Annotated in this window: 50 protein-coding genes (2 of these 50 cut by a window edge); 14 read left to right on the top strand and 36 right to left on the bottom strand. The window is 58.5% G+C overall.

Features of this window, described 5'->3' with window-relative positions:
- Positions 1-1,631, bottom strand: the 5' portion of a protein-coding gene (gene recG, locus GSF27_RS10625) for an ATP-dependent DNA helicase RecG (RefSeq protein WP_160968715.1). 472 nt of this gene lie to the left of the window's left edge; the window shows 1,631 of its 2,103 coding nt (coding positions 1-1,631); its start codon is at positions 1,629-1,631; its stop codon lies off the left edge, out of view.
- A gap of 18 nt (positions 1,632-1,649) precedes the next feature.
- Positions 1,650-2,561 carry a hydrogen peroxide-inducible genes activator gene (locus GSF27_RS10620; RefSeq protein ID WP_160968713.1) on the bottom strand — a complete coding sequence of 304 codons (912 nt, stop codon included), beginning with the start codon at positions 2,559-2,561 and terminating at the stop codon, positions 1,650-1,652.
- Positions 2,562-2,733: 172 nt separating this feature from the next.
- Here GSF27_RS10620 and GSF27_RS10615 point away from each other — a divergent pair, with 172 nt between their 5' ends.
- Both GSF27_RS10615 and GSF27_RS10610 read left to right on the top strand, forming a co-directional pair.
- Entirely contained in the window at positions 2,734-3,675 is a 942-nt protein-coding gene (locus GSF27_RS10615) for an NAD-dependent epimerase/dehydratase family protein (RefSeq protein ID WP_160968711.1), read from the top strand.
- Entirely contained in the window at positions 3,665-4,819 is a 1,155-nt protein-coding gene (locus tag GSF27_RS10610) for a GNAT family N-acetyltransferase (RefSeq protein WP_160968709.1), read from the top strand. The genes GSF27_RS10615 and GSF27_RS10610 overlap by 11 nt, the downstream gene beginning before the upstream one ends.
- 759 nt (positions 4,820-5,578) lie before the next feature.
- Here the strand turns inward: GSF27_RS10610 and GSF27_RS10605 are convergent.
- From GSF27_RS10605 to GSF27_RS10595, 3 genes are read right to left on the bottom strand one after another with little or no spacing between them, the layout of a single operon-like run.
- Entirely contained in the window at positions 5,579-6,175 is a 597-nt protein-coding gene (locus tag GSF27_RS10605; protein WP_160968707.1) for a DUF938 domain-containing protein, read from the bottom strand.
- A 28-nt stretch (positions 6,176-6,203) separates the two neighbouring features.
- Positions 6,204-6,983, bottom strand: coding sequence for a peroxide stress protein YaaA (gene yaaA, locus GSF27_RS10600; protein ID WP_160968705.1), 780 nt, complete (start codon positions 6,981-6,983; stop codon positions 6,204-6,206).
- Between the two features lie 46 nt (positions 6,984-7,029).
- Positions 7,030-7,509: a DUF4265 domain-containing protein gene (locus GSF27_RS10595; protein WP_160968703.1), complete on the bottom strand. Its 480-nt coding sequence runs from the start codon at positions 7,507-7,509 to the stop codon at positions 7,030-7,032.
- A gap of 69 nt (positions 7,510-7,578) precedes the next feature.
- Here GSF27_RS10595 and GSF27_RS10590 point away from each other — a divergent pair, with 69 nt between their 5' ends.
- Positions 7,579-8,856: a M48 family metalloprotease gene (locus GSF27_RS10590; RefSeq protein ID WP_160968701.1), complete on the top strand. Its 1,278-nt coding sequence runs from the start codon at positions 7,579-7,581 to the stop codon at positions 8,854-8,856.
- Between the two features lie 107 nt (positions 8,857-8,963).
- On the opposite strand, the gene phoU is transcribed toward GSF27_RS10590, so the two are convergent.
- The 5 genes from phoU to GSF27_RS10565 all read right to left on the bottom strand — a co-directional run bounded on the left by phoU (position 8,964) and on the right by GSF27_RS10565 (position 14,690).
- Complete coding sequence (phoU, locus tag GSF27_RS10585) at positions 8,964-9,686, bottom strand: phosphate signaling complex protein PhoU (RefSeq protein ID WP_160968699.1); 723 nt, start codon at positions 9,684-9,686, stop codon at positions 8,964-8,966.
- A gap of 69 nt (positions 9,687-9,755) precedes the next feature.
- Positions 9,756-10,502 carry a phosphate ABC transporter ATP-binding protein PstB gene (pstB, locus tag GSF27_RS10580; protein ID WP_304627209.1) on the bottom strand — a complete coding sequence of 249 codons (747 nt, stop codon included), beginning with the start codon at positions 10,500-10,502 and terminating at the stop codon, positions 9,756-9,758.
- Positions 10,503-10,649: 147 nt separating this feature from the next.
- A complete protein-coding gene (pstA, locus tag GSF27_RS10575; RefSeq protein WP_237457477.1) occupies positions 10,650-11,966 on the bottom strand; it encodes a phosphate ABC transporter permease PstA in 1,317 nt (438 codons plus the stop codon).
- Positions 11,959-13,368 (bottom strand): phosphate ABC transporter permease subunit PstC, encoded by a 1,410-nt coding sequence (pstC, locus tag GSF27_RS10570; protein WP_160968695.1) that lies wholly within the window; start codon positions 13,366-13,368, stop codon positions 11,959-11,961. Before pstC ends, pstA begins: the two co-directional genes overlap by 8 nt.
- A 281-nt stretch (positions 13,369-13,649) precedes the next feature.
- Complete coding sequence (locus tag GSF27_RS10565; RefSeq protein ID WP_370462592.1) at positions 13,650-14,690, bottom strand: PstS family phosphate ABC transporter substrate-binding protein; 1,041 nt, start codon at positions 14,688-14,690, stop codon at positions 13,650-13,652.
- Between the two features lie 243 nt (positions 14,691-14,933).
- Here GSF27_RS10565 and GSF27_RS10560 point away from each other — a divergent pair, with 243 nt between their 5' ends.
- From GSF27_RS10560 to GSF27_RS10550, 3 genes are read left to right on the top strand one after another with little or no spacing between them, the layout of a single operon-like run.
- Entirely contained in the window at positions 14,934-15,485 is a 552-nt protein-coding gene (locus tag GSF27_RS10560) for a TRAP transporter small permease subunit (protein ID WP_160968693.1), read from the top strand.
- The gene (locus tag GSF27_RS10555; protein WP_160968691.1) at positions 15,478-16,851 is read left to right on the top strand and encodes a TRAP transporter large permease subunit; all 1,374 of its coding nucleotides are present in this window, start codon (positions 15,478-15,480) and stop codon (positions 16,849-16,851) included. Before GSF27_RS10560 ends, GSF27_RS10555 begins: the two co-directional genes overlap by 8 nt.
- Before the next feature lie 25 nt (positions 16,852-16,876).
- Positions 16,877-17,287 (top strand): acyl-CoA thioesterase, encoded by a 411-nt coding sequence (locus GSF27_RS10550; RefSeq protein ID WP_160968689.1) that lies wholly within the window; start codon positions 16,877-16,879, stop codon positions 17,285-17,287.
- Between the two features lie 82 nt (positions 17,288-17,369).
- Here the strand turns inward: GSF27_RS10550 and GSF27_RS10545 are convergent, their stop codons facing one another.
- Entirely contained in the window at positions 17,370-18,506 is a 1,137-nt protein-coding gene (locus tag GSF27_RS10545) for a TRAP transporter substrate-binding protein (RefSeq protein WP_160968687.1), read from the bottom strand.
- Positions 18,507-18,667: 161 nt separating this feature from the next.
- Entirely contained in the window at positions 18,668-20,833 is a 2,166-nt protein-coding gene (gene uvrD, locus GSF27_RS10540; protein WP_160968685.1) for a DNA helicase II, read from the bottom strand.
- A gap of 190 nt (positions 20,834-21,023) precedes the next feature.
- On the opposite strand from uvrD, the gene hexR reads away from it, so the two are divergent.
- Positions 21,024-21,887 carry a transcriptional regulator HexR gene (hexR, locus tag GSF27_RS10535; RefSeq protein ID WP_370462590.1) on the top strand — a complete coding sequence of 288 codons (864 nt, stop codon included), beginning with the start codon at positions 21,024-21,026 and terminating at the stop codon, positions 21,885-21,887.
- Between the two features lie 126 nt (positions 21,888-22,013).
- On the opposite strand, the gene GSF27_RS10530 is transcribed toward hexR, so the two are convergent.
- The 19 genes from GSF27_RS10530 to mnmG form a co-directional block, all read right to left on the bottom strand.
- On the bottom strand, positions 22,014-23,201 hold the full coding sequence (locus tag GSF27_RS10530; RefSeq protein WP_160968683.1) for a tyrosine-protein phosphatase: 1,188 nt from the start codon (positions 23,199-23,201) through the stop codon (positions 22,014-22,016).
- Positions 23,202-23,478: 277 nt separating this feature from the next.
- Positions 23,479-26,028: a TonB-dependent receptor gene (locus GSF27_RS10525; protein WP_160968681.1), complete on the bottom strand. Its 2,550-nt coding sequence runs from the start codon at positions 26,026-26,028 to the stop codon at positions 23,479-23,481.
- Between the two features lie 114 nt (positions 26,029-26,142).
- Positions 26,143-27,342, bottom strand: coding sequence for a hypothetical protein (locus tag GSF27_RS10520; RefSeq protein ID WP_160968679.1), 1,200 nt, complete (start codon positions 27,340-27,342; stop codon positions 26,143-26,145).
- A complete protein-coding gene (locus tag GSF27_RS10515; RefSeq protein WP_160968677.1) occupies positions 27,339-28,226 on the bottom strand; it encodes a hypothetical protein in 888 nt (295 codons plus the stop codon). The genes GSF27_RS10520 and GSF27_RS10515 overlap by 4 nt, the downstream gene beginning before the upstream one ends.
- 140 nt (positions 28,227-28,366) lie before the next feature.
- The gene (glmS, locus tag GSF27_RS10510; RefSeq protein ID WP_160968675.1) at positions 28,367-30,187 is read right to left on the bottom strand and encodes a glutamine--fructose-6-phosphate transaminase (isomerizing); all 1,821 of its coding nucleotides are present in this window, start codon (positions 30,185-30,187) and stop codon (positions 28,367-28,369) included.
- 59 nt (positions 30,188-30,246) lie between these two features.
- Complete coding sequence (glmU, locus tag GSF27_RS10505; RefSeq protein ID WP_160968673.1) at positions 30,247-31,608, bottom strand: bifunctional UDP-N-acetylglucosamine diphosphorylase/glucosamine-1-phosphate N-acetyltransferase GlmU; 1,362 nt, start codon at positions 31,606-31,608, stop codon at positions 30,247-30,249.
- Between the two features lie 166 nt (positions 31,609-31,774).
- Positions 31,775-32,200, bottom strand: a complete 426-nt coding sequence (locus GSF27_RS10500) for a F0F1 ATP synthase subunit epsilon (RefSeq protein WP_160968671.1) — start codon at positions 32,198-32,200, stop codon at positions 31,775-31,777.
- A gap of 63 nt (positions 32,201-32,263) precedes the next feature.
- The gene (atpD, locus tag GSF27_RS10495; protein WP_160968669.1) at positions 32,264-33,640 is read right to left on the bottom strand and encodes a F0F1 ATP synthase subunit beta; all 1,377 of its coding nucleotides are present in this window, start codon (positions 33,638-33,640) and stop codon (positions 32,264-32,266) included.
- 63 nt (positions 33,641-33,703) lie between these two features.
- Positions 33,704-34,564: a F0F1 ATP synthase subunit gamma gene (gene atpG, locus GSF27_RS10490; protein ID WP_160968667.1), complete on the bottom strand. Its 861-nt coding sequence runs from the start codon at positions 34,562-34,564 to the stop codon at positions 33,704-33,706.
- An 81-nt stretch (positions 34,565-34,645) separates the two neighbouring features.
- Entirely contained in the window at positions 34,646-36,190 is a 1,545-nt protein-coding gene (gene atpA / locus GSF27_RS10485; protein WP_160968665.1) for a F0F1 ATP synthase subunit alpha, read from the bottom strand.
- Positions 36,191-36,226: 36 nt separating this feature from the next.
- Complete coding sequence (locus GSF27_RS10480) at positions 36,227-36,763, bottom strand: F0F1 ATP synthase subunit delta (RefSeq protein ID WP_160968663.1); 537 nt, start codon at positions 36,761-36,763, stop codon at positions 36,227-36,229.
- A 12-nt stretch (positions 36,764-36,775) separates the two neighbouring features.
- A complete protein-coding gene (locus GSF27_RS10475; protein ID WP_160968661.1) occupies positions 36,776-37,246 on the bottom strand; it encodes a F0F1 ATP synthase subunit B in 471 nt (156 codons plus the stop codon).
- A gap of 53 nt (positions 37,247-37,299) precedes the next feature.
- Entirely contained in the window at positions 37,300-37,545 is a 246-nt protein-coding gene (gene atpE / locus GSF27_RS10470; protein ID WP_160968659.1) for a F0F1 ATP synthase subunit C, read from the bottom strand.
- 57 nt (positions 37,546-37,602) lie between these two features.
- Positions 37,603-38,538: a F0F1 ATP synthase subunit A gene (gene atpB / locus GSF27_RS10465; RefSeq protein WP_160968657.1), complete on the bottom strand. Its 936-nt coding sequence runs from the start codon at positions 38,536-38,538 to the stop codon at positions 37,603-37,605.
- Positions 38,539-38,658: 120 nt separating this feature from the next.
- Positions 38,659-39,024, bottom strand: a complete 366-nt coding sequence (locus tag GSF27_RS10460; RefSeq protein ID WP_160968655.1) for an ATP synthase subunit I — start codon at positions 39,022-39,024, stop codon at positions 38,659-38,661.
- Positions 39,025-39,252: 228 nt separating this feature from the next.
- Positions 39,253-40,155 carry a ParB/RepB/Spo0J family partition protein gene (locus tag GSF27_RS10455; RefSeq protein WP_160968653.1) on the bottom strand — a complete coding sequence of 301 codons (903 nt, stop codon included), beginning with the start codon at positions 40,153-40,155 and terminating at the stop codon, positions 39,253-39,255.
- A 54-nt stretch (positions 40,156-40,209) separates the two neighbouring features.
- Positions 40,210-41,001, bottom strand: coding sequence for a ParA family protein (locus tag GSF27_RS10450; protein WP_160968651.1), 792 nt, complete (start codon positions 40,999-41,001; stop codon positions 40,210-40,212).
- Between the two features lie 67 nt (positions 41,002-41,068).
- Positions 41,069-41,668, bottom strand: coding sequence for a 16S rRNA (guanine(527)-N(7))-methyltransferase RsmG (gene rsmG, locus GSF27_RS10445; RefSeq protein WP_202410401.1), 600 nt, complete (start codon positions 41,666-41,668; stop codon positions 41,069-41,071).
- 44 nt (positions 41,669-41,712) lie between these two features.
- Positions 41,713-43,608 carry a tRNA uridine-5-carboxymethylaminomethyl(34) synthesis enzyme MnmG gene (mnmG, locus tag GSF27_RS10440; RefSeq protein ID WP_160968647.1) on the bottom strand — a complete coding sequence of 632 codons (1,896 nt, stop codon included), beginning with the start codon at positions 43,606-43,608 and terminating at the stop codon, positions 41,713-41,715.
- A 606-nt stretch (positions 43,609-44,214) separates the two neighbouring features.
- Here mnmG and mnmE point away from each other — a divergent pair.
- Positions 44,215-45,597, top strand: coding sequence for a tRNA uridine-5-carboxymethylaminomethyl(34) synthesis GTPase MnmE (gene mnmE, locus GSF27_RS10435; RefSeq protein ID WP_160968645.1), 1,383 nt, complete (start codon positions 44,215-44,217; stop codon positions 45,595-45,597).
- Positions 45,598-45,780: 183 nt separating this feature from the next.
- Here the strand turns inward: mnmE and yidC are convergent, their stop codons facing one another.
- From yidC to rpmH, 4 genes are all read right to left on the bottom strand, one after another.
- Complete coding sequence (yidC, locus tag GSF27_RS10430) at positions 45,781-47,490, bottom strand: membrane protein insertase YidC (RefSeq protein WP_160968643.1); 1,710 nt, start codon at positions 47,488-47,490, stop codon at positions 45,781-45,783.
- On the bottom strand, positions 47,491-47,763 hold the full coding sequence (gene yidD / locus GSF27_RS10425; protein ID WP_237457476.1) for a membrane protein insertion efficiency factor YidD: 273 nt from the start codon (positions 47,761-47,763) through the stop codon (positions 47,491-47,493).
- A gap of 10 nt (positions 47,764-47,773) precedes the next feature.
- Positions 47,774-48,157 (bottom strand): ribonuclease P protein component, encoded by a 384-nt coding sequence (rnpA, locus tag GSF27_RS10420; RefSeq protein WP_160968639.1) that lies wholly within the window; start codon positions 48,155-48,157, stop codon positions 47,774-47,776.
- Between the two features lie 135 nt (positions 48,158-48,292).
- Positions 48,293-48,427, bottom strand: a complete 135-nt coding sequence (gene rpmH / locus GSF27_RS10415) for a 50S ribosomal protein L34 (RefSeq protein WP_160968637.1) — start codon at positions 48,425-48,427, stop codon at positions 48,293-48,295.
- A gap of 441 nt (positions 48,428-48,868) precedes the next feature.
- Between rpmH and dnaA the strand changes: the two genes are divergently transcribed.
- From dnaA to gyrB, 4 genes are read left to right on the top strand one after another with little or no spacing between them, the layout of a single operon-like run.
- Positions 48,869-50,476 carry a chromosomal replication initiator protein DnaA gene (dnaA, locus tag GSF27_RS10410; protein ID WP_202410380.1) on the top strand — a complete coding sequence of 536 codons (1,608 nt, stop codon included), beginning with the start codon at positions 48,869-48,871 and terminating at the stop codon, positions 50,474-50,476.
- A gap of 56 nt (positions 50,477-50,532) precedes the next feature.
- Complete coding sequence (dnaN, locus tag GSF27_RS10405) at positions 50,533-51,633, top strand: DNA polymerase III subunit beta (RefSeq protein ID WP_160968633.1); 1,101 nt, start codon at positions 50,533-50,535, stop codon at positions 51,631-51,633.
- Positions 51,634-51,645: 12 nt separating this feature from the next.
- Complete coding sequence (gene recF / locus GSF27_RS10400) at positions 51,646-52,785, top strand: DNA replication/repair protein RecF (protein ID WP_160968631.1); 1,140 nt, start codon at positions 51,646-51,648, stop codon at positions 52,783-52,785.
- 30 nt (positions 52,786-52,815) lie between these two features.
- On the top strand, positions 52,816-55,236 hold the full coding sequence (gene gyrB, locus GSF27_RS10395) for a DNA topoisomerase (ATP-hydrolyzing) subunit B (protein ID WP_160968629.1): 2,421 nt from the start codon (positions 52,816-52,818) through the stop codon (positions 55,234-55,236).
- Positions 55,237-55,370: 134 nt separating this feature from the next.
- Here the strand turns inward: gyrB and GSF27_RS10390 are convergent, their stop codons facing one another.
- The gene (locus GSF27_RS10390) at positions 55,371-55,739 is read right to left on the bottom strand and encodes a nucleotide pyrophosphohydrolase (RefSeq protein WP_160968627.1); all 369 of its coding nucleotides are present in this window, start codon (positions 55,737-55,739) and stop codon (positions 55,371-55,373) included.
- A gap of 209 nt (positions 55,740-55,948) precedes the next feature.
- Here GSF27_RS10390 and GSF27_RS10385 point away from each other — a divergent pair, with 209 nt between their 5' ends.
- Positions 55,949-56,272, top strand: coding sequence for a hypothetical protein (locus GSF27_RS10385; RefSeq protein ID WP_160968625.1), 324 nt, complete (start codon positions 55,949-55,951; stop codon positions 56,270-56,272).
- 96 nt (positions 56,273-56,368) lie between these two features.
- On the top strand, positions 56,369-57,671 hold the 5' portion of the coding sequence (locus tag GSF27_RS10380) for an MBL fold metallo-hydrolase RNA specificity domain-containing protein (RefSeq protein ID WP_160968623.1). 95 nt of this gene lie beyond the right edge of the window; the window shows 1,303 of its 1,398 coding nt (coding positions 1-1,303); it begins with the start codon at positions 56,369-56,371; its stop codon lies beyond the right edge, outside the window.

The raw sequence follows: 57,671 nt of genomic DNA, 5'->3' as shown, positions 1-57,671 counted from the left end.
GCCATGCGCTCCTCCTTCTCCGCCGGCTTCAGGCGCCCGTGCACCAGCCCCACCGACAACTCCGGCAACACCTGGGAGAGACTCTCTGCCACCGCTTCGGCGGCCTGCGCCTCCAGCGCTTCCGACTCCTCGATCAAGGTGCAGACCCAGTAGGCCTGGCGCCCCTGCTGGCAGGCGGCACGTACCCGCTCGATCACCTGACCGCGACGCTCCTGGGCGATGGCGACTGTAGTGACCGGTGTGCGCCCCGGCGGCAACTCGTCGATCACCGAACAGTCGAGATCGGCGTAGGCGCTCATGGCCAGGGTGCGGGGAATGGGTGTGGCAGTCATGATCAGCTGATGGGAGCGCAGGCCGTGGGCAGACTTGTTGCGCAGCGCCAGGCGCTGATGCACACCAAAGCGGTGTTGCTCATCAATGATGGTCAGCCCCAGGTCGGCAAACTCCACCTCATCCTGGAACAGGGCGTGGGTGCCGATCACCACCTGCGCCTCGCCACTGGCCAGTGCCGCCAGCTGCTCGCGGCGCTCCGCCACTTTCTGGCGGCCGCTGAGCCAGCCGACTTTGATGCCAAGAGGTTCGAGCCACTGGCTGAAATTGGCGCGGTGCTGCTCGGCGAGAATTTCCGTCGGCGCCATAATCGCCGCCTGGCGACCGTTGCCCACCGCCTGCAGTGCCGCCAGCGCTGCCACCACTGTCTTGCCGGAGCCCACGTCCCCCTGCACCAGCCGCAGCATGGGGCAGGGGCGTGACAGGTCGGCGGCGATCTCCGCCGCCACCCGCTCCTGGGCACCGGTGAGACTGAAGCCCAATTGCTGGCGGAAGGCCTGCAGCAGTTTGGCCGGGGTGGGCAGCGGTTCGGCGCCATCCGCCTGTAACTTCTGTCGTACCCGCAGCAGACTCAGGTGGTGAGCCAGCAGCTCCTCGAACGCCAGCCGCTGCTGGTAGGGATGCTCACCGTCCAGTAACTGGTCCAGCGGGGCGTCCTTGGGCGGATGGTGTAAGTAAGCGATCGCTTCCGATAAAGGGTAGGGCTGACGCCGCCAGGCATCGTCCGGGATCAGCTCCTCCAGGGAGTGATCGTCCATCAATGCCAGCGCCTGCTGGGTGAGACCGCGCAGCCGTGCCTGGGTCAATCCCTCGGTGGCGTGATAGACCGGGGTCAGGGATTGCTCCAGCGACAGCGGGCGGGCGTCATCCAGGTATTCGTATTCCGGGTGGTAGAGCTCCAGCCCGGCGGCGCCGCGGCGGGTCTCACCAAAGCAGCGCAGCCTAACCCCCGGTTGCAGACGCTGCTTCTGTGCCGCAGAGAAGTGGTAAAAACGCAGGGTGATCAGGCCGGTGCCATCCTGCAGCTTGCACACCAGGCTGCGGCGACGACCGAAGACCACATCGCAGCCCCGGATCTCCCCCTCAATCACCACATTGCTCTGGGGCTGGAGACTGCCGATGGGGCTGACCCGGGTGCGATCCAGGTAGCGCATGGGCAGGTGGAACAGCAGGTCCTGCACCGTGAGCAGCTGAATTTTGGCAAGCTTCTCCGCCAGTTGTGCACCCACACCCTTCAGCGCCGTCACCGGCAACTGGGCAAGCGATGGGGCCTGGGTGGTCTGGGGGGGCTTACGGGCCATGTGCAGAGCCAGGGGCCGTCAGTGGCTGATGGCGCACTGGTTAATGGCCTGCCGCAGCCGGTCAATGGCCTTGTGGCGGGGGAAGCTGGCGCGCCACGCCAGGGCCACGGTGCGCTGCGGCGCCGGCTCGGCAAAGGGCCGTGTCACCAGCAACTCCGGCGCATAGTGGGAAGAGACCGCCGCCGACATGGGCAGGATGGTGATGCCCAGTCCCGACGCCACCATGTGGCGCAGGGTATCGAGGGAGCTGCCCTCCGCCGCCACCCGCGTGGGGTGGGGGCTCTCCAGGCTGGGCTGCAGGCGCGGGAAGGCCTCCAGGATCTGGTCGCGGAAGCAGTGGCCGTCACCCAGCAGCAGCACCTCGTGCTGATCCAGATCCTCACCGCAGATCTCACGCTTCTGCGCCAGCGGGTGGTCAAAGGGCATTAAAACCAGGAAGGGCTCGTCGTAGAGGGTCTGGGTGACCACGTCCGGCTCGTTAAAGGGCAGGGCGACGATAATCGCATCCAGCTCGCCGTTGCGCAGGCGCTGGCGCAGGGTGGCGGTATAGCCCTCCTCCACATAGAGGGGCATATCCGGGGCCAGCTTCTGCAGCTGCGGGATAAAATGGGGAAACAGAAACGGGCCAATGGTGAAGATGGCGCCCACATTGAGAGGGCTGCTGAGCTGATCCTTGCCGGCGTTGGCCATCTCCTTGATGCGCGACACCTGTTCCAGCACCTGTTGGGCCTGTGCGATGATGCTCTCCCCCAGGGGGGTCAGCTGTACCCTGCTCTTGGAGCGCTCGAACAGGGCCACCCCCAGCTCCTCTTCCAGCTTTTTCACCGCAATGCTCAGTGTCGGCTGGGAGACGTAACAGCGCTCGGCGGCACGGCCGAAATGTTGCTCCTGGGCGAGGGTGACGATGTAACGGAGTTCGGTCAGTGTCATCGTTTTATTCTCTGTGCAGGCGGCCGGCCTTATGATTTCGCGGATTCTTGTATTGAAAGTTTCGCGTAAGAGTCCTGCAGGGCCGCTCTCTATAGACGATGGCTATTGAATTCCATTATGTTGATAAATTCAATCACTAATAGCTTTTGAAAACCGCATTTAAGGCGCCCCGATGACCACTGCAGACAACTTCTCAGCACCCCCCACCGACCCCGACGACGCCCGCCAGACGGTACTGCTGCTGGGCTGTGGCGAGGTGGGGCGCCAGCTGGCGCTGCAGCTGCCGGGCGACCGCTTCCGTTGTATTGGTGTCCGCCGCCGTGCCATGCCCCACTATGACTTTATCGAGTACCGCCGTGCCGATATCTGCGACCCCGGGGCGCTGCAAGCGGTGCTGCCACCGCGGGTGGATGTGGTGATCATCACCGCCACTCCCTCCGAACGCAGCGACAGCGGTTATGAACAAGCCTACGTGGGCAGTGTACGCAGCCTGTTGCAGTGCCTGGACAGTGCCAGCAACGGTGCGGGCCCACGGCTGGTGATGTTTGCGTCCAGCACCAGCGTTTACGCCCAGAGTGCAGGCGAGTGGGTGGACGAACTCTCTGCCACCGAACCCACCGGCTTCAGCGGCCGGCGCATGCTGGAGGCGGAGCAGCTGTTACTGGGCAGCCCCTGGCGGGGTTGCTGTGTGCGCTTTTCCGGTATCTACGGGCCCGGGCGGCAACGCCTGATCAAACAGGTGGTGGACGGCGAAGGCAGCGCCGCCGAGCCCCCCCAATACGGGAATCGCATTCATGTCGAGGATTGCGGCGGCGTGCTGGCGCACCTGTTGCAGTTACAGACACAGCAACAGAGAGAGCCGGAAGCACTCTACCTGGCCAGCGACAGCGACCCGGCACCTATGCATGAGGTGAAACAGTGGATCGCCCGAGAGCTGCACCTGCCACCCCACCACCTGCGGATTACCGCCGGAGGGGAGCGGGGCAGCAAACGCTGCAGCAACCAGCGCCTGCTGGCCAGTGGTTACCGCTTCCGCTATCCCGGCTACCGGGATGGCTATCGCACGGCCATTGAGGCCTATGTCCAAGCCGCGGGAACCCACGATGACCTTTGAACTGCTGGACTCCATCCACCGCATTGATCGCCAACAGTGGAACCAGCTCTGGCAGCAGGCCGGCGGGGAGGGCGGCCTCAGTCCGTTTCTGCGCCACGAGTTTCTGGCGGCGCTGGAGGACAGTGGCTGCACCAACGAAAAAAGCGGCTGGGTGCCGCGCCACCTGATTGTCAAAAGTGCGACAGGGGAGCTGCGTGGGGCCATGCCCCTGTACGAAAAGCATCACTCCTACGGCGAGTATGTATTCGACTGGGGCTGGGCCGAGGCCTATCAGCGCAACGGCCTCAACTACTACCCAAAACTGCTGGCGGCCATCCCTTTTACCCCCGCAACCGGTCCGCGCCTGGCGCTGGCGGACGAATCCGACCGCGCCGTCACCGTCGCCGCGCTGCACCGCTTCCTCAACGATTACTGTCGCAGCGAGGGGCTGAGCAGCTGGCACTGCCTGTTCCTGCCCGCCAACGAGGTGGAGCTGTGGCAACAGGCGGGCAGCCAGAGCCGCATTGGCTGCCAGTTTCACTGGGTGAATCGCGGCTACGATACCTTTGATCAGTTTCTCGAGAGCTTCAACTCCCGCAAGCGCAAGGCGGTGCGCAAGGAGCGCTCCCAGGTGACGGCGCAGGGCGTGACCCTGCAGCGGCTCACCGGCAGCGATATCAGTGCCAACCACTGGGATCGCTTCTACCGCTTCTACCACACCACCTACCTCAAGCGCAGTGGCTCCGGTGGCTATCTCAACCGCGACTTCTTCGCCGCCATCGGTGAATCGCTGGCGGACCAGCTGCTGATGGTGAATGGCCAGCGCGACGGTAACACCATCGCCAGCGCCCTCTGCTTCTTCGACCAGCAACGGCTCTACGGACGCTACTGGGGCTGTCGCGAGGAGGTCTCCGGCCTGCACTTTGAGGCCTGCTACTACCAGGGAATTGAGTTTGCCATTGAGCGGGGCTTACAGGTGTTTGATCCCGGTGCCCAGGGTGAGCACAAGATCCAGCGCGGTTTTGAGCCCACCATCACCTGGTCACAGCACTGGCTGGCAGACCCGCGGTTTATGGAGGCAGTGGAGGATTTCCTGCGCCGTGAGACGCCGGCGGTGGAGGCCTATCGGGACGATTGCGCCAGTTACCTGCCGTTCAAACAATAGCTACCGGCAAAGTATCGAAGACCCGGCGGGGTTGGGCTACTTACTCACCAACGTGCCAGACATGGGTTGCTTCGTGGCAAAAGCGCCACTCGCAACGACGAGTGCGGGATTCACAGCTTCTCGCCTACTCCAATCACGTCATTGCGAGCGAACGCAGTGGAGCGCGGCAATCCATACCGGCGACATAGCCGACGGCTGGGACACTTACTCACCAACGTGCCAGACATGGATTGCTTCGTGGCAAAAAACGCCACTCGCAACGACGGTGCGGGATTCACAGCTTCTCGCCTACTCCAATCACGTCATTGCGAGCGAACGCAGTGGAGCGCGGCAATCCATACCCGCGACATAGCCGACGGCTGGGACACTTACTCACCAACGTGCCAGACATGGATTGCTTCGTGGCAAAAAACGCCACTCGCAACGACGGTGCGGGATTCACAGCTTCTCGCCTACTCCAATCACGTCATTGCGAGCGAACGCAGTGGAGCGCGGCAATCCATACCCGCGACATAGCCGACGGCTGGGACACTTACTCACCAACGTGCCAGACATGGATTGCTTCGTGGCAAAAAACGCCACTCGCAACGACGGTGCGGGATTCACAGCTTCTCGCCTACTCCAATCACGTCATTGCGAGCGAACGCAGTGGAGCGCGGCAATCCATACCCGCGACATAGCCGACGGCTGGGACACTTACTCACCAACGTGCCAGACATGGATTGCTTCGTGGCAAAAAACGCCACTCGCAACGACGGTTCAGCGCTTACTGAATACCAGGCAGCGGTTATTGGCCGGCATGGCCACATCTTCCAGCAGCTGCAGGCCGCGATTACCGGCCTCTTCACATACCACTTCGAAGTCGCGGATGGCACGGTGCGGTGCCTGCTCCAGCAGCCAGTCGTTAAAGCGGGCGTTACTCTCGCTGGTGAACCGGCCGTTGTAGTTGAAGGGACCATAGACAATCAGCAGACCGCCGGGCACCAGCAGCTGCGCCACCCCATCCAGCATCGCCAGCACCTCCGGCCAGGCCATGATATGGGCGGTGTTGGCGGTGAAGACGGCATCGAACTCCGACAGCGGCCAGTCCCGCGCCGCCACATCCAGGGCGATGGGGGCATCCAGGTTTTCACCCTCGTACTCCGCCAGCCAGGCGCGGATGCCCGGATGATTCTCCACCAGGTCGCTGGTCTGCCACTGCAGGTGCGGCAGGTTGCCGGCAAACCAGACCGCGTGCTGGCCAGTGCCACTGCCGATCTCCAGCACACTGCCGGGGGCGGTGAGGTGACGCTGCAGCACCTCCAGGATGGGCTGCTTGTTGTTTTCGCAGGCCTGGGAGAAGGGCTTCTCAATCATGGCGGTTCCCTGTGTGAGCCGTGGCGGATCAGGCTTCCGGCTGGCGACGGATAAAGACCCACTCTTTATCCGAGGACATGGCTTCGTTGTAAGCATAGCCTTCGCTGTCAAACTGCTTCAGCTGCTGCGGATCGGTAATGCGGTTTTTGATGGCGTAGGCGCACATCAGGCCGCGGGCCTTCTTGGCGTAGAAACTGATGATCTTGTACTGATCCCCTTTCCAGTCCTTGAATACCGGCGTGATCACTTCCGCCTGCAGCGCCTTCGGCTTCACCGACTTGAAGTACTCGTTGGAGGCCAGGTTGACCAGCACCTCCGACTTGAGGCTCTTCAGCTGCGCGTTAAGCGCGTCAGTAATGCGTTCGCCCCAGAAGTCATAGAGGTTGGCGCCGCGCTGATTGGCAAATTTGGTACCCATCTCCAGCCGGTAGGGCTGCATCAGGTCCAGGGGTTTCAGCAGGCCGTAGAGGCCGGAGAGAATACGCAGGTGCTTCTGGGCGAAGTTGAAATCGTCGGCCTTGAAGTGCGGCGCATCGAGACCGCTGTAGACATCGCCATTAAAGGCCAGCACCGCAGGACGGGCGTTGCCGGCGTCGAAGGGCTGTGCCCACTGCTGGAAGCGGTCGTAGTTGAGCACGCCCAGCTTGTCGCTGATGTGCATCAGTTTGGAGATGTCCTGCGGCGCCAGGTGGCGCAGCTCGTCGATCAGCAGTTGCGACTGATCCAGAAAATCCGGTTGGGTGTGTTTTTTGGTGGCCAGCGGTGATTCGTAATCCAGATTCTTGGCCGGGGAAATTACCAGTAGCATAGTTGTCCTCTGTCCTGCGCACCGGTGCAGCGGGCGCGCGGTGGAATTATTCCGGTCGCAGTATCTCCTGCCACCAGTTGAGTGGGGTCTCGCCGTCAGCGGGATCGTAGACATTGCCATAGGTCCACATCACATCCTCACTGGCCACGCCGTTGAGTAAATTTTCGATCTGCTGGAAACCGCAGCTGACGTGAATGGTGTAGACCAGCATGCGCGGGGTCTCGATATCCAGCTCGCCGCCGAGCTTCTCCAGCACGGGGGATAGTTCATCCACCAGTTCGCTACTGTCATCGCGGCAGTAGACACGGATCGCCAGATTGCCGCTGCGCTTGAGCAGCTCGAAGTGCTGGCTGCCGGGCTGCAGGCGGATCACGTCACCACTGGCCAGACCCTGCACAAACGCCGGTGATTTCACCAACTGGCAGCTGTCATCTTCCAGCACTTTCACCGGCAGGCGCTCCACCACCGGACTGCCGTCGGGGCCTGTTCCGGCAAAAAGTTCGATCACCTGCAGGGCACTACTCATGGTTCTGATCACTCTCAGTTTCTATAATGCCGGACATTATACGTGAATGAACCCGGGAAGGAGATCGCTATGGGTCCAATGTTACGCAGCCTCGGCCTGTGTGCCGTGCTGGCAGTTCTGCATGGCTGCAGTGTTAACCCCGTCACCGGCGCCAGTGAGTTTTCGCTGATGTCGGCGGATCAGGAGCTGGCTGTAGGCCGCCAGCAGTACGGACCGGCACAACAGTCACAGGGTGGTGTCTACACGGTGGATCCGGATCTCGGCGTCTATGTCAGCGAGGTGGGACGCAAGCTGGCCCGGGTCAGCGACCGCGGCACGCTGCCCTACGAGTTTGTGGTGCTGAACAACGATGTGCCCAACGCCTGGGCCCTGCCCGGTGGCAAGATCGCCATCAACCGTGGCCTGCTGCTGCAACTGCAGGATGAAGCGCAGCTGGCAGCGGTACTGGGACACGAGATCGTACACGCCGCTGCCGGCCACAGCGCCCAGCAGATGACCCGCAGCACGCTGCTGGGCATCGGCGCGCAGGTAGCTGGTGTGGCCGCCTCGGGCACCGAGTACGGGCAACTGGTGAGTACCGGAGCGCAGATGGGCAGCGCCATGTACCAGGCCCACTACGGCCGCAGCCAGGAGCTGGAAGCGGACCACTACGGCATGACCTATATGGCCCGCGCCGGCTACGCACCCCAGGCGGCAGTAGAACTGCAGCAGACCTTTGTGAAACTCTCCCAGGGCCAGCAGAGCAACTGGCTCAACGACCTGTTCGCCAGCCACCCGCCGTCACAGCAGCGCGTTGATGCCAACCGCAAGATGGCCGCCACCCTGCCAGCCGGTACCCGCAACAAGGCTGCCTTTGAACGCGCCACCCAACAGCTGCGCCGCGATACCCCGGCCTACCAGGCACACATCAAGGCCCAGCAGGCCGCCGCCAACCAGCAGTGGGCCGAGGCCAAATCACTGGTAGATACTGCCATCAGTAAACAGCCCAAAGAGCCCCTGTTCTACACCACCCGCGGTGAGTTGCAGCTGCGCCAGCAGCAGTTTCAGGGCGCCCTGCAGGATTTCAGCAAGGCCAACAGCCTCTATCCGGAATATGTACTGCCCCTGCTGGGCAAGGGTCTGGCCGCCAAGGCGCTGAAGAAATACGACGTTGCCGAGCAGGCACTGGAGCAGAGCGTGGAGCAGCTGCCCACCCAGATCGCCGTTTTCCATCTCGGTGAGATCAACCTGGCGCAGGGGGAGCGGGATAATGCCGTGAAGTGGTTCCAGCTGGCGGCGCAGGCCGGTGGTGAGCTGGGGGAGAAGTCCAATGCCTATCTGCAGCAGTTGCAGACACAAGCGCAGTAACAGGGTCATGCGGCGCCCGCGACAGCCACAAAAAAGGCAGCGACGTCACCGTCGCTGCCTTTTTACGTTTTACTGTGCCCTGTTGCAGAATCAGCGGCGGCAGGGAATTACTTCTTCGGACCGCGCAGTTTCTCTTCGATCTCATTGACCGAGGCGTGACGCACATCCAGACCACGAACCAGGAAGATCACGTGCTCGGCGATGTTGCGGGCGTGGTCGCCGATACGCTCCAGTGAACGCAGCGCCCAGATGATGTTCATCACCCGTGAAATGGAGCGCGGGTCTTCCATCATGTACGTGGCCAGCTCGCGCATGGCGGTTTTGTATTCCTGGTCCACCTTGGAATCTTCGTGCGCTACTTTTACCGCCAGATCGACGTCAAAACGGGCAAACGCATCGAGAGCGGTAATCACCATCTGGTGCACAATATTGCCGATGTTGCGCAACTCCACATAACCCCGGGGTGCCGCGCCATCCTCCACCAGGTAGATGGCCATCTTGGCGACCTTGTCGGCCTCGTCGCCCATGCGCTCCAGATCGCGGGTAATGCGTGCCACTGCCAGCACCATGCGCAGGTCAGAGGCCGCCGGCTGGCGACGGGCCAGCACCTGGGTGCAGGCTTCATCGAGGCGCAGCTCGCGCAGGTCTACTTCCTCTTCTGTGGCCAGTACCTTTTCCGCCAGCTCGCCATCGGCGTTGATCACCGCAGTGAGAGCATCCACCGTCTGCTGCTCGACAATACCGCCCAGTTCCAGCACCTGGGTGCGCAGCTCCTCGAGGTCGGCGTTGAACTGCTGGGAGATGTGTTGATCGAGATGTAACTTGTCCATTGCGTTCTCCGTTGTGACAGCGCCGATTCGGGACGCTACCGCAGAAATTATTGTTTGCCGTACAGCCTGTTAACCGAAACGACCGGTAATGTAGGCTTCTGTGAGCTCGTGATCGGGATTGGTAAAGACCTTCTCCGTATCGTTCACCTCAATCAGTTTACCCAGGTGGAAGTAGGCGGTGCGGTGGGAGACGCGCGCTGCCTGCTGCATGGAGTGGGTAACAATGGCAATGGTAAAGTTTTCGCTCAGCTCTGCAATCAACTCTTCGATTTTGGCGGTGGCAATCGGGTCCAGTGCCGAACAGGGTTCGTCCATCAGGATCACTTCCGGGCTCACGGCAATGGTGCGGGCAATACAGAGACGCTGCTGCTGACCACCGGAGAGGCCGGTACCGGGTGCGTGCAGGCGGTCTTTTACTTCTTCCCACAGACTGGCCTTGCGCAGGCTGGTCTCCACCACTTCATCCAGCTCGGCACGACGACTCACCAAGCCGTGAATGCGCGGGCCGTAGGCGACGTTGTCGTAGATGGACTTGGGAAACGGGTTGGGCTTCTGGAACACCATACCGACGCGGGCGCGCAGTGGCACCACATCCAGCTTGGGATCGTAGATGTTCTGGCCTTCCAGTTGCAGCTGACCGGTGACGCGACAGATATCGATGGTGTCGTTCATGCGGTTGAGACAGCGCAGGAAGGTGGACTTACCGCAACCGGAAGGACCGATCATGGCCAGTACTTCGTTCTGGCCGATATCGAGGCCAACATTGAAAATCGCCTGCTTGTCGCCATAGAAGACATCAACGTCACGCATGGACATCTTGGCACCGCTGTCGAGAAACGGTTGACCTACCGTCTCGTAGCTGGCGCTGCTGGCAGCGGCCGCTGCCGGGGTTTCCACGGCTTGGGCAATGGTTGCTTGTGCCACAGCATTGAGTTCAGTCACTTGCCTACCTCTCGTATTGGTTTACCAGCGACGCTCCAGCCGCTTGCGCAGCCAGACAGCCAGGGTATTCATCAGGATCAGGAAGCCCAGCAGCACCATAATGGCTGCTGAGGTGCGCTCTACAAAGGCGCGCTCCGGGCTGTCCGCCCAGAGGAAAATCTGTACCGGCAGGGCGGTAGCCGGATCGGTAATGCCACCGGGAATATCCACGATAAAGGCCACCATGCCGATCATCAGCAATGGTGCTGTTTCACCCAGCGCCTGCGCCATACCAATGATAGTACCGGTCAGCATACCAGGCAGGGCAAGTGGCAACACGTGGTGCAGGATCACCTGCATCTTGGAGGCACCGATACCCATAGCCGCTTCACGGATGGATGGCGGTACCGCCTGAATCGCCGCGCGACTGGAGATGATGATGGTGGGAAGAGTCATCAGCGTCAGCACAAAACCACCTACCAGCGGCACCGAACGTGGCATCTCCATAAAATTAATAAAGATCGCCAGGCCCAACAGGCCAAAAATAATCGACGGTACTGCCGCCAGGTTGTTGATGTTCACCTCGATAAAATCGGTGAAACGATTCTTGGGGGCGTACTCTTCCAGGTAAACTGCCGCCGCTACCCCAATGGGGAAGGAGAGTGCCAAGGTCACCAGCAGGGTAAACAGCGAGCCCATCATGGCGCCGCGAATACCCGCTTGCTCAGGTTCGCGGGAATCGCCTGCAGTAAAGAAGGTGGTGTTAAAGCGCTTCTTCACCGCACCGTCAGCAATCAGCGCTTCGATCCAGCTGATCTGCTCTTCATTGAAACGCCCGGTATAGGCTTCACCTTCGCCACGACTCTTGTAGTAGGTGTCGTAGTCATCATCCGCAGCCACCCACACATCCAGCTGGGTGTTGAGCAGCGCGGGATTCTCTTCCACCATCTGCCGCAACTGGAAGCCGGCGCCGTTGCTGACAATGCCATACAGGTTGCGCTTCTGGCGACGGTCGGTGACCTCGGGGAAGCGCTCCTTCAGGGCTTCCTTCAATGCGCCCTGATAGTCAGCTGCCGCGATCTGGTGCGGATCACTGGGGTCATCGATGTAGAGCATTTCGGTGGAGAGATCCACATGCAGCTTGATATAGGTCTGCAAAAACGCACTGTGCCCCTTACCGATAATGTCAGTAAACAGAACCACCAGGCAGAGCAGACCAAAAGCGATGGAAGCGATACCCATTGCGCGGAAGGTCTTCTCTTTGCGATAGCGTTTCGCCAGGTTCCGGTTCACCTTGTCGATGGTGCTCATGGTGTTTTCCACGTTGGCTCCGGTGTCGTGACTTGAGGGCTTATTCATACTGCTCCCGATACTTGCGAACCACATGCAGGGCAACATAGTTCAGTGCCAGAGTAACAACAAACAACACCAGACCCAGCGCAAATGCGGACAGGGTTTTGGGGCTGTCAAATTCCTGGTCACCCACCAGCAGAGTCACAATCTGTACGGTGACGGTGGTGACCGTATCCAGCGGATTGGCGGTGAGGTTAGCGGCAAGGCCTGCCGCCATCACCACGATCATGGTTTCACCGATAGCGCGGGAGACGGCCAGCAAAATACCGCCGACAATGCCCGGCAGGGCTGCCGGAATCACCACCTGCTTGATGGTTTCCGACTTCGTGGCACCAAGTCCGAGAGAACCGTCGCGCATGGACTGGGGCACCGCAGTGATCACATCGTCGGAGAGAGACGACACAAACGGAATGATCATAATACCCATCACCAGACCCGCCGCCAGCGCGCTCTCGGAAGAGATCTGCATGGGCAGGCCGAGGAACTCAAAAGCCCAGACGCCGCTGTCGCGCACAAAGGGCGCCACAGTAAGGGCGGCAAAGAAGCCGTAGACCACGGTGGGAATTCCTGCCAGTACTTCCAGTGCCGGCTTCACCATGGAGCGTACGCGGGAGCTGGCGTATTCGGACAGGTAAATGGCCGACATCAGCCCGGCGGGTACCGCCACAATCATGGCAATCAGCGAGATCAGCAGGGTACCAACAAACAGGGGAATAACACCAAAGGCACCGGAGCTGCCCACCTGATCGGCGCGAATGGCCATCTGTGGGCTCCACTGCAGGCCGAACAGAAAATCGCTAACCGGCACCGTCTTGAAGAACTGCAGGGATTCAAAAATCACCGAGAAGACAATGCCAATGGTGGTGAGAATCGCCAGGCTGGCACAGGCCAGCAGAATCACCTTGAACGCTGTCTCCACCTGCAGACGCGCTTTCTGCTGCGGATTGATACGCAACCAGGCGATGATGGACAGCACCATGGCTACCGAAATAGCCGCTACGGTCATGGCCATCTGGCTGCTGCGCTGCAACGCCGTCAGGGTGCTGGCGGCTTCCACCATGTAGGGCTCGGGATTGGCACCCACCATATTGCCCAAAGCCAGGTTCTTGATGTTGTTAAGCACCAGTCCCAACTCGGCGTGGGACAGGGCGGCAACCTCACCGGGCAGCTGGGCAATAAGCAGCTGGTCGATGGCATTACCATCCAGCATCAGCCACAGCGCCACCAGCAGCAGGCTGGGAATACCGCACCAGAGGGCTGTGAGCATGCCGTAGTAGAACGGCAATGAATTGAGATTGCGGAAGCCGCGTTGCGAATGATCCGCCAACGCCATGGAGCGGCCTCGTCCGAGGACGTAAGCCACTGCGATCAGCACAGCCAGTGTTACAAACAGTGAGGAGGTACTCATAAATCTCCCGGTCAATTCCAATAACTGCAGCACGTCACCAGAGCTGGCGGGTGCCTGTGGCAGAAGGTTTGGGTAAGGGCAGCAATCCCTTAACGAAAACTTCGGCGTTACGTTTTATCGTACACATGTCATGTTGCATTTGAGTGTTGTTGTACCAACACCATTCAAAGCGCGAAAACCCGGCGACCCATCAAGACCCTTGCGCAGACGCAGACTTGATTGGTCGTCGGGCTCCCTGAGGTGACCCCCGGGCAGACCCGGGAGTCGTCTGCAATTCCGACTTACATTTGCAGGTTTTTCAGGCCTTTTACATCAGCCATTACCTTGGCGCGTTCCTTCTTGCTCAGAGGGATCATACCCTTCTCGGACAGGTAACCTTCGCCACCAAAGGCTTTCTCGCTGGTGAATTCAGCCAGGTACTCTTTCATACCAGGGATGGTCTTCATGTGCTCTTTCTTCACGTAGAAGTAGAGTGGGCGAGACACAGGGTAAGAACCGTCAGCGATGGATTCGAATTCTGGTTCCTTGCCTTCCACGATAGAGCCCTGGATCTTGTCGGAGTTCTGATCCAGGAAGCTGAAGCCGAAGATGCCCAGGGCGTTCTTGTTGGCGTTCAGTTTCTGCACGATCAGGTTGTCGTTTTCACCGGCTTCGATGTAGGCACCATCTTCACGCACGCTCAGGCACGCTGACTTGAAGGCAGACTTGTCGGTTTTCTCCATGGCCTTGATCCAGGAGTACTCTTTACAACCAGCTTCCAGAACCAGTTCCTGGAAAGCGTCGCGGGTACCGGAAGTTGGCGGTGGGCCCAGAACTTCAATTTTGGTGTTTGGCAGCGCAGGGTTGACGTCCTTCCAGGTCTTGTAAGGGTTGTCAATCATGGTCTCGGAACCGTTGGGGTTTGGCACCTGCTTGGAGAGGGCCAGGAACAGGTCCTTGCGGGTCAGCTCCATCTGCTTGGCGTGTACGGAGTTACCGATGACGATACCGTCATAACCGATCAGCACTTCAACGATATCCTTAACACCGTTTTCCTGACACTGGGCAAACTCGGTGGACTTGATGCGACGGGAGGCGTTGGTGATATCCGGGAACTGTACACCCACACCGGAACAGAACAGCTTCATGCCGCCGCCGGAACCGGTGGATTCAATTTTCGGAGTCTTGTAGTTGGTGCTCTTACCGAAACGCTCGGCCACAACAGTGGCGAAGGGGTATACGGTAGAGGAACCCACGATGCTGATATAGTCGCGGGCGGCGTGGGCAAACTGGGCACTTGCGGCGGTGGCCGCCAGCGTAGCAATCATCAATGTCTTTTTCACAATGTTCTCCTGACTTTAAAGGCTATCCCTGGGCGGTAACTCTGGCCCGGTGGATACGTCGCAGGTGATGCTAGGCGGCGCGGGTGACAATTGTATGAATCTATTGTGACACTAATGTTACAAAGAGCCAGTATAGCCGCCAGGCCCGGGCTGTGAGGGTTTTGCCGCCATCGCCGGAGCTTTCCGGTATACTGCGCCGACGCTGAATAACCATAAGAATCCAGTCGGAGGGGTCTTATTTCGATGTCACCGCAATACTCTGGTATCCGCGGGGTCCTTGCATGGATCGACGCTTTTGCCCAGTTCACCGGCCGCTGGATTGCGCTGCTGACACTGCTGATGATGCTGCTGACCTGTGTCATTGTAGTACTGCGCTACGGATTTTCCCTGGGTTCCATCGCCCTGCAGGAGTCGGTGGGCTATCTGCACTCAGCGGTGTTCCTGCTGGCCATGGCCAGTACCCTGCAGCGGGATGGCCATGTGCGGGTGGATATCTTCTACCGCCGTTTCAGCCGCGCCAAGCAGGCCTGGGTCAATGCCCTCGGCAGCCTGCTGTTCCTGCTGCCCGTGGCAGGCTTCCTTCTATTCAGCAGCTGGAACTACGTCGCCGATGCCTGGGCGGTGCGGGAGGGGTCGTCCAGCGCTGGCGGCCTGCCTCTGGTGTATCTGCTGAAAAGCCTGATCCCCCTCACTGCGGTGCTGCTGGCCCTGCAGGCCATTGGTGAAGTGCTGCGCGGCCTGCTGGTACTGCTGCAGGAGCCACAGGCAAGCGGGGAGGGCAGCAGCCATGATTGATATGCTGCCCCTGGTCATGTTTGCGCTGGTGTGCCTGTGCCTGATGATCGGCTATTCCGTAGCCTTTACCCTGGCAGGCACGGCACTGTTGTGCGCCGGGGTGGGCATCCTCGCCGGCCACTTTGACGCCAACCTGCTGCGCGCCTTCCCCGACCGGGTGTTCGGCACCATGAACAACTACACCCTGATTGCCGTGCCGCTGTTTGTGCTGATGGGTGTGATGCTGGAACGCTCACAGGTGGCGGAGGAGCTGCTGCGCAATATGGCGCGCCTGTGCGGGCGGCTGCCGGCGGGCATGGGTATCTCGGTGGTGGTGGTAGGCATGCTGCTGGCGGCCTGTACCGGTATTGTCGGCGCCACGGTGGTCACCATGGGCCTGATGTCACTGCCGGCGATGCTGCGCCGTGGCTACAGCCCGGCCATTGCCACCGGGACCATCTGTGCCACCGGCACCCTGGGCCAGATTATCCCCCCCTCCATTGCCCTGGTGCTGCTGGGGGATGTGCTTTCCAGCGCCTACCAGCAGGCACAGCTGAAGATGGGTATCTTCAACCCGCAACCGGTGTCCGTCGGGGACCTGTTCGTGGGCGCCATCGTGCCCGGCCTGTTGCTGGTGGTGCTTTATATAGCCTATCTGCTGTTTGTCTCCCTGCGCCGCCCCGACCTGGCGCCCAGTGGCCAGGACGACACCGATGAGCACCAATTGAGCACCTGGCAGTTACTGCGCACCCTGGCGGCGCCGGTGATCCTGATTGTGCTGGTGCTGGGCTCCATCATCAGTGGCGCGGCCACCCCTACCGAGGCTGCCGGGGTTGGTGCCCTGGGGGCCACCCTGATGGCCTGGCAGCGACGCCAGCTGAGCCGCCAGCGGCTGCGTGAGATTGCCGAAAGCACCACCGAAGTCACCGCCATGGTGTTCGCTATCCTGCTGGGGGCATCACTGTTTTCGCTGGTATTCCGCGGCTTTGGCGGCGAGGAGATGATCACCCACTTCTTCGAGAACCTGCCCGGCGGCGTGGTGTCGGCGACCCTGATTGTGATGCTGGTGATCTTCCTGCTGGGCTTTATTCTCGACTTTATCGAGATCACCTTTGTGGTGGTGCCCATTGTGGGACCGGTACTGCTGGCCATGGGTCTTGATCCCATCTGGCTGGGCATAATGATTGCTATCAATTTGCAGACATCTTTCCTGACGCCGCCCTTCGGTTTCGCCCTGTTTTACCTGCGTGGCGTGGCCCCGCCGGAAGTGGCTACCGCCGAGATTTACCGTGGCGTCGTGCCTTTTATTGTGCTCCAATTGGCGCTGATGCTGACGCTGGCCCTGTGGCCGCAGCTGATAACCGCGCTGCCGGGGCTGATGCGTTAAACGTGTACGAGGTTTGAGCAATTCAATGATTGAAGAAGAAGAGTACAACGATCTGGATGACGAGCCGGAACCCTCCGGTGAGCTGACCCTGCAAGCCCTGGCCATGCCCAAGGATACCAATCCAAATGGTGACATTTTCGGCGGCTGGCTGATGTCGCAAATGGACCTGGCCGGCTCCGTGCGCGCCTCCGCCATCGCCCGCGGCCGCGTCACCACCGTTGCCGTTGGCAGCATGGCGTTCCTGCGCCCCGTGCCGGTTGGCGCCACCATCAGCTGCTACGCCGACGTGCTCTCCATCGGCCGCTCCTCCATCCGCATTCTGGTGGATGTGTGGCAGTACCAGCCGGAAACCAATGAGCGTTACAAGGTCACCGAAGGTACCTTTGTCTATGTCGCCATTGATGATAACGGTCGCACGCGCTCGATCAGCAGCTGAACAGACGCTGCCACGACACCATAAAAAAGGGCTGCAGATGCAGCCCTTTTTTATGGCTTGCCGCGGCGCTCAATCCCGCAGCTCAGTCCCGCAGCTCATAGTAGGCCTGCTCCGAAACCCGGTGGTAGTTCTTTATGCCGTTGTAGAACTCCATATAGGCATCATAGACACGTTTGAAATCCGGGTTTTTGGCGGACTCCTCGGCGTAGATCTGGTGGGCGATCTGCTCCAGCTCCCTCAGTACCGGCTCTGGAATGGGTCGCAAGTCCACATGGTGCTTGTTTACCAGCTCCTCCAGCGCGCGGTTGTTGCGGCCGGTAAACTCATCCAGCATATCCTGGTTGGCCATGCGCGCCGCGGTATCCACCATCGCCTGCAGGTCAGCGGGCAGGGCCTCGTAGGCGTCCTTGTTAACAATCAGCTCCAGCGTGGAGCCGGTTTCATGCCAGCCGGGGTAGTAGTAGTACTTCGCCACCTGATAAAAGCCAAACGCCAGGTCGTTGTAGGGACCCACCCACTCGGTGGCATCAATCACCCCGGTTTGCAGCGCGGTGTAGAGCTCACCACCGGGAATATTGACCGAGGTGCCACCGGCGCGATTCCACACTTCGCCACCAAGACCGGGAATGCGCATTTTCAGGCCCTTGATATCATCCATGGTGTTGATCGGTTTGTTGAACCAACCCGCCATCTGGATACCGGTGTTGCCGCCGGCAAAGGGAATGATATTGAAGGGGGCGTAGATCTCCCGCCACAACTCCATGCCGCCCCCGTAGTAGAGCCAGCCGTTCATCTCCTGGGCGTTCATACCGAAGGGAATGGCAGTAAAAAACTGGGTCGCGCTGTTTTTACCTTTCCAGTAATAGGCAGCGCCATGACCTGCCTCCACACTGCCGGAGGAGACCGCATCAAACACCCCCAGTGCCGGCACCAGCTCACCGGCGCCGTAGACACTGACCGTGAGGCGACCATCGCTCATCTCGTTCATCAGCCGCGCAAAGTTAGTGGCCGCTGAACCAAGTCCGGGAAAATTCTTCGGCCAGGTGGTGACCATCTTCCAGTGGTAGGTCTGTTGCTCCCCCCTGGCGGCCATCACGGCCCCACCCGATTTGCCGGTAGCCATCTTCTGCGCCACCAGGGCCCAGAACAGCACCACCACCAGGGCCACCAGCCCCAGGATTACCGCCGGTTGCCAGCGGCCAACCCCCTTGTTGTTCATGCGAAACCAATCCTTTTTATTGTGTTGTTATGGTCAATCAATGTGTGTCATGTGCGCGGTTGTGATGCAACGTCAAACAGATCGCCCGGGGGAGAAGGTGAATTCCAGCGCAGCTGGAAGAGAGGCTGGTCTGGGCCACAGGGCGAGCCTTTAATGGTGTCCTACACCGCCTCCAGCTTGGCGAACTTCAACACCAGCCACTTGATGCCCTCTTCAGCAAAGTTCACCTGCACCCGCATACTGGCACCATCGCCTTCAAAATGCAGGATCACCCCTTCACCAAACATGGGGTGACGTACCGCCTGACCGAGGTAGAAGCCACTCTCCTCATCTTCCTGGGGTCGCAGCGGTGTCACCGGGCGGGAAAAGCTCAATGGACGGCTGATGGTGTTCTTCATCCGCACTTCTTCAATTAACCCCGCCGGTATCTCCTTGATAAAGCGCGACACGCTGTTGAAGTTCTCCTGGCCGTGCAGGCGCCGGCTCTCGGCGTAGCTGATCACCAGTTTCTCCATGGCGCGGGTGATACCCACGTAACAGAGCCGCCGCTCCTCCTCCAGACGTGACGGGTCTTCTGCGGACATACGGTGGGGGAAGAGGTTCTCTTCGGCACCGGCGAGAAACACCAGCGGGAACTCCAGCCCCTTGGCGGAGTGCAGGGTCATCAGCTGCACCGCATCGTCGAACTCGTCGGCCTGGGCATCGCCGGCATCCAGCGCGGCGGTATCGAGAAAGGCTTCCAGGTCTGACAGCTCGTCGTCATCGTTTTCAAAGGCGCGACTGGCGTTGACCAGTTCATCGAGGTTTTCGATGCGCGCCTGGCCTTTCTCGCCTTTTTCCGCCTTGTGGAAATCGTAGAGTCCGGAGTGGTGAATCACATGCTGGGTCAGCGCCGCCAGGTTCTTGCCCTGCACCTGCTGTTGCAGCTCATCCACCAGCGCCATAAACGCCCCCACCGCCGAGCCTGCGCGGGCAGCCAGCGCCCGGTTGCTGACCATGGCGCGCGCCGCCTGCCACAGGGAGCTACCCTGTTCGCGGGCGAAGAGACGCACCTGATCCACGGTCTTGGCACCGATGCCACGGGTGGGGGTATTCACCACCCGCTCGAAGGCGGCATCGTCGTTGCGATTTACCAGCAGCCGCAGGTAGGCCAGCGCATTGCGAATTTCCAGCCGTTCGTAGAAGCGCTGGCCACCGTAGATGCGGTAGGGCATACCTTCGCGCAGCAGCGCTTCTTCCAATACCCGCGACTGGGCGTTGGAGCGGTAGAGAATGGCGCACTCGTTGCGGGTGCGGCCACTGCGCACCCACTGTTCGATACGCTCGACAATGTAGCGGGCTTCGTCCTGTTCATTGAAGGCGGCGTAGAGGCTGATGGGTTCGCCCTTGTCGCCTTCGGTACGCAGGGTTTTGCCCAGCCGGCCGCGGTTGTTGGCGATGACCGCGTTGGCGGCGTCGAGGATATTGGCGGTGGAGCGGTAGTTCTGCTCCAGGCGCACGGTTTGGGTATCGGCAAAGTCGCGCTCGTAACTCTGGATATTCTCGATTTTGGCGCCGCGCCAGCCGTAAATGGACTGGTCGTCGTCGCCCACCGCCGTCACCCGGCACTGGTTGCCCGCCAGCACCCGCAACCACGCATACTGGATGGTGTTGGTGTCCTGGAACTCGTCCACCAGGATAAACGGGAAGCGCTGCTGGTAGTGGGCCAGCAGCTGCGGCGCATTGAGCCACAACTCGTGGGAGCGCAGCAGCAGTTCGCCGAAGTCCACCATGCCGCCGCGGGCGCAGGCCTCCTCGTACTCACGGTAGAGCTTCACCATGGTGGTGATATAGGGGTCACCGGTGATCTGGATATAGTCCGGGCGCAGGCCTTCGTCTTTCTGGGCGTTGATAAACCATTGGGTCTGCCGTGGCGGCCACTGCTTCTCATCCAGCTGCAGCTGCTGGGTGACGCGCTTGATCAGCCGCAGCTGGTCGTCGCTGTCGAGAATCTGAAAATTCTGCGGCAGTCCCGCCTCCTGCCAGTGGGCCTTGAGCAGGCGGTGGGCAATACCGTGAAAGGTACCCACCCACATACCTCGGGGGTTGAGGCCCAGCAGCTCTTCGATGCGGCCGCGCATCTCCCGGGCCGCCTTGTTGGTAAAGGTGACCGACAGGATGGAGTAGGGGGATACCTGCTCCACCTGGATCAGCCAGGCGATACGGTGCACCAGCACACGGGTCTTGCCACTGCCGGCGCCCGCCAGAATCAGCTGGTTGCTGGCCGGTGCTGTCACCGCTTCGCGCTGTGCGTCGTTGAGATTATTGAGAATAGGGGATACGTCCATCGCGGAATTCTACCAAATTAATGCGCGGCTATTGTGGTGAATAGTGTGCTGCAAGCCGGGACTCGCCGGCTTTTGTAGCAAAATTACAAAAAACGGGTGCGTTTACTACAAGGTTTTTTATATGATGGCCCGAGGCGCTGCCCTCTGCAGGGCGTGCCCGCCCCCAAGATCTGTTCAGGAAGCCCGACCCGTGAAGCCCGCTGAGCTGACCACCCGTATTAGTGGTGCTTTGGAAACCATGCGCAAATCCGAGCGCAAGGTAGCCGAATACGTACTGCGTAACCCCACCAATATTATCCACATGCGTATCGTCGATCTCGCCCGCGAGGCCGAGGTAAGCGAGCCTACGGTGGTGCGCTTCTGCCGTGCCATTGGCTGTGACGGCTTCCAGGACTTCAAGCTCAACCTGGCGCAGCAGCTGGCCTCCAGCCCCAGCTTTGGCCAGATTGCCGTTACTGACCAGGACTCCATCGCCGACTTTACCCACAAGGTGTTTGACTCCACCATCGACACCTTGCTGCAGGTGCGGGACTCGCTGGACGCCTCTATCCTCGATGCCGCGGTCACCTCCATCTGTGCCGCCAACCGGGTGGAGTTCTACGGCTTCGGTGCCTCCGGTGCGGTTGCCGCGGACGCCCAGCACAAGTTTTTCCGCCTGCAACTGGCTACCGCGGCGCACTCCGATCCCCATATCCAGAACATGTCCGCCATGTCCATGCAGCCTGGCGATGTGATTGTGGCGATATCCCAGAGTGGCCGCACCAAGGCGCTGCTGCACTCCATGGAGATGGTGAAGCAGGCCGGCGGTATCGTCATTGCCATTGCCCCCAGCGCAACACCGGTAATCCAGAACGCCACCATCCCCATCGTGGTAGACGTGGAAGAGGATATCGAGATCTACACCCCGCTCTCCTCCCGCATCGCCCACTTGGTGGTGATCGATGTGCTGGCCATTGGTGTGGCCCAGCGCAAGGGCTCGCAGCTGCAGGATCACCTGTTCAAGCTCAAGCAGGGCTTGCGTTCCCTGCGGGTGCAGCCGGAAGACAAGCGCTGAGTGCCAATTAATACTGTAATTATATACAGCCAAGACCGCGGGTCACCCCCAATAACGCAAAAAGGCAGCCAAACGGCTGCCTTTTTGCTGTCGGACCGGCTTTCGGTCTCAGAGGCTTATTAAACCTCAGGGCCGGGGCTCGAGGAAGTGAGCGCGAATCTGCTGCAGCTCCTCATCGGTCACATCCAGGTTCTGCTGGATATAGGCCAGAGCGGAACCGGACTGCTGCTCCATATAGTCGAGTGTGGTGTCGATGTAGGACATGCGCACACCGGTCAGCGGCGCCAGCAGCTCTTTCGGCAGTTTCGCCATCATGGCCATGCGGGGATCCTGCTGCGGCTTGCCTTCATCACCATGGGCATCGCCCCCGGCATCACCATGGTCACCCTGCGACTCCACGCCACCCAGCGCCTTGCGGGCATCGGTCATGGTGGTGTAGTAGACCTCACTGAGCATAAAGTCCTGCTCGATGGTGTCGCGGTCCACACCCAGAGTGGTGAGGATCAGCGCCGCGGCGATACCGGTGCGGTCCTTGCCTGCGGTGCAGTGGAAAATCATGGCCTGATCGCTGGCCGCCAGACGGTCAAACATGGTGGTGTACTGCTCATCCAGGTTTTCCAGGATTTGCGGGTACATGGCCGCCATGGCCGCTTCCACTTTCTCCGGGGTGGCTTCCGGGTCCATCAGGATACGGCCGAAGCTGTCCATGCCCAGGTCATACTCCCAACTGAGGATATCGGTACCGTCGCCCTGCCAGTGGGTAGGCTCGTTACTGCGCTCAGGCGCGGTGCGGAAATCCACCACCGTGGCGATCCCGGCTTCCTGCAGCTCTTTATAATCAGCGTCGGTCAGACCGGTAAGGGCGCCGGTGCGGAACAGCTTGCCCCACCGTACCTGCTGGCCGTCGGCGTTGACGTAGCCACCCAGGTCGCGGAAGTTCTTGCCCCCCTCCAGCGGCAACCAGCGGCTGCTGGCCTCGGCGGCGTGGCCGTTGCCAGGCAGCACTTTGAAGTAGTAGCGGTTGACGCCTTCACCGGCCTGCCACTGGAAGCTGGTGCCTTTTACATCACCGGCAACCACCTTGCCGTCGGTGTACTCCGGGTTCTCGGAGACCAGCACGGAAACCTGCTGTTGCGGGTCATCCGCCTGCCAGCTCAGGCTATAGCTGTGCTGTTCCGCGTCGTAGCTGACCGCCAGGTTATTGATGTTGTTGGAGGGGGCTTCCGCCTGGGGCGCCTCCTGGGGGCTGCAGCCCTGCAGCAGCGCCAGGGTGGCAGCCACTGCCAGCGGGGTTTTGAAAGTTGTCAGTTTCATCGCTATCAACTCTGTCATGAATATTGTTTGTTATAGAGTGACCCGGGCTATTACCTGCCATTGGTGTCAGGGGGCTGACTCTAACATGTAAACCCGGGCCGGAGTGGTGACCCCGGGTAAAGTCATGTTAAACACTGGTGCGGCAAATTATAGGCACCCGCGTGTAGCCGGTACAGGCAGCCGCCGTCCAGTGTCGCCCCACTCCCGGCGGATCGGGGCCCGCACCAGACCGCTTCTCCGGGTCGTGGTTACTGCTTTTATTCGTCTGCGGACGTTATCAGAAGTTCACCCGCACACCCGCCTGGTAGCGACGGCCATATCGTTCTACCTGATCGGGAGTATCCTCACTGCCGGTGTAACGCTCATCAACGGCATCGGTGAGGTTATTGGCGTTGAAGTAGAGCGACACCTCCGCACCCGGCAGCTCTACCGGCAAGGTATAGCGCAGCGACAGATCCAGGCGTTTCTGCGGCGCCCAGTACTGCGCCATGCCGGCGGACTCGGTGGCGGTGAGCCAGTCATCCCGGTACTGGTAGTTCAGGCGTGCCGAGAAGGACTCGTTTTCGTAATAGAAAGAGGCGTTGTACACCAGGTCGGAAGTGCCGGGCAGGCTGAACTCTTCGCCTTCCAGGGTGGTGAATTCACTGTCCAGCACACTGGCATTGGCGCTGAAACCAAAACCACTCAGCGGGTTGTCGTAGTCGATGCCAAAAACATCCGTGAACTGGGCGATCAGGTTCAGTTCCAGCCCCTGCAGGTAACCATCGTCACCGTTAACCGTGCCGATAAAGTCCCAGGTCTCGCCGGTGTTGGCCGGCGAGTAGATACCGGCATCAATGGTAGAGACGGCGTTGTAAATCACGTTATCGATATCGCGGTAGAAGCCGCCCACCGCCAGCAGGCTGCCATCCCCCAGGTACCACTCCCAGGAAACGTCCATACCCCAGGCTTCTTCCGCTTCCAGCGCCGGGTTGCCCCCACTGATGGTCTCGGACAGGGCATTGACCGAAGCCGACGCACGCCATTCGTTGTAGGTGGGGCGACTGATACCGCTGGTCAACGATACCCGCAGTTTCTGGTCTTCGGTCAGGTCGTAGTTCCAGTGCACGCTGGGCAGTACATTGGTGAAGCTGTCGGAGTAGTTGGCATCCGGTCCACTGGAGGTGTAATCCGTGTTCTCCACCCGCACCCCGTACACCAGGCTACCCCAGCTGAACTGCGAGGTGTTCATGGCATAGAACGCGGTGATGTCCTCCTCAATCTGGACAATCAGGTCATCGGCGACCGGGGCCGCGATGGAACCACCGGCGGCCTCAATCCAGGCGTCCAGCAGGCCGGCGTTGTCATAGTAAGTACCGCCAACACCGTTATCGAAATCACTGTCCCAGGGCTTGTTGGTATTGAAGCTGTCGATATCGATACCTGCGGGTAACGGACTGCGGCTGGTGGACAGGGCATAGCCTTCCGATTCGCGCTGATCCAGGCGCACACCCACCTGCAGGCGGTGGTCGAGGCCAAAGCCGCGCCATTCGCGGGAACCATCCAGTTGCCACTGCGTAGACTCCACCTCCAGCAGGGAACTCAGAGGCATTCCCAGGTGAGTGGAATAGCTGACATCGGACAGGTCCAGCGGTGTGGTGGTAAAACGCTGGTAGAGGGTCATGGAAGGGTCTTGCAGGTCGCTGACATCGTAGTCCGCCGCCACGGTACCGCCGGCACTGAGAATAATGGGCAGGTCGAGCTTGTTGTCGGTTTCGGTGTAGTTCAGCCGCGTTTCCAGCAGCCACTCGCCCAGCTGGAAATCCGCCCCCAGCGTGGTGGTGTCGGTGGAGTTGCTGTACTCACCGTCCTGCAGCCAGCGCTGCACCAGCACCAGCGGCTCATAACCGCTGTCACCCGGTGTGACATTGCTGCCCATCGCCCCGGCACCATCCTGCAAGCCAAACACAAACTGGTTGCGCTGTTCGTGATCGACAAACTCGCTGTAGAGGTTGGAGACGAAGACGCGGCTGATACCGTCGTCAAAGCGATACTCCAGCTGGCCACCATAGGCCTTGTTTTCACGCTCCACCAGATAGTTGCGGAACTGGATTTCATTGACGTTGCGCAGCCCGGTGGCCGCATCCATGGTCAGGTCATACTCGCGGTTGTCGGTGACCTGCTCGCGGCTGTCTTTGGAGCCGTAGACCATGACTCCCCAGTTATCGTTGGACCAGGAGAGGCGCAGGCTGCCGGTGTCGATATCGCCGTCACCCAGGTCCTGTTTGCCGGTACCGATATCCAGCGCCATGCCAAAGCCTTCTTTGGCAAACGGGCTGAAGGTGTCGATGTTGATGTAACCGGCGATGGATTCTCCGGGCATGGCAGCGGTGATGGCCTTGTTGGCCTCAATACGGCCGGTAATTACCGCCGGAAAGCTGTCGAAGCGGGGCACGCGGCCGTTCTCGGCACCGGGCAGCTGAATACCGTTAATAGACAGGGAGGTGTAGCGGAAGGGGGCACCACGGAAGTTCACATAGCGGGCCTGGCCCTGGTCCCGCTCCACCGCCAGACCCGGTACCCGCGCCAGCGAGTCTGCCAGGTTCTGGTCCGGGAAACGGCCGATGGTATCCGCCGACACCACATCCACATAGTTGTCGGCATCGCGCTTGGCCATGATAGCGGCCTGCTGGCTGTCGCGGATGGGCAGGGCGGCGACCACAATCTCTTCCATGGGAGCAGCGGCGGCAGTCGCAGCCACTGTGGTGGCCTGTTGGGCGCTGCCGGCGGCAGCCTGAACGGACAGTGCTACGGCCAAAGCCAGCTGTCGCTTGGGAAACACAACCATAATCAAAACCTCAGATACAAATCGGTGTGATGAAGTGGTTGTGCAATATCAGGCGCCAATATGGCAGTTCTGTGAAAGAGAGATCCCATGTCGAAAAGAGATATCTCTGAAACCTTAAGTAACTGATTCCTCTTGGTTTATTTTTTCTGTTTGGCTCAGGGAAAGGCCCACAATCCGCACTGTTGGCGTCGCCAGGCGGTAACGGCTACGACCGGTATGGGGGTCTCTCTCACTTTCAAACAGGTAATCGGCAGCCAGATCCTCACCCAGAACTGCCACCAGTTCATCCTTGATCTTGTTGCGGTTCTGGTCGAGGGTTTTGGCGCGCAAGCCATGCTGGTGCAGTTCGTTAATGGCCTTGCGATGACCGCCGCACTGCTCCATCAGCTCGCTTACCGATGCCGCCATGGTGGTGTCCGGTCGCTGTATGGATGGGTTGACGTACCAACCACCACACGGATCCCGCTGCCGCAGGCTGGCGTACCAGAGGTAGTAGCAATAGGGAGTCGAAGAGAGTGTGATGCTGACCCCGTGCAGGTTGAGGGCACCGTGGTCAGCGTTGAACAGCAACCCGTCTTCAGCCCGGGCAATCTGCAAGGCCTGGTACAGATCCCCCCGGGAGTGCTGCAGGCCAACCTGCAGCCACTGCAAACGGCAATCATCGAAGTGCTCAAACCCTGCCTCCCGCAGTGCCGGCAGCGTGGATCGTAAGGGCAGCTGCCAAACCTCCGATAACCGGGACAACATCTGCTGCTGCGCAGGAGGCCACTGCAACACCCAACGGCTGTTGGACCAGGCCTGCTGCCAGTGATCCCCATCCTGCAACAAGCGTCGCAACCAGTTAACGCGACTGACAGAGAGCGGGGCCGGTAACAACCTCCCCATGCCAGTAATCAACGCCGTAAACAGCATTGACCAAATCAGTAAACTCGCCCATCGGGTTTCGCAGCGCACGGAAAACAATGCCTGGTGTGTTGCTCCATCTTCACGCCAGGGTATCAGGGTACGAAACGGCCACCAGCTGCCGGGTTCACCACCGTAGAGTTGTTGCAGCTGTACCTCACAATGGTCATCGCGCAGCTGGTAGAGAAGATCACGATTGGTACGCTGCACAAATTGCAGCATCGGATCGCCGTGACCATAAACACCTTTGAGCGCGTGAGCGGCCTCGTCAGGCAGCCAACGGGCCAGCGAGTGTGCAATCTGCTGGCGGTTACCAAAGTGCTGGCTGACAAACCCCAGGGCAAGCAGCATTACAAACCACAACAGCGGTTGCCAGACCCGCCTACGGGGAAAATGGACCGAACTCTTCATCGGCAACGCTCCGGCACATTGTCGAAGGTAACCTGCAGTTCCGCATCCTGCAGGCTGTCCACCAGCTGCCGCAGCCCTTGCACCAGTACACAGTCCACTTCCCGCGGGCGATGGCGCCGGGCGTACCAGCGCCCCATGGAGGCGTGGTTGTCGATGAGGGTACGGAAGAGGGGACGCTCGCCGGCCATCTCCTGCAGCCAGTCGCTGTCGCTGATCAGGTCTACCTCACCGGACCAGAAGGCCTGTTGCAGGGCATGGTAATTGGGAAAATACCGAAGGCGGGTACGGGTCAGGTCAACACCCAACTCCTTGAGGTGCATCAGCGGCATAAGAAAGTGGGAGTTGCTCTGCATATCCTCCAGCAACCCGACGGAGTGAGTATAGAAGTACTCCGGAGTCAGCGCCGGCGTCTGCTGCAGGCTGAACCAGGCAACGGAATAATCCGGCAGGCGCGCTACAGTCTGGTAGTACTGATCAAAATTGGGCACCAGACTCTGCACCCGACGGTCGCGACTCCAGAACAGGTCGTAACGCTCTTCCACAATATCCCGTGCCGACAGTTCACTGCGCGGTCGCCAGTGCACCTCAACGGCAGAATAATACTGGCTCATAACGGGGGAATCGCACAGCCGGCGGGCGAAAGCCTGCGCGCCGTTATCAACCACTGAGAGCACGCGCAGCCGGGGAAGATCAGCAGACTCACTGCCGGTGGTACATTGCACGAAGCGATATTGACCGGGGTAAAGCTGGGGCAGGTCCTGTTGTACGAGACGGGTAAACGCGACTACTGCCAGCAACAACAACAGCGCCAGAACAGCCCGCCGGACATTGACTGAACTGCATCCCCACAACAGCGCAGAAGTGACTACACCACTCTTCTGCATAGTACCGCGACCCCAACTGAGACAAACGGCGATTTTTAGCAAACTATCGTGACAGGGTGATTACAGGAGGCTGGCAGGATTCCGCGGGAGCATAAAAAAACCGCAGCGAATTGCTGCGGTTTTTGGGGCCAGGTCTGCGGTTATTCGACGGTAACGGACTTGGCCAGGTTGCGGGGCTGATCCACATCCGTGCCCTTGAGTACCGCCACATGATAGGAGAGCAGCTGCAAGGGCAGGGTGTAGATAATAGGTGCAATGCTCAGTGGTACGTGGGGCAATTTCAGCAACACACAATTTTCATCGGAGACAAAGCCGGAGTTCTCATCGGCAAACACAAACAGTTTGCCACCGCGGGCCTGCACCTCCTGCAGGTTGGACTTGAGCTTTTCCAGCAGGTCATCGTTGGGTGCTACTGCTACCACTGGCATGTCACTGTCCACCAAAGCCAATGGTCCGTGCTTGAGTTCACCGGCGGGGTAGGCTTCGGCGTGGATGTAGGAGATCTCTTTTAGTTTCAGGGCACCTTCCATTGCCACCGGGTACTCGACACCGCGGCCGAGGAAGAGGGCGTGGTGTTTTTCCGAAAACTGTTCACTGATGGCCTGCACCTGCGCATCCAGTTGCAACACCTGCTCACAGATCGCCGGCACCTTGTGCAGCGCCTGCACCAGTTCCGCCTCTTTTTCAGTACTGAGTCCGGCGCGACGACCCAGCGCAATCACCAGCATCTGCAGCGCCACCAGCTGGGTGGTAAACGCTTTGGTGGAGGCGACCCCAATTTCAGGCCCCGCCAGGGTCATCAGGCACAGATCCGATTCCCGCACCAGGGAGCTGTTGGCCACGTTACAGATGGTGAGGCTTGCCAGATAGCCTTCACTGCCACGCAGGGCAGCGAGGGTGTCCGCCGTTTCGCCTGACTGGGAGACAGAGACAAACAGGGTGTTGGGGCGCACCACCGTTTTGCGATAACGGAATTCGCTGGCTACTTCCACTGCACAGGGAATACCGGCCCAGTCCTCAAACCAGTACTTGGCCACCATGCCGGCGTGGTAACTGGTACCACAGGCGAGGATCTGCACCGCTTCCACCTGATCGAAAATAGCTTTGGCTTCGGTGCCAAATGCCTCTTCCAGTACCGAGTTTTTGCCGAGACGGCCCTGCAACGTATTGGTGAGTACTTTGGGCTGCTCGAAGATTTCCTTCAGCATGTAGTGACGATAATGGCCCTTGTCTGCCACCTCTTCGGCTTCGGTGATACGGGTGACTTCCCGCTCCACACTGTCGCCGGTTGCGTTGCAGATACGCACACCATTCACACTGATTTCAGCAAAATCACCTTCGTCCAGATAGATAAAACTATCGGTAACCTGACGCAGGGCCAGTTGGTCCGAAGCAATAAAATTCTCTTCAATACCCACACCCACTACCAACGGGCTGCCGGATCTGGCACACACCAGGCGATCAGGCTGACGGGTGGAGATCACACCCAGGGCGTAGGCTCCCTCAAAACGGGTGACGGCGAGACGCAGCGCAGCCAACAGGTCACCGCTCTCCTCGAACAGACTGTGGAGCAGGTGGGCTACCACTTCCGTATCTGTCTCGGAGACAAACCTGTAACCCTGCGCCTGCAGCTGCTTACGCAGCTCTTCGTGATTCTCAATAATGCCATTGTGGACAACGGCAATGTGATCCGATGTGTGCGGGTGGGCATTGATCTCGGACGGTTTGCCGTGGGTCGCCCAGCGGGTATGGGCGATGCCAACGTGGCCCGCCGGAGGCTGTTCGACACACTTCTCCTCCAGGCCAACCACTTTGCCGACGGCTTTACGCACACCCAACTGGCCATCGCTGATCACCGCCAGGCCAGCGGAATCATAACCGCGATACTCCAGCCGCTTGAGGCCCTCGATCAGAATTCTGGAAACGTTACGTTGCGCAACTGCGCCCACAATGCCACACATAAACTAGTACCTTGCAAACACCGGGTGTTGGACAGTGTCCCCGGTCCAGGGGATCACGATCAGGATTTTTTGGTTGGTCTTTTCCAACCTTCAATATTGCGCTGTTTGCCGCGCGCCACCGCCAGTTGGCCATCGCCGACATTACCACTGATGGTCGAACCTGCACCCACCGTCGCATTTTCACCAATGGTAACCGGTGCCACCAGGCTGCTGTTAGACCCGATAAAGGCACCATCGCCGATGGTGGTTTTGAATTTATTCACACCGTCGTAATTGCAGGTGATGGTACCAGCGCCCACATTGACGTTCTTGCCAATTTCGCTGTCGCCAATGTAGGTGAGATGGTTGACCTTGGAGCCTTCGCCAATGATCGCCTTTTTGGTCTCGACAAAATTGCCCAGTTTCGCGCCCCTGGCCATTTGGGTACCCGGGCGCACGCGGGCAAAGGGACCCACATCGCACTGCTCTCCGATGACCGCATCTTCAATCACCGAGTTGGCCTTGATAATGGTTCCGGCAGCCACGCTGCTGTTGGTGATGGTGCAGTTAGGACCCACAATAACACCATCACCGAGGCTTACCTTGCCTTCGAAGATACAGTTGATGTCGATGACCACATCAGAGCCCACCTGCAGCTCGCCGCGACAGTCAAAGCGTGAAGGATCCATCAGGGTGACGCCCTCGCTCATCAGCTGCAACGCCTGTTGCTGCTGATAGTGACGCTCCAGTTGTGCTTGTTGGCGGCGATCGTTCACACCCAGTACCTCTTCTTCGGCTTGCGGCTGTGCAGTAACGATGGCCAACCCATCCGCCCTTGCCATGGCGATGATGTCAGTGAGGTAAAACTCCCCCTGGGCATTATCACTGCTGAGCTGTGGTAACCAGCGCTGCAGGTGACGACTGCTGACGGCCAACACGCCGGTATTGCCCTCGCAAATCTGCAGTTGGTCACTATTGGCATCTTTCTGTTCAACAATAGACTCTACGTCGCCGGCGCCATTGCGCACAATACGGCCGTAGCCTGTCGGGTCACTCAGGTTAACGGTCAACAGGGCGAGGGTACTGGCGCTGCACTGGCTGGTGAGCTGGCGCAGGGTGTCCGCTCGCAAGAGGGGAACGTCCCCGTAGAGCACCAGCACGGTGGTGTCATCATCCAGGTGGGGCAGGGCTTGCTGCACAGCATGGCCGGTACCCAGCTGTTGCTCCTGCAGGACAAAAGTGACGTCGTCGGCCTGAAAACGCTCGATAACAGCATCGCTGCCATGTCCGACCACAATCTGGATGCGGCTTTCACCCAACGAACGGGCACAATCAAGAACATGCCCAAGCATGGGCTTGCCAGCCACAGGGTGCAGAACCTTGGGCAGCGCAGATTTCATGCGGGTACCTTTACCCGCAGCGAGAATCACAATATTCAACATCAACCAATACCGTATAAAGACGGGAAATCCCTGTTGTTGTTATACATCCTTGCTACAACAAAAGCCGTACCGGGTACGCACTTGCAGTAGGGAAATGGAAACAAAAAAGGGCGGCTGACGCCACCCTTTTCCGAAAACCGCTGAACTATACAGCTGCTGGCAGGGTTTAACCCCCACGCATCTTGCGCAGTGCCTGGATAGTACGCAGTTGAGCTGCCGCTTCTGCCAGCTGGGCTGCAGCGCGACTGTAGTCCAGCTCTGCACTTTGGTTGTGCAGGGCCTGCTCAGCCTCACGCTTGGCTTCCAGGGCAGCGGCTTCATCAAGATCGCCTGCGCGAAGAGCCGTATCCGCCAGTACAGTCACTACATGAGGCTGAACCTCAACGTAGCCGCCGGATACGTAGTAAACCTGTTCCTCACCACCTTGCTTGATCACACGGATGGGGCCAGGCTTGAGACCTGTCAGCAGCGGGGCGTGGCCGTAGGCAATACCCACGTCACCCTCGGTGCCGGCCGCGATGATCATTTCAACCAGTCCGGAAAAGATCTCTTCTTCAGCGCTTACGATGTCACAGTGGACAGTCATAGCCATATCTTTCGCCTCGTTAGCTGTTGCGGCAGCTTACGCCGCCGCAACCATCTCTAACTGTATCGATTAAACCTTCTTGGCTTTCTCGACAGCTTCGTCGATTCCGCCAACCATGTAGAAGGCCTGCTCAGGCAGATTGTCGTAATCGCCGTTGAGAATGCCCTTGAAGCCAGCCAGCGTATCTTTCAGAGGAACGTACTTACCAGGAGAACCGGTAAATACCTCTGCTACGTGGAAAGGCTGGGACAGGAAGCGCTCAATCTTACGGGCGCGGGCTACGGTCTGCTTGTCTTCTTCAGACAGTTCGTCCATACCCAGAATGGCGATGATGTCTTTCAGCTCTTTGTAGCGCTGCAGAACAGACTGCACACCACGGGCAATGCCGTAGTGCTCTTCACCGATGATCAGCGGGTCCAGCTGACGGGAAGAGGAGTCCAGTGGATCGATCGCAGGGTAAATACCCTTGGCGGCGATGTCACGGCTCAGTACTACAGTGGAGTCAAGGTGAGCAAAGGTGGTCGCAGGGGATGGGTCAGTCAAGTCATCCGCTGGTACGTAAACCGCCTGGACCGAGGTAATGGAACCGGTCTTGGTGGAGGTAATACGCTCCTGCAGTACACCCATCTCTTCAGCCAGGGTTGGCTGGTAACCTACCGCAGAAGGCATACGACCCAGCAGTGCAGATACTTCGGTACCGGCAAGGGTGTAACGGTAGATGTTGTCCACGAACAACAGTACGTCTTTACCTTCGTCACGGAACTTCTCGGCCATGGTCAGACCGGTCAGCGCTACACGCAGACGGTTACCGGGTGGCTCGTTCATCTGGCCGTACACCATGGCAACTTTATCCAGTACCTTGGATTCTTCCATCTCGTAGTAGAAGTCGTTACCTTCACGGGTACGCTCACCAACACCGGCGAACACAGACAGACCGCTGTGCGCTTTGGCGATGTTGTTGATCAGTTCCATCATGTTTACGGTTTTACCTACACCGGCACCACCGAACAGACCAACCTTACCACCTTTGGCGAACGGGCAAACCAGGTCAATAACCTTGATGCCGGTTTCCAGCAGTTCTTCAGAAGCTGCCAGCTCGTCATAGGCAGGGGCTTCACGGTGAATCGCTGCGCGATCCTGCTCACCGATTGGGCCTGCTTCGTCGATTGGGTTACCCAATACGTCCATGATACGGCCCAGGGTGGCAGCACCCACAGGCACAGAGATAGGTGCGTTGGTGTTTTCTACGGCCAGGCCGCGGCTCACACCTTCAGATGAGCCCATCGCAATTGCGCGTACCACGCCATCGCCCAACTGCTGCTGAACTTCAAGGGTCAGGCCCTTCTCAGTCACAGTCAAGGCATCGTATACCTTAGGTACGGAGTCACGAGGGAATTCCACATCGATAACGGCACCAATAATTTGTACGATACGTCCGCTACTCATTTCCGGATCCTCAATTACAAAAGTTTCGAATAAAAATTCTTTTCACGCTCGGAACAAACTGCGTTATACAGCGGCAGCACCACTAACGATTTCTGACAGTTCCTGAGTAATCGCAGCCTGACGGGCTTTGTTATAAGCCAGCTCCAGGTCGTCGATAATCTCACCGGCATTATCGGTGGCGTTTTTCATTGCCAACATACGGGCAGCCATTTCACAGGCCCCGTTTTCCACGACAGCTTGATACACTTGCGACTCAATGTAACGAGTTAACAAACCTTCCAGCAGTGCTTCCGCATCTGGCTCGTACAAGTAATCCCAGCTGTGTTGCAGCTTCTCATTTTCTTCAGCTTTCAAAGGCAACAGTTGTTGCACAAATGGGCTTTGCGTCATCGTGTTAACGAATTCGTTGCCCACCAGGTACAGCCTGTCAATCTTGCCTTCAGCATAGCTGTCGAGCATGACTTTTACGCTGCCGATCAGATCAGCAACGCTTGGGTCTTCACCAAGATCGCGCACAGCAGCAACGACGTTGCCGCCGTAACTGTTGAAGAACGCCGCAGCTTTGGCACCGATCAGACACATGTCGATCTGTACCTGCTGGTCATTCCACTCTTTCATGGACTTGAGGGCACGCTTGAACAGGTTGATGTTCAAACCACCACACAAACCACGATCGGTGGACACCAGCACAAAGCCGACGCGCTTAACTTCGCGCTCTGCCAGGTACATGTGTTTGTACTCTGGGTTGGCATTGGCAATATGGCCGACTACAGCGCGGATACGCTGGGCGTATGGCTTGCCAAGCTCCATGCGGTCCTGGGCTTTACGCATCTTACTCGCAGCCACCATTTCCATGGCGCTGGTGATTTTCTGCGTACTTTTAATACTCGTTATCTGAGTACGAATTTCTTTTCCGCTTGCCATAACCGGTCCCCGAATAAATTCAAGTTCGTGTCAGTGTTGATAAAGCGCCGGGGCTTACGCCGCGACGCTTATCAAAGCTGCTTACCAAGTCTGGGTAGACTTGAATTTCTCCAGGGCCGCTTTGAAACCGGACTCAATTTCATCATTGTAGTTACCGGATTCATTGACCTTGCTCATCAGATCAGCGTGCTCGCTGTTCATGTAAGAGAGCAGGGCGGATTCAAAAGCACCGATTTTGGCCACTTCGATGTCTTTCAGGTAACCTTCGTTAGCTGCGTACAGAACCACACCCATCTCAGCGGTGCTCAGAGGGGCATACTGCTTCTGCTTCATCAGCTCGGTTACGCGCTCACCGTGGTTCAGCTGAGCTTTGGTGGCCTCATCCAGGTCAGATGCAAACTGGGAGAATGCCGCCAGTTCGCGGTACTGAGCCAGAGCGGTACGAATACCACCGGACAGCTTCTTGATGACCTTGGTCTGCGCAGCACCACCCACACGGGATACGGAGATACCGGCGTTCATTGCAGGACGGATACCCGCGTTGAACATGTCAGTTTCCAGGAAGATCTGACCGTCGGTAATGGAGATCACGTTGGTTGGTACGAACGCGGATACGTCGCCAGCCTGGGTCTCAATGATTGGCAGGGCGGTCAGAGAACCGGTCTTGCCTTTCACTTCACCGTTGGTGAACTTCTCAACGTAGTCGGCATTAACGCGGGAAGCGCGCTCCAGCAGACGTGAGTGCAGGTAGAATACGTCACCAGGGTAAGCTTCACGACCTGGAGGACGACGCAGCAGCAGGGAGATCTGGCGGTAAGCCCAGGCCTGCTTGGTCAGGTCGTCGTGCACGATCAGGGCGTCCTGACCACGGTCACGGAAGTATTCACCCATGGTAGTACCGGCAAAAGGAGCCAGGAACTGCATGGCTGCAGGGTCAGAAGCAGTCGCCGCAACCACGATGGTGTGGGCCATGGCGCCGTGCTCTTCCAGCTTGCGCACTACGGCAGCGATGGAGGAGGCCTTCTGGCCAACCGCTACGTAGATACACTTAATGCCGGAGCTTTTCTGGTTAATGATGGCGTCAACCGCAATGGCAGTCTTACCAGTCTGGCGGTCACCAATGATCAGCTCACGCTGACCGCGACCTACTGGCACCATGGCGTCAACCGCTTTCAGACCAAACTGAACCGGCTCGTCAACGGACTTACGGGCAATTACACCGGGAGCGATCTTTTCAATCGCGTCGGTCTTGGTATTGCCAATAGGACCTTTACCATCGATAGGGTTACCCAGGGCGTCAACAACGCGGCCCAGCAGCTCATCGCCAACTGGAACTTCGAGGATGCGGCCGGTGCACTTACAGGTCTGGCCTTCCGCCACACCTTTATAGTCGCCCAGGATTACCGCACCAACGCTGTCGCGCTCAAGGTTCAGTGCCAGACCGTAGACACCACCTTCAAACTCGATCATTTCACCGTACATCACGTCTTCCAGACCGTGAATACGAATAATACCGTCAGTTACGGAAACGACGGTGCCCTCATTCTGGGCTTTGGCAGAGACATCGAGACCCTCGATGCGCTGCTTGATAATGTCACTGATTTCAGAAGGATTCAGTTGCTGCATGCTCTGTTCCTCAATTCCTCCCGGTGGTTAACCGGCTCAGGAGTTCATAGCTTCGGCGAGCTTGGCCAAGCGGCCACGCACCGAACCGTCGATTACCAGGTCCCCGGCTTTGATCAGGGCCCCACCCAACAGAGACTGGTCTACCTCGGCAGACAAGCTCACTTCACGGTCCAGCTTGGCACTCAGTGCCTTCGCCAATTTATCTTGCAGTTCGCCGGATAACTCAAACGCGGTAGTTACCTGTACGTCGACTTTCTTCTGCAGTTGCGCCTTAAAGGCTTCAAACAGCTGCTGAACTTCGGGCAACAGGTTAAGACGCTTGTTGTCAGCCAGGATACGCACCAGATTGGCTGCCTGCTCATTCAGCTGGTCGCCGCACACGTTTACGAATGCGTCGGACTTCTGCTGGGCAGTCAGGGCTGGTGAGCCCATGGCTTTAACAATGGCGTCCTGCTGCGCAACAGCCGCAGCGAGAGTTAACATTTCAGACCACTGTTGCAACGCGTCGGCCGCACGAGCGAACTCGAATGCGGCCTTGGCGTAGGGTCTTGCTAAAGTTGTAAGCTCGGCCATGAGATACCTCGCTTACAGTTCGGCGGCTAACTGGTTTACCAGTTCGCTGTTCGCGTTTGCATCGATGTTCGCACCCAGTACTTTTTCAGCACCGGCGAGCGCCAGAGCAGCTACCTTGCCACGCAATTCTTCTTTGGCACGGTTAACTTCCTGCTCGATCTGCGCTTCAGCAGCAGCCTTCAGACGATTGCCTTCGGCAACGGCCTGACCTTTAGCTTCTTCAACGATCTGGCTGGCGCGCTTGTTAGCTTGCTCAATAATGGCAGCAGCTTCCTGTTTCGCAGCGTGCAGTTTCTCGGTGGCCTTTTTCTGGGCCAGTTCGAGATCCTTGTCAGCGCGATCAGCCGCTTCCAGACCGTCGGCGATTTTCTTTTCACGCTCTTCCATGATGGAGATGAGCGCCGGCCAGACAAACTTCATGCAGAACCAGATGAAGACGAAGAATGTCAGGGTTTGGCCGATTAGAGTCAGGTTGATATTCACACCGACACCTCTTGCTAAGTTGAGTTAATAGTCTTCTAGCAAAGGCGGTGTGATTAACCAGCAATACCTGGAGCAACAGCGAAGATCAGGTACATGCCGATACCAACACCGATCATAGGTACGGCGTCGAGCAGACCAGCCATCAGGAACATTTTGCCTTGCAGAGCAGGACCTTGTTCAGGCTGACGGGCAGAACCTTCCAGCAGTTTGCCACCCAGAGTACCAAAGCCGATTGCGGTACCCAGAGCACCCAGACCGATCAGAAGAGCTGCTGCGATGAAAACCAGAGCTTGTGCCATTTGTATATCTCCTAGATTTAGATAAATGAAAAGTTAAGGTTAAGGTTGAAAATCGTTTCAGTGTTGCTCGTCATGGTTGTCGTGCGCCATGGCCATATAAACCGTGGTCAGAACCATGAAGATAAAGGCCTGCAGGGAAATCACCAGGATGTGGAACACAGCCCAGCCCCATTGCAGTACACCACCCACTACACCCAGCAGCATGTTCACGCTGAACAGCAGGGCAATCAGGATAAAGATCATTTCACCGGCGTACATGTTTCCGAACAGTCGCAGGCCCAGGGAGATAGGCTTGGCGATCAGGGCAACAGTTTCCAGGATTGTGTTGATAGGGATCAGCACAATGTTGAAGTACCAGAATTTCTTCGGTGCGAAGAAGGGGTGACAGGTCAGCTCCTTGATAAAGCCGAGCACGCCTTTCTCTTTCACCGAGAAGAAGATCATCAGCAGGAATACCGCTACCGCCATACCCAGGGTCGCATTCGGGTCGGTGGTGGGTACAACCTTGAAGAAGAAGTGCGGGTCACCAGTCACTGCCATGGCAGCAGATGGCAGCCAGTCCACAGGGATCAGGTCCATCAGGTTCATCAGGAACACCCAGCAGAAGATGGTGAGACCCATCGGCGCGATCAGGCGATTCTTGTGATGGAAAATATCGCTGACGGTGTTGTTGACGAAGTCAACGATCAGCTCAACGCCGCTCTGGAAACCCTTGGGTACACCAACGGTCGCTTTTTTGGCTGCGCGGAAAAAGAGGAAAGAGAACAGCAGGCCCAGTCCGATGGACCAGCCCATGGTATCCAGGTGAATGGCCATAAAGCCCATGTCTTTCGCCTCCTGGGAGGTGTGCGCCATGGTCCAGGTGGCCTGTTCCAACACGTGCTCATGCCCTTCGGCATCAGTGCGAACATAACCGGCAGGCAGCTTGCCGTAGGTCAGGTTCTGCAAGTGGTGTTGGATATACTGAGTCGAGGTTTGTCCTTCGCTTGCCATAGTTTCTCAAGCACCTTTAAAAGTTTAAAAAAATTTTAAAAGCAAACTCTGCACGCCTGTCGGGGCCAGAGGCTGGTTTTAAAATTTCTGTCGTTTCAGTTTGTCAGCGGTTTGCTGCCGTCACCTGACGGCGCGCGCTACCAGTATTACCTGCACCAACAGCATGGCCAGGTAACCACCAAACAGCCAGCCCGGTTGCTGCTGAGCTGCCGGCAAAACCGCAAACACGGTAGCAAATCCGGTTATGGTCAGAACAAACTTGCCGGTTTCGGCTCGCTTGAACGACTGCGCAATTTGCGGCGCAGCCCGGGCCCCCATGTAACGGTAGGCGAGAAAGGTGAAGTAGAGGTGAGGAATGATCGCGATCAGCCCACCCGTGATCAGCGCCTGCGCCCGGATTACATCCATCAGGCTCAAGCCCGCCGACAGCAACAACAACCCCAACAGCTGGTAGATGGCTATACGGTATACAGGAGGTCTTTTCATGTCAGCCGGTTAGTCCGGTCATAGTTCCGGGTAACCTGCTAATTCCGGATTATTCGCTCGCTCTGCACCTTTATCGCACCAATCTGGCACATTGGGCCTGTAAATTGGGCGTCGCGAATTATAGGGTTTAGCCCCCCGGCAATCAACCGAATTAGGGGCCATCTGACCGCGGAATCCGGTGCTTTACACCCATATACCGCATGTAGTGCTACTAAGGTCTAACAGGCACTAGTGGTTGTAACCGAGATGGGAAAGAATGCCGTCCAGCTCGTCGAGACTGTTGTAGTTGAGCACCAGCTTGCCCTTGCCCTTGGCGTTGTAGGTGATGCTCACCGGCACACCCACTTTCTCTGACAGGGACTCTTCCAGTTGTTTGACGTCGGCGCTGGCCGCAGCACTGCTGGCGGCCACCTCCGGCTGCTCCTGCTGCAGTTTGCGCACCGCGGCTTCGGTCTGGCGCACAGACAGTCCTTTGGCCACCACCTGGCGGGCGATCTCGCGCTGCTCGGCGGCATCCAGGGAGAGCAGGGCACGGGCGTGGCCCATCTCCAGGTCACCATGCTCCAGCATGGTCTTCACGTCATCGGTCAGGGCCAGAAGTCGCAGCAGGTTGGTCACTGTGGTGCGGGACTTGCCCACCGCCTCCGCCACCTGCTGGTGGGTCAGCTCGAACTCGTCCTGCAGGCGTTTCAGCGCCATCGCCTCTTCCATGGGGTTGAGGTCTTCGCGCTGGATGTTCTCGATCAGGGCCATGGCGATGGCGGCTTCATCCGGCACATCACGCACAACGCAGGGGATGGTATCCAGGCCCGCCAGCTGGGTGGCACGCCAGCGGCGCTCACCGGCAATAATCTCGTAGCGCTCGCTATCGATGGGGCGCACCACGATGGGCTGCATAACGCCCTGGGCCTTGATGGATTCGGAGAGTTCTTCCAGGGCTTCGGGATGCATGTCGCGGCGCGGCTGGTACTTGCCGCGCTGGATCAGCTCCACCGGCAGCTTCATCAGCTTGCCATCTGTGCTGCTGCTCTCGACCGCCACTTCGGCAATGGCGGTGCTGGCCTCTTTGCCGGTCGCTCCCCCCAACAGGGCATCAAGCCCGCGCCCCAGTCCTTTTCGTTTTGCAGCCATGATAAATCCGTGAAGCTCTGTCGTTGTTGTTCTGTGCAGGTATCGGGCGGGCAGTTACGCCTCCACCAGACCCCGGGTATCCGCCTCGGAGCGGCGCAGTATCTCACCGGCCAGCGCCAGGTAGGCCAGCGCCCCCTTGGACTGGCGGTCATACACCAGTGCCGGCTGGCCAAAACTGGGGGCCTCCGCCAAGCGCACGTTGCGCGGTACACAGGTGCGGTAAAGGCGATCGCCAAAATGTTCTGTCAGCTGTGCCGAGACATCGGTGGTGAGACTGTTACGCGGGTCGTACATGGTACGCAGCAGGCCTTCGATCTCCAGCCGGGGGTTGAGCACCGCCTGAATCTGGTTGATGGTGCCAATCAGGGCGGAAAGCCCCTCCAGTGCGTAGTATTCGCACTGCATGGGAATTACCACACCGTCGCAGGCCACCAGGGCGTTAACGGTGAGCATGTTGAGCGACGGCGGGCAGTCCACCAGCACGTAGTCGAACTGGTCCTGCAGTTCGGCCAGGGCCACTTCCAGCCGACGCTCCTTGTTGGGCAGTGACAGCATCTCCACTTCCGCGGCTGTCAGGTCGCCATTGGCAGGCAACACCTGAAAGTGGCCGGAGGGGGACTCCACCAGCGCATCGCCGGCCTTGCAGGCTCCGACCAGCACTTCGTAGACGGACAGGTCGACGTTGTTCTTGTCGATACCGGAGCCCATGGTGGCATTGCCCTGCGGATCCAGGTCCACCAGCAGCACACGCTTTTTGGTGGCAACCAGTGACGCGGCCAGATTGACACAGGTCGTGGTCTTGCCCACCCCGCCTTTCTGATTGGCAATGGCTAATTTCTTGATCAAGTCAGTATCCCGTTACAGTCAGCAGCCGTGTTGGTTGCACAGGTGTTCAGGCAGGTATTCAGGAAAACTATGCCACCGCGCCGGACAGGGGTTCAAGCACCAGTAAGTGGCGCTCACCTTCTTCGCGGGGAACCTGCAGGGGGTAAGAAGCGGAAACATTATAGTGTTTTGCAACCGCGCTCAACTCATCCGTGGGGTAGATCCCCTTCATGGCGTAGAAAACACCGCCTTCCCGCAGCAGGTGCCGGCAGCCGTTGGTCATGTCTTCCAGGCTGGCAAAGGCGCGGCTGATCACCGCGTCAAAGGGCTGCGAAGGCTGGAAGCTCTCCACCCGGCGGTTCTCCACCTGCACATTGTCGAGCCCCAGCTGGGTTTTCACCTGGAACAGGAAACGGGTCTTCTTGCCGGCGGAGTCCAGCAGGGTGAAGTGGCGCTGCGGAAACACAATGGCCAGCACCATGCCCGGCAAGCCACCACCGGTGCCCACATCGATGATGCGGTCGGCGTCGATGTAGGGCACGACGCTGAGGCTGTCCAGCAGGTGGCGATCCAGCTGAGAGTCAAGGTCGCGGATGGCGGACAGGTTGTAGGTTTTATTCCACTTGTGAAACAGGGACAGGTAGGCCAGCAGCTGTTCCACCTGGGTATCCGTCAGCGCCACGCCCATGGCGGCGGCGCCATCGCGCAGGCGCTGCTGCAGTTTCGGGTCGGTCACTGTTCGGCCACCGCCTGCTTGCGCAACAGCCCCTGTTTTTTCAGGTAGATCAGCAGCAGCGATACTGCCGCCGGGGTTACCCCCTGGATACGGGACGCGCGGGCCAGGGTCTCGGGGCGGGCATCCATCAGCTTCTGGCGCACCTCGTTGGAGAGGCCATCCACCACGTGGTAGTCAAAGTCGGCGGGGATGCGGGTGTTCTCGTGCTGCCGCAGGCGCTCGATGTCCTGTTGCTGGCGATCGATGTAACCGGCGTATTTGGCAGAGATCTCCACCTGCTCCCACACCTGCTCATTCTCCAGCGCCTCGCCCTTGAGGGAGGCGACGTCGGTGTAGCCCAGCTCGGGACGCTTGAGCAGATCCATCAGGCTGTACTCCCGCGCCAGTGGCGCCGGCAGTTTGGATTCCAGGTTTTTCGCCGCGTCGCTGCCAGCCTGGATCCAGGTGTCGCGCAGGCGCTGCTCTTCGCGGGCAATGGCTTCGCGCTTGTCGCAGAAAGCCGCCCAGCGCGCATCCTCCACCAGGCCCAGCTGGCGGCCCTGCTCGGTCAGGCGCAGGTCGGCATTGTCTTCCCGCAGCAGCAGGCGGTATTCGGCGCGACTGGTGAACATGCGGTAGGGCTCGCGGGTGCCCATGGTGATCAGGTCATCCACCAGCACACCGAGGTAGGCCTCATCGCGGCGGGGGCACCAGCTCTCCTGACCTTTGGCGCGCAGCGCGGCGTTGGCACCGGCCAGCAGGCCCTGGGCGCCGGCCTCTTCGTAGCCGGTGGTGCCGTTGATCTGGCCGGCGAAGAACAGGCCGCTGATGCACTTGTTCTCCAGGTTGTAGTTCAGGTCGCGGGGATCGAAAAAGTCGTATTCGATGGCGTAGCCCGGGCGGGTGATATGGGCGTTCTCAAAGCCCTTGATGGAGTGCACCAGTTCCAGCTGCACATCGAAGGGCAGGCTGGTGGAGATACCGTTGGGGTAGAGCTCATGGGTGGTCAGCCCTTCCGGCTCGATAAACACCTGGTGGGAGGACTTGTCGGCAAAGCGGTGAATCTTGTCCTCCACCGACGGGCAGTAGCGCGGACCAATACCGTCAATCACACCAGTGTACATGGGCGAGCGATCCAGCCCGCCACGGATAATTTCGTGGGTACGCTCATTGGTGTGGGTCACCCAACAGCACACCTGCCGCGGATGATCGGCCAACTTGCCCATAAACGACATCACCGGCTCCGGTGTATCGCCAAACTGCTGCTCCAGCCCTTCAAAGTTGACCGAGCGGGCGTCAATGCGGGGCGGGGTGCCGGTCTTCAGCCGATCCACCCGCAGGGGCAGCTCCCGCAAACGGTGGGCCAGCGCGATAGAGGGCGGGTCACCGGCGCGACCACCGGAGTGGTTCTGCAAGCCAATGTGGATCTTGCCGCCGAGAAAGGTCCCCACGGTCAGCACCACCGCGGGGGCAAAGAAGCGCACACCCATCTGGGTTACCACACCGCGTACGGAGTCACCTTCCACGATCAGGTCATCAGCCGCCTGCTGGAAGATATCCAGGTTGGGCTGGTTTTCCAGGGTGTCACGGATAGCGGCCTTGTAGAGCACGCGATCGGCCTGGGCACGGGTGGCACGTACGGCTGGTCCCTTGCGGGCATTCAGTACCCGGAACTGGATACCACCCTTGTCGGTGGCCAGGGCCATGGCACCACCCAGCGCATCGATCTCTTTCACCAGGTGACTTTTGCCAATCCCCCCGATTGCCGGGTTACAGCTCATCTGACCAAGGGTCTCAATGTTGTGTGTGAGCAGCAGGGTCTTGCAACCCATACGGGCTGCCGCCAGGCAGGCTTCGGTGCCGGCATGGCCGCCGCCAATCACAATCACGTCATAGGCTTTGGGGTAATCCATAGTCAGATCTCGGAGAGAAGAAACAGGGGGCTAATTCAAAAGGGCGCACATTATAGGGCCGGCATTGGGAGTTGTACAAAATTTCAGCGAATAATTTTCTTCAAACAAGAAAAATAACTTAATGAATAAATAAATAGATATATATGAAAGATAGAGAGATTGTGTTTGTTGTTATATATGGTGCCGGTAATTTTTGTGGGTAACTGAATAAACCCTATTTAATACAACAGGTTGCGTGAAGTATAACCGTGGTATTCAGGGCCTGTAATCCTGCCCATAAGCTGCTGGCAAGCTGGTGGTGGAAAGGGCCCTTATGCACAGGGGAGGTGAAAACCCGACTTATCCCCAATTTCATGCCCGGCTTTTCCCGGATTTACCGCCAGGGTTGTCCACAATGTGAAATTGGTCTCTAAAATTTCGATATTTTTCATGAGTTTAGGGGATAAAGCTGTGAGTAATTGTGGATAACATATGTAACTGCTGTGTCTATCGGTGAATAACCGCTTTTTGCCGGTGCGGGCTGCTGCTGGAGTCGGGAGAAGCCTTGTGGTGCATGTGGCCGTATAATCGCCGCTGTTTACCTCATTTAATGCCGGATTACCCTTCATGACTGCACCCACCAGCGCCGCTTTCCATGCCGATACCATCGCCGCCATTGCCACCGCACCGGGCAAGGGTGGGGTGGGCATTATCCGGGTATCCGGGCCGGCGGCGGCCGGGATTGCCCGTGAAGTGACCGGCCGCGAGCTGCAGCCCCGCCATGCCCACTACGGCCCGTTCAACGATGCCGGGGGGGATGCCATCGACAGTGGATTGGCGCTGTACTTCCCGGGTCCCCACTCCTTCACCGGCGAGGATGTGCTGGAGCTGCAGGGACATGGCGGGCCGGTGGTGCTGGATTGGCTGCTGGAGCGTGTGATGCAACTGGGGGCGCGGTTGGCGCGACCAGGGGAGTTCTCCGAGCGTGCCTTCCTTAATGACAAGCTGGACCTGGCACAGGCTGAAGCCATTGCCGACCTTATCGATGCCTCCTCCCAGCAGGCGGCGCGCAATGCGCTCAACTCCCTGCAGGGGGTCTTCTCCCGGGAGGTGGAGCAGTTGGTGGAAGGGCTGATCCACCTGCGCATGTATGTGGAAGCGGCCATCGACTTCCCCGAGGAAGAGATCGATTTTCTCGCTGACGGTAAGGTTTCCGGTGATTTGGCAGCCCTGCAGCGGCAATTGCAGCGGGTGCAGCGGGAGGCTCGCCAGGGGGCGCTGATCCGGGAGGGGATGCAGGTGGTGATTGCCGGTCGGCCCAACGCCGGCAAATCGAGCCTGCTGAATGCCCTCTCCGGCCGCGACAGCGCCATTGTCACCCATATTGAAGGCACCACCCGGGATGTGCTGCGTGAGCATATCCACATCGATGGTATGCCACTGCATATCATCGATACCGCCGGCCTGCGCGACAGCCCGGACGAGGTGGAGCAGATCGGTATCGAACGGGCGTGGGCGGAGATCCGCCGTGCCGATCGCATCCTGATGGTGGTGGACGCCACTACCACCACCGCTACCAGTGCTGCCGAAATCTGGCCGGAGTTTGTGGCTGAGTTGGCGGACACTTCCCATGTCACACTGGTGTTAAACAAATGCGATCTGGTGGGGGATAGCGCCGGCCTGAAAGAGGGCGCGGAGCACCCACTGGTGCGGCTGTCCGCCAAGTCCGGCGATGGTGTTGACCAGCTGCGTGAGCACCTGAAAGCCTGTATGGGGTTCACCGGCACCACGGAAGGGGGCTTTACCGCCCGTCGTCGTCACCTGGAAGCGCTCGCCCGGGCAGAGGCATTCCTGCAGGCGGGCGAGGTGCAGCTGCAGACCCTGGGAGCCGGGGAATTGTTGGCGGAGGACCTGCGCCAGGCGCAGAACGCGCTGGGTGAGATTACCGGGTCGTTTACGCCGGATGAGCTGTTGGGGCGGATTTTTTCCAGTTTCTGTATCGGCAAGTGAGTGGGGCAGGGCGCTTCGCTTTAAGGTTTCAGGACGCGTTGCTACAGGACGCTTCGCTGCAGGAAAAACACGATCCTGACGCGGCGCCGGGATTTTGATGTAACCCCCTCTGCACCCAGTTAAACAAAAAAGGCGCATGGTTTTCAGCCATGCGCCTTTTTTTGTTTCGCCGTGGAAGCGGTGTTACTTGGCCTTGGCCGCTTCCGCGTTGTCGATGCCGCGGTTGATAACGTACTGCTGGGCGATCGACAGGGTGTTGTTCACTACCCAGTAAAGTACCAGACCTGCCGGGAACCACAGGAACATAAAGGTAAATACGATGGGCATCATCTGCATGATGCGCGCCTGGGTCGGGTCCGGAGGCGTCGGGTTGAGACGCTGCTGGATCCACATGGTGGCACCCATCAACAGCGGCAGGATAAACCAGGGATCCTTCACCGACAGGTCGTGAATCCAGCCCAGGAATGGGGTGTGGCGCAGGGCCACGCTTTCCATCAGTACCCAGTAGAGGGAGATAAACACCGGCATCTGTACCAGGATGGGCAGACAGCCTGAAAGAGGGTTGATCTTCTCTTTCTTGTAGAGCTTCATCATCTCCTGGGACATGCGCTGGCGGTCCTCGCCATACAGCTCTTTCAGGCGCTGCATCTCGGGTCCGAACTTGCGCATTTTTGCCATGGAGCGGTAGCTGGTGGCGCTCAGGTGGAAGAATGCTGCCTTGATAATTACTGTCAGGGCAATAATTGACCAGCCCCAGCTACCCAGAATGCCGTGGATAAACTGCAGGAAGGAGAAGAGCGGTTTGGCGATCCACCAGAGCCAGCCGTAATCCACGGTCAGGTCCAGGTAGGGGGCGATCTCCTCCAGGCGTTTCACATCTTTCGGGCCGGCGTAGAAGGCGGCGGTCAGGGTACCCTGGGTACCCGGGGCCACCACCTGCTGCGGGCTGGTGAAGCCCATCAGGTAGATATCACCCTTGCCTTTGCGCAGGCTGAACTGGTTGTCCAGGGTCTGGTCCGGAACCCAGGCGCTGAGGAAGTAGTGCTGCACCATGGCAACCCAGCCGCCCTGAATGCTGCTCTTGTAACCGCCGCTGCGCACCATGTCTTCATCAGCCAGGTCGCCGAAATCCAGTTTCTTGTACTTCTCATCCGGGGTGGTGAGGGCGCCGCCAAGGTAGGGTTGCATACCAAAGCCATCCACTTTCACCGGGTTGTGGCTGTCACGCTTGATCTGGCCGAACAGGCTTGCCTGCCAAGGGGCAGAGCTCTGGTTATCAATCAGGTAGCTGAGGTTTACCAGGTGATCGCCGCGGGTCAGGGTATAGCGCTTGGTGATGGTGACGTCACCCTGCTGCAGGGTCAGGTCCACATTGAGGGTGTCTGCGCTGTCTGCCAACTTGTACTCAGTGGCGGCTGCGGCAAATACCGGACGGCCGGTGCTGGTATCGGTACCGTTCTGGCCCACCAGGCCACTGCGGGCTACATAGGTGGTGGACTGGGTACGGTTGAGCAGGATCAGCGGCTCGTCGGAATCCAGGCTGGCGAGTTGGTCCAGCAGCGCTACCTTGACGATGTCGCCACCGTGGGTATCGATCAACAGCTCCAGTGTGTCGGTGGTGACGCGAATCAGTTGCGCGTGGGGGGCCGCAGCTACTGTGGCCGGTGCGCTACTGTCGTCGCTGGTTACCGGAGCGGGGATGTCGCTGTCGATGGCGGCGGGTTCAGCCACCGGGGCTTCGATGTTTTGTGCGACGGCGTCCGGAAGCGAGGAGATGGTGGTTTCCTGGGAGATCTGCGGCTGGTTGCGCTGCTGAAAATCCCCCCACTCGTTCATGAGGAACACGGAAACAACCGCAATGCCTCCAATAAGGATGATACGTTGCCAGTCCATTTATTTTACTGCCGTTTCTGATGGGTGAATGTGTTGTTCCTGCTGAGGGCTTTCCGGCACGGTGCCTGGCACGAAATCTATCCCCCCCGGATGCCAAGGGTGGCATTTTAGCAGGCGTTTGACCGTAAGGAAGCTTCCTTTGCCAAGGCCGTGATGATTGATGGCCTCTTCCGCGTAGTGAGAGCAGGTGGGGTAAAAGCGGCATTGGTTGCCAACCCAGGGGCTGGCCAGGTAGCGGTAGACGTGGATCAGACCGATAGCAATGCGCTTCATGGTGGAGCCCTCAGGGTGCCGGCTCTGCATTGTGAGCCTGGGCGGCCTTTTTGGCTACCCTCGACCACTGTTTGTGCAGCAGGCGCTGCAGCTCGTCATTTTCCAGCTCGTCGAGACCGCGGCGGGCCAGGAAGACGGCGTCGATGCTCCCCAGTTGCGCCTGGTGCAGGCGCACATACTCGCGCACCAGGCGCTTGATGCGATTGCGCTGCACGGCTTTGCGGATATGCTTCTTGGCGATCACCAGTCCCAGGCGCGCATGATCCCCCTGTCCCGGGCGGGCCAGTATCAACAGATTGGGGTGTGAGGCGCGATAGGGGGCGTCGTTGAAGACAGCCTGAAAGTCGCCGGCATTGAGCAATCGATGATGTTTGGAGAAGGAGTTGCTCGACACGCCAGAGTCTCTAGCTGGGTGATCGGTGGGGGTCTGCGGTGTAAAACTGAAATTGCAGACGCGACTATATAAAGAAGGAGGAGCGAAAGTCTTCCTTCTTTATATAGGGGAAATCAAAAGGAGTGATCCTTTTGATTACGCGGCCAGAGATGCGCGGCCTTTGGAGCGACGACGGGCCAGAACCTTACGACCATTTTTGGTGGCCATACGGGCACGGAAACCGTGGGTGCGCTTGCGCTTCAGTACGCTGGGCTGAAATGTTCTTTTCATGAGACTTACCTGCCAATAGAGTCTGTCTGTCTTTGTGATGCGTGCTTGTTCGGACCTTGCTTATCCGGACAAAGCCCGTAAGCAAAACTTGCTCGAAAAAGAGGCGCGAATTCTAAATAATCAACCTTTAAAAAGCAATGCCTTGATGAACTTTTGATCGCCTTTCGCCCGGTTTTTCAGCTATTCATGGAACCCCCAGTTAGCACCCAGCATACCAATAGGATATGCACAGGTTTATCCACAGAAAAGCGTGAGAATAGTTCTTGTTTTCATTTTGTGAATACTGCTTTTTGCGCCATTTTTGTTTTTAACTCTTTGAAAAATAAAACCTTATTTTTTATAACCTTTTGAGATGTGGATTTTTTTGTGGATAACATACAAGGCTGCGCGTACAATATCTGATTCATTCACAACGCTTACCTTTCCTTCTTCGGGGTTTTGATGGTCGCTGGGACAGAGACTGTCGGTGGGGTCGTTTTGCCGGAAATTATCTGGAAAAAGTGCGCAGACGCTTTACAAAATGAACTGCCGATACAGCAATTCAATACATGGATTCGTCCTTTAAAGGTGGACGAGCAGTCACAGGGGCAATACCTGAAACTGCTGGCGCCCAACCGTTTTGTACTGGATTGGGTCAATGACAAGTTTCTGGCACGTATCCAGGAGCTGGCCAGTGAGGCCGGCGCCCAGCTGGGCTTCCAGATCGAGCTGGCGGTGAGCGGTGGCCTGGCGACAGCGCCGGGTCGTATGCGCCGGCGCCCGGCGCCGCGCACGGTATCGATTCCGGAGCGCGGCCCTTCCGAACCCCTGGTGCAGCAGCAGCCTTTTTCCGCTGACGAGCTGTTGCCGGATGCCAATGACGAATACGGGCGTGGTTCCGGTGGCAGCGATATCCTGACATTGGATTCACGCCCGGCCCTGGGCACCGGTTACGGGGCTTCTGCCGGCGTGGAATCCGCCGGTCTCATTACCAGCTCCAATACCGGGGAGCGAGCCACTGCCATTGAGGTGGAGGGCGGCCTCAAGCACCGCAATTACCTGAACGAAAGTTTCACCTTCAAAAGCTTTGTAGAGGGTAAGTCGAACCAGCTGGGTCTGGCGGCGGCACGTCAGGTGGCGGAGAACCCGGGTGGAGCCTACAACCCGCTGTTTATCTACGGTGGTGTGGGCCTGGGTAAAACCCACTTGATGCACGCTGTGGGTAATGCCCTGGTAGAGAAGAATCCCAATGCCAAGGTGGTCTACCTGCACTCCGAGCGCTTCGTGGCTGACATGGTCAAGGCGCTGCAGCTCAACGCCATCAACGACTTCAAGCGTTATTACCGCTCGGTAGACGCACTGCTGATCGACGATATCCAGTTTTTCTCTGGTAAGGAGCGCTCTCAGGAGGAGTTTTTCCACACCTTTAATGCCCTGCTCGAAGGCGGGCAGCAGATTATCCTCACCTGTGACCGTTATCCGAAAGAGATTAACGGTCTGGAAGAGCGTCTCAAAAGTCGCTTCGGCTGGGGCCTGACGGTTGCCATTGAGCCGCCGGAGCTGGAGACGCGGGTGGCAATCCTGATGAAGAAAGCTGAGCAGGCCAATATGTGGCTGCCCAACGACGCTGCTTTCTTTATTGCCCAGCGGATTCGCTCCAATGTGCGGGAGCTGGAAGGGGCGCTGAAGCGGGTGATCGCCAACGCCCACTTTACCGGTCGTGATATCGATGTACCGCTGGTGCGCGAGGCGCTCAAGGATCTGCTGGCCCTGCAGGACAAGCAGGTGAGTGTGGATAATATCCAGCGGGTGGTGGCGGAATACTACAAGATCAAAGTCAGTGATATCCTCTCCAAGCGTCGCAGTCGCTCTGTGGCCAGACCCCGCCAGGTGGCCATGTCGCTGGCCAAGGAGCTGACCAACCACAGCTTGCCGGAGATCGGCGATGCATTTGGCGGGCGTGACCACACCACCGTGTTGCACGCCTGTCGCAAGATCAAGGAGCTGCGGGAGCAGGATGCGGATATGCGCGAGGATTGGAAGAATCTGCAGCGATCGCTGACCTCCTGATATCCCTCACGGAGTGAGACAATAACAACATCCCAATTAGGAAGATGAAGAGACCCATGAAATTCAGTGTATCTCGTGAAGCTTTACTCAAGCCCCTGCAGTTGGTCGCCGGTGTGGTTGAGCGCCGCCAGACATTGCCTGTGCTGGCCAACGTGCTGATTGTACTGGAAGGGGATCGGCTGTCGCTGACCGGCACGGACCTGGAGGTGGAGATTGTGGCCCGCCTGCAATTGCCGGAAGCCGGGGAGTCCGGTGAGCTGACAGTGCCGGCGCGCAAGCTGGTGGATATCTGCCGTTCGCTGCCGGATGATGCGGTTCTCGACTTTTCCGAAGAAAACCAGAAGGTTGTCCTGAAGTCGGGACGTAGCCGTTTCACCCTTTCCACACTGCCAGCCAATGACTTCCCCAATGTGGAGCAGGGCAGTGGTGATATGCAGTTCCAGTGCGAACAGCAGGATGTGAAACGCCTGATTGATCGTACCGCCTTTGCTATGGCGCAGCAGGATGTACGCTACTACCTCAACGGCATGTTGTGGGAAGTTCGCGAAGGTCAGTTGCGTGCAGTGGCCACCGACGGTCACCGTTTGGCGATGTGTACCCGTCCTGTCAGTGTTGCTGTTGACGATGCGATTCAGGCCATCCTGCCGCGCAAAGGTGTGGTGGAGCTTTCCCGCCTGCTGGACGGCCAGGGCAGTGTTGAGGTGGTGCTGGGAGCCAGCCATATCCGTGTTTCCACCGACGCCTATACCTTTACCTCCAAGCTGGTGGATGGGAAATTCCCGGATTATGAGCGGGTGCTGCCGCGGGGCGGTGACAAGTTGGTGTTTGGTGATCGTAATGAGCTGCGTCAGGCCTTTGGTCGTACAGCCATTCTCTCCAACGAGAAGTACCGCGGTGTGCGCCTGCAGCTGGACGATGGCCAGCTCACCATCGTTGCCAACAACCCTGAACAGGAAGAGGCTGAAGAGCAGGTGGCCGTGGATTACAGCGGCGATACCCTGGAGATCGGCTTCAACGTCAGTTACCTGCAGGATGTTACCTCGGTGCTGAGCAGCGAAAACATCAAAATGACCCTGTCTGACTCCAACAGCAGTGCTCTGATCGAAGAGCCTGAGGGTGGGGATTCTCTCTACGTTGTTATGCCCATGCGCCTCTGATGGGGTGTCTGCATGACCCTGCGTCGCCTGCTGGCGCACGACTTTCGTAATATCAAGTCCCTGGATATTGAGCTGTCACCGCAGCTCAATATCTTCTTCGGCCCTAACGGCAGTGGTAAAACCTCTATCCTGGAGGCCATCAGCACCCTGTCCATGGGGCGCTCCTTCCGTTCGCGTAAATACAAAACCGTTATCAATCACGACGCGCAGTCCTACACCCTGCATGGTCAAGTACTGGATGAGCAGCTGCAGGCACCAGTCTCCCTGGGTGTGCAGCGAGACCGCAGTGGGCAGGTGCTGATCAAGAAGGCGGGCAGTGTCTGTCGGTCAGCGGCAGAGCTGGCGGAAACCCTGCCTGTAAGGGTAATGAACGGGCACTCCTTCGGGTTGCTGGAGGGCGGGCCTGAGGTTAGACGACAGTTTCTGGATTGGTTGGTGTTTCACGTGGAACCTGAATTCTATCCAGCCTGGAGGAGCTACGAAAAGTGTCTGAAACACCGCAATAGTCTGCTCAGACGTGATAAAATTGACCGCTTATACCTGCAGCCCTGGGATAGGGAATTGGCCCTGTGTGCCGCTGTGCTGGACCGCTGCAGGGCACAGGCTTTTGAGCGTTTGCAGGGTTGTTTTGGGGAGCTCATCGAGGGATTTCCCGGTGAGGTGGCCAAAACCAGTCTGCGTTACTACCGGGGTTGGGATAGTGAGCAAAGCTTCGAGGAGCTGCTGACCGAAACCCTGGATAGGGATATGGAGTTGGGGTATACCCGACAAGGGCCTCATCGTGCCGATATCCGGGTTCAGGTTGGCAAGCTGACGGCGGTAGATCTGCTGTCTCGTGGCCAGCAAAAGATCGTGGTCAGCGCACTGCTGATAGCGCAAGGGATGATCTTTCGGCAGCTCACCGGACGGCGCTGTATCTACCTGATAGACGATATGCCGGCTGAATTGGATGTTGATTTCCGGGCTGTGCTGGCTGGATGGCTGCAGGAGATGGGCAGTCAGGTGTTCGTCACCGGTGTAGAGTTGCCGGCGTTGGTAGAAGCCTGGCCGGATTACAGCAGTTTGAATTACAAGTTGTTTCACGTGGAACACGGCGGGGTGCAAGTGGCTCGCTACGAGCCCGGCCAGCCTCGACCGCTGCCGGAAGAATAAAAGCAAATACGCTAAATTGCGGAGTGGATTATGTCAGAGCAAAACACTTACGACTCATCCAGTATTAAGGTACTGAAAGGGCTGGATGCTGTTCGTAAGCGCCCCGGGATGTATATCGGCGATACCGATGACGGTACCGGCCTGCACCACATGGTGTTTGAGATCGTTGATAACTCCATCGACGAAGCCCTGGCCGGCCACTGTTCAGAGATCAAGGTGGTTATTCACCCCGACGAATCGGTCTCGGTCTCCGATAACGGTCGCGGTATCCCTACCGAAATCCATGAGGAAGAGGGTGTATCCGCCGCGGAAGTGATCATGACCGTGCTCCACGCTGGCGGTAAGTTCGACGACAACACCTATAAGGTTTCCGGCGGTCTGCACGGTGTGGGTGTGTCTGTGGTGAATGCCCTGTCCAAATTGCTGAAGCTCACCATCCGTCGTGGCGGCAAGGTGTTTGAGCAGGTCTATCGCCACGGTGTACCCGATGCGCCCCTGGCTGTGGTGGGTGAGACCACCAATACCGGTACTGAGGTTCACTTCCATCCCTCAGGCGATACTTTCAGCAACATCGAGTTCCATTTCGAACATCTTGCCAAGCGTTTGCGTGAGCTCTCCTTCCTGAACTCCGGCGTTCGCATCGTACTGAAAGACGAGCGCAGTGGTAAGGAAGAGGTGTACCAGTACGAAGGTGGCCTGAGAGCCTTTGTGGAGCACATTAACCAGAACAAAACCCCGATCAACCAGGTTATGCACTTCACCACCCAGCGTGAAGAGGATGGTGTGGGCGTTGAAGTGGCACTGCAGTGGAACGACAGTTTCCAGGAAAACATCTTCTGCTACACCAACAACATTCCCCAGCGTGATGGTGGTACTCACCTGGCCGGCTTCCGTGCCGCGCTGACCCGCTGCCTCAATAACTACATTGAGAAAGAGGGAGTGGGCAAGAAGGATAAGGTCAACACCACTGGCGACGACGCCCGTGAGGGTCTGACTGCCATTATTTCCGTGAAGGTACCGGATCCCAAGTTCTCCTCCCAGACCAAGGACAAGCTGGTCTCCTCCGAAGTGAAAAGCGCGGTAGAACAGGAGATGGGCACCGCCTTTGCCGATTACCTGCTAGAGAACCCCGCCGAAGCCAAGGCTGTGGTGGGTAAGATGATCGAGGCCGCCAGGGCCCGTGAAGCGGCCCGTAAGGCCCGTGAAATGACCCGCCGTAAAGGCGCCCTGGATATTGCCGGCTTGCCGGGCAAGCTGGCGGACTGCCAGGAAAAAGATCCTGCACTGTCTGAAATCTACCTGGTGGAGGGTGACTCCGCCGGTGGTTCCGCCAAGCAGGGCCGGGACCGTCGTACCCAGGCGATTCTGCCGCTGAAAGGTAAAATCCTGAACGTGGAGAAAGCCCGTTTCGACAAGATGCTCTCCAGTGCTGAAGTGGGCACCCTGATTACCGCCCTCGGTTGCGGTATCGGTAACCAGGAGTTCAACCCGGACAAGCTGCGTTATCACAGCATTATCATCATGACCGATGCTGACGTGGATGGCTCCCACATCCGCACTCTGCTGCTGACCTTCTTCTTCCGCCAGATGCGTGAACTGATCGAGCGTGGTCACATCTTTATTGCCCAGCCGCCACTCTACAAAATTGCCAAGGGTAAGCAGGAGCAGTACCTGAAGGACGATGAAGCCCTCACCCGGTTCCTGACCCAGGCGGCGCTGGAAGGTTCTTCCCTGCACGTTAACGCTGATGCGCCGGGTATTGGTGGCGAAGCTCTGGAAGCACTGGTGTCCGAATACCGCCGTGTGATGGCGACCATCGATCGCTTGTCTCGTCTGTATCCGCCTGAGGTTCTGGAGCAGTTGATCTACTCCACCAGCCTGAAGGAAGAGGTGCTCAGTGATGAGGCGCAGCTGCAAACCTGGCTGGATGAGGTGCTGGCGCGCCTGACCCTGAACTCCTCCGGTAGCCATCGCTACGAGGCGTTTATTACCCAGGATCCGGAACGCCATGTCTCCCTGCCGGTAATCCGTATTACCGCGCACGGTGTGCCCACGGATTTCGTCTTCTCCCGCGACTTCTTCCTCTCCGGCGAGTATGCCTCTATTGTGGCGCTCGGTGAGAAGCTGGATGGCCTGATCGAAGAGGGCGGTTATATTCAGCGTGGCGAGCGTCGCAAAGAGGTTAAAGCCTTTACCGAGGCACTGGAGTGGCTGATGGTTGAGTCCCGTCGCGGTTACAGCATCCAGCGTTATAAAGGCTTGGGCGAGATGAACCCCGAGCAGTTGTGGGAGACCACTATGGATCCGGGCACCCGCCGTATGCTGCAGGTCACCATCGAAGACGCCATTGGCGCCGACCAGATGTTTACCTGCCTGATGGGCGACCAGGTGGAGCCGCGTCGTGACTTTATCGAGACCAATGCACTGGCGGTAGCAAATCTTGATGTGTAAGTGCTTACTATTGCTTTTTACCTTGATTTAAAAGGTAGAAGCATGAGAAAAAGGCCGGGGCGATCCTGTTCGTCCCGGCCTTTTTTGTGGTCTGTGGACCAGTGTATCAAGACCGGTTGCCCTGTATAGCAGCGCTACTGATCCTCCTGATGCTCGGTGTAGGCGGTGTATTTCCGGGCGCTGCCACGAACCCGCTCCGCCGGATACCTGCGTTCGTTTTTCACAAACTTCTGCTGTGCAGCGCTGACAATATCGATATCCAGTTTGTCCGCCAGGCGTATCAGGTACAGCTGGATATCCGCAATCTCTTCGGCAATATGATCCAGTGTGGCCGCGTCCGGAGCCTGTGACTGTGGTTCGCTCATCCACTGAAAGATTTCTGCCAACTCCGCAACTTCCACCGTCAGCGCCATGGCCAGGTTCTTCGGTGAGTGAAACTGATCCCAGTCGCGCTCCCGGGCAAATTGTCTCAATGCCTGCTTCAGCTGTTCAAGATCACTCATTACCAGTCTCCAACAATTCGCCAGTTATTCTCATAGTTGTATTCTATTTTTTGGGCGTTGGGGATTGTGGGTTCACCCTCGCGCCCCCGGAGGTTGATGTCGAATTAGGGATCATCTCCTTAAAACAAAAGCGTTTAACCAGGCGCTGCGTACAGTCTTCTTTCAGGCCTATAGTGACCTTAACACCTGTGACGATTAGCGAGGTTGTTATGGCCAGTATCAAATTCCGTTTTACCACCGAGTGTGAAATGACCCTGCACGGTGACAGTTTTGAAGACGCCTACCTGCAGTTCAAGGATTTTATGCACGGCGACCAGATGGTGGCCCACCGGGCACTGGTCCATGTGTTTCCGCCGGAGACCATGCAGCTCTATTTCCAGCTGGAAGAGAGCGACGAGACCCATGAGATTCCCATGTTCAAGGGCGACTATCGGCAGGACATTATGCAGCATTGCGAGAGCCGCGAACTGAAACCGGTGCCCTCAGCCGAATCCCGCCAGGATGTGTGGGGCAGCGGCTGGTACCCGGGTTAAGCGCCAGTCAGCATCTGCTTGTTGTACATCATTGCCTGCGCCGTCGCATCTGCGCGACACTGAGGGCTCACAGGGAAATAGCAATACGGAAAATCTATGGCTCAGGTGAAATTTCTCGGGGCTGTGGAGGGGGTCACCGGCTCCCTGCACCTGCTCATTACGTCGAAATCCAGAATCCTGCTGGACTGCGGGTTGTTCCAGGGAACCCGGGAGGAGGAGTCGCGCAACTTCCAGAAATTTCCGTTTCACGTAGCGGATCTGGATGCGGTGGTTCTCTCCCACGCTCACCTGGATCACTCCGGGCGTCTGCCGAAACTGGTGGATGAAGGCTACGGTGGTTCCATTTATATGACCCGGGCCAGCTGTGACCTGCTGGAGGTGCTGCTGAAGGATGCGGCGTCCCTGCAGGAACGTGACAGCCAGTGGGAGAACAAACGCCGTCGCCGCGCCGGCAAGGAACCCATCGATCCACTCTATACCGAAGAGTCGGTACAGCAGACGCTCACCCAGTGCCTTGGATTGCCCTATGGGCACAGCCACAAACTGACCGAGGATGTGAGCATCTGTTTCCGCGACGCCGGACATATCCTTGGGTCTGCCATTGTGGAAGTGTACATCGACGAAGATGGGCGCCGGAAAAAACTGGTCTTCTCCGGTGACCTCGGCAACAGTTGCGCGGCGTTGCTGCGGGACCCGGAAGTGATCACTGAAGCCGACGCTATCATGATCGAATCAACTTACGGTGATCGTGAACACCGTTCGCTGTCGGAAACCCTGGAAGAGTTCGAAGAGGTGATTCGTGAGGCGTCGGAAAACGGTGGCAATATTCTCATTCCCTCCTTCGCGGTGGGCCGTACCCAGGAAATTATTTTCCGCCTGGGTGAACTCTACCAGCGTGGCCTGCTGCGCCACCAGGCGGTCTATCTGGACAGTCCCATGGCCATCGCGGTGACCGAGATCTACCACCGCTACCAGCACGTCTACAACGACGAGGACGCGACCGAACTACAGACTGTGGTGGGTGGTCGCCTGAGCAAGTTTCTGCCCACCTTGCGCTACAGCACCACCACCGACGAATCCATGGCACTGAACCGTATCGAGAAAGGCGCCATTATTATTGCCGGCAGCGGTATGTGTAACGGCGGTCGTATCCGTCACCACCTCAAGCATAATCTCTGGCGTCGCAGTGCCCACGTGGTGTTTGTGGGGCACCAGGCGGTGGGTACGCCGGGGCGGGCTTTGATTGATGGCGCCGAGACGCTGCGTGTGGCCGGGGAAGAGGTGGCGGTGCGCGCCAAGATTCACACCCTTGGCGGCTTTTCCGCCCACGCCAGCCAGAAGCAACTGGCCTCATGGTTGGGCCATTTTGAACGGCGGCCGACACTCTTTCTTGTCCATG

The sequence above is a fragment of the Pseudomaricurvus sp. HS19 genome (genome assembly GCF_009857815.1).
Taxonomy (GTDB): domain Bacteria; phylum Pseudomonadota; class Gammaproteobacteria; order Pseudomonadales; family Cellvibrionaceae; genus Pseudomaricurvus.
The sequence above is the reverse complement of the archived record's forward strand: the minus strand, read 5'-3'. Positions and strand labels throughout refer to the sequence as shown.

What these genes read in the sequence shown, in the direction of transcription:
- GSF27_RS10620 (WP_160968713.1), bottom strand. Translation starts at nt 2,561, where the DNA reads ATGACACTGACCGAACTCCGTTACATCGTCACCCTCGCCCAGGAGCAA.
- GSF27_RS10615 (WP_160968711.1), top strand. Translation starts at nt 2,734, where the DNA reads ATGACCACTGCAGACAACTTCTCAGCACCCCCCACCGACCCCGACGAC.
- GSF27_RS10610 (WP_160968709.1), top strand. Translation starts at nt 3,665, where the DNA reads ATGACCTTTGAACTGCTGGACTCCATCCACCGCATTGATCGCCAACAG.
- GSF27_RS10605 (WP_160968707.1), bottom strand. Translation starts at nt 6,175, where the DNA reads ATGATTGAGAAGCCCTTCTCCCAGGCCTGCGAAAACAACAAGCAGCCC.
- yaaA (WP_160968705.1), bottom strand. Translation starts at nt 6,983, where the DNA reads ATGCTACTGGTAATTTCCCCGGCCAAGAATCTGGATTACGAATCACCG.
- GSF27_RS10595 (WP_160968703.1), bottom strand. Translation starts at nt 7,509, where the DNA reads ATGAGTAGTGCCCTGCAGGTGATCGAACTTTTTGCCGGAACAGGCCCC.
- GSF27_RS10590 (WP_160968701.1), top strand. Translation starts at nt 7,579, where the DNA reads ATGGGTCCAATGTTACGCAGCCTCGGCCTGTGTGCCGTGCTGGCAGTT.
- phoU (WP_160968699.1), bottom strand. Translation starts at nt 9,686, where the DNA reads ATGGACAAGTTACATCTCGATCAACACATCTCCCAGCAGTTCAACGCC.
- pstB (WP_304627209.1), bottom strand. Translation starts at nt 10,502, where the DNA reads ATGTCCATGCGTGACGTTGATGTCTTCTATGGCGACAAGCAGGCGATT.
- pstA (WP_237457477.1), bottom strand. Translation starts at nt 11,966, where the DNA reads ATGAATAAGCCCTCAAGTCACGACACCGGAGCCAACGTGGAAAACACC.
- pstC (WP_160968695.1), bottom strand. Translation starts at nt 13,368, where the DNA reads ATGAGTACCTCCTCACTGTTTGTAACACTGGCTGTGCTGATCGCAGTG.
- GSF27_RS10560 (WP_160968693.1), top strand. Translation starts at nt 14,934, where the DNA reads ATGTCACCGCAATACTCTGGTATCCGCGGGGTCCTTGCATGGATCGAC.
- GSF27_RS10555 (WP_160968691.1), top strand. Translation starts at nt 15,478, where the DNA reads ATGATTGATATGCTGCCCCTGGTCATGTTTGCGCTGGTGTGCCTGTGC.
- GSF27_RS10550 (WP_160968689.1), top strand. Translation starts at nt 16,877, where the DNA reads ATGATTGAAGAAGAAGAGTACAACGATCTGGATGACGAGCCGGAACCC.
- GSF27_RS10545 (WP_160968687.1), bottom strand. Translation starts at nt 18,506, where the DNA reads ATGAACAACAAGGGGGTTGGCCGCTGGCAACCGGCGGTAATCCTGGGG.
- uvrD (WP_160968685.1), bottom strand. Translation starts at nt 20,833, where the DNA reads ATGGACGTATCCCCTATTCTCAATAATCTCAACGACGCACAGCGCGAA.
- GSF27_RS10530 (WP_160968683.1), bottom strand. Translation starts at nt 23,201, where the DNA reads ATGAAACTGACAACTTTCAAAACCCCGCTGGCAGTGGCTGCCACCCTG.
- GSF27_RS10525 (WP_160968681.1), bottom strand. Translation starts at nt 26,028, where the DNA reads ATGGTTGTGTTTCCCAAGCGACAGCTGGCTTTGGCCGTAGCACTGTCC.
- GSF27_RS10520 (WP_160968679.1), bottom strand. Translation starts at nt 27,342, where the DNA reads ATGAAGAGTTCGGTCCATTTTCCCCGTAGGCGGGTCTGGCAACCGCTG.
- GSF27_RS10515 (WP_160968677.1), bottom strand. Translation starts at nt 28,226, where the DNA reads ATGCAGAAGAGTGGTGTAGTCACTTCTGCGCTGTTGTGGGGATGCAGT.
- glmS (WP_160968675.1), bottom strand. Translation starts at nt 30,187, where the DNA reads ATGTGTGGCATTGTGGGCGCAGTTGCGCAACGTAACGTTTCCAGAATT.
- glmU (WP_160968673.1), bottom strand. Translation starts at nt 31,608, where the DNA reads ATGTTGAATATTGTGATTCTCGCTGCGGGTAAAGGTACCCGCATGAAA.
- GSF27_RS10500 (WP_160968671.1), bottom strand. Translation starts at nt 32,200, where the DNA reads ATGGCTATGACTGTCCACTGTGACATCGTAAGCGCTGAAGAAGAGATC.
- atpD (WP_160968669.1), bottom strand. Translation starts at nt 33,640, where the DNA reads ATGAGTAGCGGACGTATCGTACAAATTATTGGTGCCGTTATCGATGTG.
- atpG (WP_160968667.1), bottom strand. Translation starts at nt 34,564, where the DNA reads ATGGCAAGCGGAAAAGAAATTCGTACTCAGATAACGAGTATTAAAAGT.
- atpA (WP_160968665.1), bottom strand. Translation starts at nt 36,190, where the DNA reads ATGCAGCAACTGAATCCTTCTGAAATCAGTGACATTATCAAGCAGCGC.
- GSF27_RS10480 (WP_160968663.1), bottom strand. Translation starts at nt 36,763, where the DNA reads ATGGCCGAGCTTACAACTTTAGCAAGACCCTACGCCAAGGCCGCATTC.
- atpE (WP_160968659.1), bottom strand. Translation starts at nt 37,545, where the DNA reads ATGGCACAAGCTCTGGTTTTCATCGCAGCAGCTCTTCTGATCGGTCTG.
- atpB (WP_160968657.1), bottom strand. Translation starts at nt 38,538, where the DNA reads ATGGCAAGCGAAGGACAAACCTCGACTCAGTATATCCAACACCACTTG.
- GSF27_RS10460 (WP_160968655.1), bottom strand. Translation starts at nt 39,024, where the DNA reads ATGAAAAGACCTCCTGTATACCGTATAGCCATCTACCAGCTGTTGGGG.
- GSF27_RS10455 (WP_160968653.1), bottom strand. Translation starts at nt 40,155, where the DNA reads ATGGCTGCAAAACGAAAAGGACTGGGGCGCGGGCTTGATGCCCTGTTG.
- rsmG (WP_202410401.1), bottom strand. Translation starts at nt 41,668, where the DNA reads ATGGGCGTGGCGCTGACGGATACCCAGGTGGAACAGCTGCTGGCCTAC.
- mnmG (WP_160968647.1), bottom strand. Translation starts at nt 43,608, where the DNA reads ATGGATTACCCCAAAGCCTATGACGTGATTGTGATTGGCGGCGGCCAT.
- mnmE (WP_160968645.1), top strand. Translation starts at nt 44,215, where the DNA reads ATGACTGCACCCACCAGCGCCGCTTTCCATGCCGATACCATCGCCGCC.
- yidC (WP_160968643.1), bottom strand. Translation starts at nt 47,490, where the DNA reads ATGGACTGGCAACGTATCATCCTTATTGGAGGCATTGCGGTTGTTTCC.
- yidD (WP_237457476.1), bottom strand. Translation starts at nt 47,763, where the DNA reads ATGAAGCGCATTGCTATCGGTCTGATCCACGTCTACCGCTACCTGGCC.
- rpmH (WP_160968637.1), bottom strand. Translation starts at nt 48,427, where the DNA reads ATGAAAAGAACATTTCAGCCCAGCGTACTGAAGCGCAAGCGCACCCAC.
- dnaA (WP_202410380.1), top strand. Translation starts at nt 48,869, where the DNA reads ATGGTCGCTGGGACAGAGACTGTCGGTGGGGTCGTTTTGCCGGAAATT.
- dnaN (WP_160968633.1), top strand. Translation starts at nt 50,533, where the DNA reads ATGAAATTCAGTGTATCTCGTGAAGCTTTACTCAAGCCCCTGCAGTTG.
- recF (WP_160968631.1), top strand. Translation starts at nt 51,646, where the DNA reads ATGACCCTGCGTCGCCTGCTGGCGCACGACTTTCGTAATATCAAGTCC.
- gyrB (WP_160968629.1), top strand. Translation starts at nt 52,816, where the DNA reads ATGTCAGAGCAAAACACTTACGACTCATCCAGTATTAAGGTACTGAAA.
- GSF27_RS10390 (WP_160968627.1), bottom strand. Translation starts at nt 55,739, where the DNA reads ATGAGTGATCTTGAACAGCTGAAGCAGGCATTGAGACAATTTGCCCGG.
- GSF27_RS10385 (WP_160968625.1), top strand. Translation starts at nt 55,949, where the DNA reads ATGGCCAGTATCAAATTCCGTTTTACCACCGAGTGTGAAATGACCCTG.